Source organism: Dickeya undicola (assembly GCF_000784735.1).
GTDB lineage: Bacteria > Pseudomonadota > Gammaproteobacteria > Enterobacterales > Enterobacteriaceae > Dickeya > Dickeya undicola.
The window spans coordinates 1-57008 of sequence record NZ_JSYG01000022.1; the positions used below are offsets into that span (position 1 = coordinate 1).

At 54.9% G+C, this 57008-nt stretch carries 54 protein-coding genes, 7 tRNA genes and 2 other RNA genes (1 of these 63 running past the window's edge); 28 read left to right on the forward strand and 35 right to left on the reverse strand.

Annotated elements, in window-relative coordinates:
- The first annotated feature begins 259 nt into the window (after window positions 1-259).
- On the forward strand, window positions 260-1051 hold the full coding sequence (locus tag OB87_RS11050) for an endonuclease/exonuclease/phosphatase family protein (protein WP_072025461.1): 792 nt from the start codon (window positions 260-262) through the stop codon (window positions 1049-1051).
- Between the two features lie 56 nt (window positions 1052-1107).
- Here OB87_RS11050 and mltD read toward each other — a convergent pair whose 3' ends face one another.
- The gene (gene mltD / locus OB87_RS11055) at window positions 1108-2508 is read right to left on the reverse strand and encodes a murein transglycosylase D (protein ID WP_033569502.1); all 1401 of its coding nucleotides are present in this window, start codon (window positions 2506-2508) and stop codon (window positions 1108-1110) included.
- A 70-nt stretch (window positions 2509-2578) separates the two neighbouring features.
- On the reverse strand, window positions 2579-3334 hold the full coding sequence (gene gloB / locus OB87_RS11060) for a hydroxyacylglutathione hydrolase (protein WP_033569503.1): 756 nt from the start codon (window positions 3332-3334) through the stop codon (window positions 2579-2581).
- Window positions 3335-3380: 46 nt separating this feature from the next.
- Between gloB and OB87_RS11065 the strand changes: the two genes are divergently transcribed.
- On the forward strand, window positions 3381-4103 hold the full coding sequence (locus tag OB87_RS11065; protein ID WP_033569504.1) for a class I SAM-dependent methyltransferase: 723 nt from the start codon (window positions 3381-3383) through the stop codon (window positions 4101-4103).
- 32 nt (window positions 4104-4135) lie between these two features.
- On the opposite strand, the gene rnhA is transcribed toward OB87_RS11065, so the two are convergent.
- Entirely contained in the window at window positions 4136-4702 is a 567-nt protein-coding gene (gene rnhA / locus OB87_RS11070; protein ID WP_161783615.1) for a ribonuclease HI, read from the reverse strand.
- Between rnhA and dnaQ the strand changes: the two genes are divergently transcribed.
- Complete coding sequence (gene dnaQ, locus OB87_RS11075; protein WP_033569506.1) at window positions 4656-5390, forward strand: DNA polymerase III subunit epsilon; 735 nt, start codon at window positions 4656-4658, stop codon at window positions 5388-5390. The genes rnhA and dnaQ overlap by 47 nt on opposite strands.
- 130 nt (window positions 5391-5520) lie before the next feature.
- Window positions 5521-5597 (forward strand) — tRNA-Asp (locus OB87_RS11080).
- A gap of 52 nt (window positions 5598-5649) precedes the next feature.
- On the opposite strand, the gene nrdF is transcribed toward OB87_RS11080, so the two are convergent.
- From nrdF to OB87_RS11115, 7 genes are all read right to left on the reverse strand, one after another.
- A complete protein-coding gene (gene nrdF, locus OB87_RS11085) occupies window positions 5650-6612 on the reverse strand; it encodes a class 1b ribonucleoside-diphosphate reductase subunit beta (protein ID WP_033569507.1) in 963 nt (320 codons plus the stop codon).
- Between the two features lie 39 nt (window positions 6613-6651).
- A complete protein-coding gene (nrdE, locus tag OB87_RS11090) occupies window positions 6652-8799 on the reverse strand; it encodes a class 1b ribonucleoside-diphosphate reductase subunit alpha (protein WP_033569508.1) in 2148 nt (715 codons plus the stop codon).
- Window positions 8778-9185 carry a class Ib ribonucleoside-diphosphate reductase assembly flavoprotein NrdI gene (gene nrdI / locus OB87_RS11095; RefSeq protein WP_033569658.1) on the reverse strand — a complete coding sequence of 136 codons (408 nt, stop codon included), beginning with the start codon at window positions 9183-9185 and terminating at the stop codon, window positions 8778-8780. Before nrdI ends, nrdE begins: the two co-directional genes overlap by 22 nt.
- 10 nt (window positions 9186-9195) lie before the next feature.
- Entirely contained in the window at window positions 9196-9429 is a 234-nt protein-coding gene (nrdH, locus tag OB87_RS11100) for a glutaredoxin-like protein NrdH (RefSeq protein WP_033569659.1), read from the reverse strand.
- Window positions 9430-9679: 250 nt separating this feature from the next.
- Window positions 9680-10474 (reverse strand): adenosylmethionine decarboxylase, encoded by a 795-nt coding sequence (speD, locus tag OB87_RS11105; protein WP_033569509.1) that lies wholly within the window; start codon window positions 10472-10474, stop codon window positions 9680-9682.
- 29 nt (window positions 10475-10503) lie between these two features.
- Complete coding sequence (gene speE / locus OB87_RS11110; RefSeq protein ID WP_033569510.1) at window positions 10504-11367, reverse strand: polyamine aminopropyltransferase; 864 nt, start codon at window positions 11365-11367, stop codon at window positions 10504-10506.
- Window positions 11368-11475: 108 nt separating this feature from the next.
- Window positions 11476-11823: a YacC family pilotin-like protein gene (locus OB87_RS11115; RefSeq protein ID WP_033569511.1), complete on the reverse strand. Its 348-nt coding sequence runs from the start codon at window positions 11821-11823 to the stop codon at window positions 11476-11478.
- 237 nt (window positions 11824-12060) lie between these two features.
- Here OB87_RS11115 and OB87_RS11120 point away from each other — a divergent pair, with 237 nt between their 5' ends.
- Window positions 12061-13668, forward strand: a complete 1608-nt coding sequence (locus OB87_RS11120; protein ID WP_033569512.1) for an ABC transporter permease — start codon at window positions 12061-12063, stop codon at window positions 13666-13668.
- 7 nt (window positions 13669-13675) lie between these two features.
- Window positions 13676-14740 carry an ABC transporter ATP-binding protein gene (locus OB87_RS11125; RefSeq protein WP_033569513.1) on the forward strand — a complete coding sequence of 355 codons (1065 nt, stop codon included), beginning with the start codon at window positions 13676-13678 and terminating at the stop codon, window positions 14738-14740.
- 130 nt (window positions 14741-14870) lie between these two features.
- On the opposite strand, the gene OB87_RS11130 is transcribed toward OB87_RS11125, so the two are convergent.
- Together OB87_RS11130 and OB87_RS11135 are read right to left on the reverse strand one after the other, a co-directional pair.
- Window positions 14871-15203 (reverse strand): hypothetical protein, encoded by a 333-nt coding sequence (locus tag OB87_RS11130; protein WP_033569514.1) that lies wholly within the window; start codon window positions 15201-15203, stop codon window positions 14871-14873.
- Between the two features lie 156 nt (window positions 15204-15359).
- Window positions 15360-15812, reverse strand: coding sequence for a GNAT family N-acetyltransferase (locus tag OB87_RS11135; RefSeq protein ID WP_033569515.1), 453 nt, complete (start codon window positions 15810-15812; stop codon window positions 15360-15362).
- 146 nt (window positions 15813-15958) lie between these two features.
- Between OB87_RS11135 and hpt the strand changes: the two genes are divergently transcribed.
- The gene (gene hpt, locus OB87_RS11140; RefSeq protein ID WP_200884286.1) at window positions 15959-16492 is read left to right on the forward strand and encodes a hypoxanthine phosphoribosyltransferase; all 534 of its coding nucleotides are present in this window, start codon (window positions 15959-15961) and stop codon (window positions 16490-16492) included.
- A 43-nt stretch (window positions 16493-16535) separates the two neighbouring features.
- On the opposite strand, the gene can is transcribed toward hpt, so the two are convergent.
- On the reverse strand, window positions 16536-17177 hold the full coding sequence (gene can, locus OB87_RS11145; protein ID WP_033569516.1) for a carbonate dehydratase: 642 nt from the start codon (window positions 17175-17177) through the stop codon (window positions 16536-16538).
- A 127-nt stretch (window positions 17178-17304) separates the two neighbouring features.
- Between can and OB87_RS11150 the strand changes: the two genes are divergently transcribed.
- Both OB87_RS11150 and OB87_RS11155 read left to right on the forward strand, forming a co-directional pair.
- Entirely contained in the window at window positions 17305-18228 is a 924-nt protein-coding gene (locus OB87_RS11150; protein ID WP_033569517.1) for an ABC transporter ATP-binding protein, read from the forward strand.
- A complete protein-coding gene (locus tag OB87_RS11155; RefSeq protein ID WP_033569518.1) occupies window positions 18225-18995 on the forward strand; it encodes an ABC transporter permease in 771 nt (256 codons plus the stop codon). The genes OB87_RS11150 and OB87_RS11155 overlap by 4 nt, the downstream gene beginning before the upstream one ends.
- A 68-nt stretch (window positions 18996-19063) precedes the next feature.
- On the opposite strand, the gene panD is transcribed toward OB87_RS11155, so the two are convergent.
- The 9 genes from panD to thpR form a co-directional block, all read right to left on the reverse strand.
- Window positions 19064-19444 (reverse strand): aspartate 1-decarboxylase, encoded by a 381-nt coding sequence (gene panD, locus OB87_RS11160; RefSeq protein ID WP_033569519.1) that lies wholly within the window; start codon window positions 19442-19444, stop codon window positions 19064-19066.
- A 25-nt stretch (window positions 19445-19469) separates the two neighbouring features.
- Window positions 19470-20324, reverse strand: coding sequence for a pantoate--beta-alanine ligase (gene panC, locus OB87_RS11165; protein ID WP_033569520.1), 855 nt, complete (start codon window positions 20322-20324; stop codon window positions 19470-19472).
- 15 nt (window positions 20325-20339) lie between these two features.
- Window positions 20340-21134, reverse strand: coding sequence for a 3-methyl-2-oxobutanoate hydroxymethyltransferase (panB, locus tag OB87_RS11170; RefSeq protein ID WP_033569521.1), 795 nt, complete (start codon window positions 21132-21134; stop codon window positions 20340-20342).
- Between the two features lie 159 nt (window positions 21135-21293).
- Window positions 21294-21782: a 2-amino-4-hydroxy-6-hydroxymethyldihydropteridine diphosphokinase gene (folK, locus tag OB87_RS11175; protein WP_033569522.1), complete on the reverse strand. Its 489-nt coding sequence runs from the start codon at window positions 21780-21782 to the stop codon at window positions 21294-21296.
- Window positions 21779-23182, reverse strand: coding sequence for a polynucleotide adenylyltransferase PcnB (pcnB, locus tag OB87_RS11180; RefSeq protein WP_072025462.1), 1404 nt, complete (start codon window positions 23180-23182; stop codon window positions 21779-21781). Before pcnB ends, folK begins: the two co-directional genes overlap by 4 nt.
- 68 nt (window positions 23183-23250) lie before the next feature.
- The gene (gluQRS, locus tag OB87_RS11185; RefSeq protein WP_033569524.1) at window positions 23251-24159 is read right to left on the reverse strand and encodes a tRNA glutamyl-Q(34) synthetase GluQRS; all 909 of its coding nucleotides are present in this window, start codon (window positions 24157-24159) and stop codon (window positions 23251-23253) included.
- 92 nt (window positions 24160-24251) lie between these two features.
- Window positions 24252-24707: an RNA polymerase-binding protein DksA gene (dksA, locus tag OB87_RS11190; RefSeq protein ID WP_012768782.1), complete on the reverse strand. Its 456-nt coding sequence runs from the start codon at window positions 24705-24707 to the stop codon at window positions 24252-24254.
- 189 nt (window positions 24708-24896) lie between these two features.
- Entirely contained in the window at window positions 24897-25598 is a 702-nt protein-coding gene (gene sfsA / locus OB87_RS11195; RefSeq protein ID WP_033569525.1) for a DNA/RNA nuclease SfsA, read from the reverse strand.
- A gap of 12 nt (window positions 25599-25610) precedes the next feature.
- Window positions 25611-26144 (reverse strand): RNA 2',3'-cyclic phosphodiesterase, encoded by a 534-nt coding sequence (gene thpR, locus OB87_RS11200; RefSeq protein ID WP_033569526.1) that lies wholly within the window; start codon window positions 26142-26144, stop codon window positions 25611-25613.
- A gap of 200 nt (window positions 26145-26344) precedes the next feature.
- Here thpR and hrpB point away from each other — a divergent pair, with 200 nt between their 5' ends.
- The 5 genes from hrpB (at window position 26345) to fhuB (ending at window position 35351) form a co-directional block, all read left to right on the forward strand.
- Window positions 26345-28786, forward strand: coding sequence for an ATP-dependent helicase HrpB (gene hrpB, locus OB87_RS11205; protein WP_033569527.1), 2442 nt, complete (start codon window positions 26345-26347; stop codon window positions 28784-28786).
- A 103-nt stretch (window positions 28787-28889) separates the two neighbouring features.
- Window positions 28890-31391 (forward strand): bifunctional glycosyl transferase/transpeptidase, encoded by a 2502-nt coding sequence (gene mrcB, locus OB87_RS11210; protein ID WP_033569528.1) that lies wholly within the window; start codon window positions 28890-28892, stop codon window positions 31389-31391.
- A 227-nt stretch (window positions 31392-31618) separates the two neighbouring features.
- Window positions 31619-32416: a Fe3+-hydroxamate ABC transporter ATP-binding protein FhuC gene (gene fhuC, locus OB87_RS11215; RefSeq protein WP_033569661.1), complete on the forward strand. Its 798-nt coding sequence runs from the start codon at window positions 31619-31621 to the stop codon at window positions 32414-32416.
- Between the two features lie 11 nt (window positions 32417-32427).
- Window positions 32428-33339: a Fe(3+)-hydroxamate ABC transporter substrate-binding protein FhuD gene (gene fhuD / locus OB87_RS11220; protein WP_033569529.1), complete on the forward strand. Its 912-nt coding sequence runs from the start codon at window positions 32428-32430 to the stop codon at window positions 33337-33339.
- Window positions 33340-33359: 20 nt separating this feature from the next.
- The gene (fhuB, locus tag OB87_RS11225) at window positions 33360-35351 is read left to right on the forward strand and encodes a Fe(3+)-hydroxamate ABC transporter permease FhuB (RefSeq protein WP_050515703.1); all 1992 of its coding nucleotides are present in this window, start codon (window positions 33360-33362) and stop codon (window positions 35349-35351) included.
- 69 nt (window positions 35352-35420) lie between these two features.
- On the opposite strand, the gene hemL is transcribed toward fhuB, so the two are convergent.
- Window positions 35421-36701 carry a glutamate-1-semialdehyde 2,1-aminomutase gene (gene hemL / locus OB87_RS11230; RefSeq protein WP_033569530.1) on the reverse strand — a complete coding sequence of 427 codons (1281 nt, stop codon included), beginning with the start codon at window positions 36699-36701 and terminating at the stop codon, window positions 35421-35423.
- 179 nt (window positions 36702-36880) lie between these two features.
- Here hemL and clcA point away from each other — a divergent pair, with 179 nt between their 5' ends.
- Window positions 36881-38278 (forward strand): H(+)/Cl(-) exchange transporter ClcA, encoded by a 1398-nt coding sequence (gene clcA, locus OB87_RS11235; RefSeq protein WP_033569531.1) that lies wholly within the window; start codon window positions 36881-36883, stop codon window positions 38276-38278.
- A gap of 80 nt (window positions 38279-38358) precedes the next feature.
- Window positions 38359-38703 (forward strand): iron-sulfur cluster insertion protein ErpA, encoded by a 345-nt coding sequence (gene erpA, locus OB87_RS11240; RefSeq protein WP_033569532.1) that lies wholly within the window; start codon window positions 38359-38361, stop codon window positions 38701-38703.
- Between the two features lie 90 nt (window positions 38704-38793).
- Here erpA and btuF read toward each other — a convergent pair whose 3' ends face one another.
- A complete protein-coding gene (btuF, locus tag OB87_RS11245; RefSeq protein ID WP_395856784.1) occupies window positions 38794-39612 on the reverse strand; it encodes a vitamin B12 ABC transporter substrate-binding protein BtuF in 819 nt (272 codons plus the stop codon).
- A 50-nt stretch (window positions 39613-39662) separates the two neighbouring features.
- Window positions 39663-40364 (reverse strand): 5'-methylthioadenosine/S-adenosylhomocysteine nucleosidase, encoded by a 702-nt coding sequence (mtnN, locus tag OB87_RS11250; RefSeq protein WP_033569533.1) that lies wholly within the window; start codon window positions 40362-40364, stop codon window positions 39663-39665.
- Window positions 40365-40552: 188 nt separating this feature from the next.
- On the opposite strand from mtnN, the gene dgt reads away from it, so the two are divergent.
- The 7 genes from dgt (at window position 40553) to OB87_RS11285 (ending at window position 49094) form a co-directional block, all read left to right on the forward strand.
- On the forward strand, window positions 40553-42070 hold the full coding sequence (gene dgt / locus OB87_RS11255; RefSeq protein ID WP_033569534.1) for a dGTPase: 1518 nt from the start codon (window positions 40553-40555) through the stop codon (window positions 42068-42070).
- A gap of 158 nt (window positions 42071-42228) precedes the next feature.
- Window positions 42229-43680: a serine endoprotease DegP gene (degP, locus tag OB87_RS11260; RefSeq protein ID WP_033569535.1), complete on the forward strand. Its 1452-nt coding sequence runs from the start codon at window positions 42229-42231 to the stop codon at window positions 43678-43680.
- 173 nt (window positions 43681-43853) lie between these two features.
- The gene (locus tag OB87_RS11265; RefSeq protein WP_033569664.1) at window positions 43854-45011 is read left to right on the forward strand and encodes a CdaR family transcriptional regulator; all 1158 of its coding nucleotides are present in this window, start codon (window positions 43854-43856) and stop codon (window positions 45009-45011) included.
- 286 nt (window positions 45012-45297) lie between these two features.
- Window positions 45298-46308: a sulfate ABC transporter substrate-binding protein gene (locus tag OB87_RS11270; RefSeq protein WP_033569536.1), complete on the forward strand. Its 1011-nt coding sequence runs from the start codon at window positions 45298-45300 to the stop codon at window positions 46306-46308.
- A 97-nt stretch (window positions 46309-46405) separates the two neighbouring features.
- Window positions 46406-47218: a sulfate ABC transporter permease subunit CysT gene (cysT, locus tag OB87_RS11275; RefSeq protein WP_033569537.1), complete on the forward strand. Its 813-nt coding sequence runs from the start codon at window positions 46406-46408 to the stop codon at window positions 47216-47218.
- Between the two features lie 9 nt (window positions 47219-47227).
- A complete protein-coding gene (cysW, locus tag OB87_RS11280) occupies window positions 47228-48112 on the forward strand; it encodes a sulfate ABC transporter permease subunit CysW (protein WP_081977385.1) in 885 nt (294 codons plus the stop codon).
- The gene (locus OB87_RS11285; protein ID WP_033569539.1) at window positions 48102-49094 is read left to right on the forward strand and encodes a sulfate/molybdate ABC transporter ATP-binding protein; all 993 of its coding nucleotides are present in this window, start codon (window positions 48102-48104) and stop codon (window positions 49092-49094) included. Before cysW ends, OB87_RS11285 begins: the two co-directional genes overlap by 11 nt.
- 48 nt (window positions 49095-49142) lie before the next feature.
- Here OB87_RS11285 and OB87_RS11290 read toward each other — a convergent pair whose 3' ends face one another.
- The 7 genes from OB87_RS11290 to OB87_RS11310 all read right to left on the reverse strand — a co-directional run bounded on the left by OB87_RS11290 (window position 49143) and on the right by OB87_RS11310 (window position 50643).
- A complete protein-coding gene (locus tag OB87_RS11290) occupies window positions 49143-49577 on the reverse strand; it encodes a DoxX family protein (protein WP_033569540.1) in 435 nt (144 codons plus the stop codon).
- Between the two features lie 326 nt (window positions 49578-49903).
- A non-coding RNA gene (locus tag OB87_RS19860) (RtT sRNA) lies at window positions 49904-50028 on the reverse strand.
- A 46-nt stretch (window positions 50029-50074) separates the two neighbouring features.
- Window positions 50075-50199: non-coding RNA, RtT sRNA (locus OB87_RS19470), on the reverse strand.
- Between the two features lie 46 nt (window positions 50200-50245).
- Window positions 50246-50321: transfer RNA gene (locus OB87_RS11295), tRNA-Lys, on the reverse strand.
- Window positions 50322-50328: 7 nt separating this feature from the next.
- Window positions 50329-50404: transfer RNA gene (locus OB87_RS11300), tRNA-Val, on the reverse strand.
- Window positions 50405-50447: 43 nt separating this feature from the next.
- Window positions 50448-50523, reverse strand: a tRNA-Val gene (locus tag OB87_RS11305).
- Between the two features lie 44 nt (window positions 50524-50567).
- A tRNA-Val gene (locus OB87_RS11310) sits at window positions 50568-50643 on the reverse strand.
- A 318-nt stretch (window positions 50644-50961) separates the two neighbouring features.
- On the opposite strand from OB87_RS11310, the gene gltX reads away from it, so the two are divergent.
- From gltX to OB87_RS11325, 3 genes are all read left to right on the forward strand, one after another.
- Window positions 50962-52377 carry a glutamate--tRNA ligase gene (gene gltX, locus OB87_RS11315; RefSeq protein ID WP_033569541.1) on the forward strand — a complete coding sequence of 472 codons (1416 nt, stop codon included), beginning with the start codon at window positions 50962-50964 and terminating at the stop codon, window positions 52375-52377.
- Window positions 52378-52604: 227 nt separating this feature from the next.
- A tRNA-Ala gene (locus OB87_RS11320) sits at window positions 52605-52680 on the forward strand.
- Window positions 52681-52726: 46 nt separating this feature from the next.
- Window positions 52727-52802, forward strand: a tRNA-Ala gene (locus OB87_RS11325).
- Between the two features lie 137 nt (window positions 52803-52939).
- On the opposite strand, the gene ung is transcribed toward OB87_RS11325, so the two are convergent.
- Complete coding sequence (gene ung, locus OB87_RS11330) at window positions 52940-53626, reverse strand: uracil-DNA glycosylase (protein WP_033569542.1); 687 nt, start codon at window positions 53624-53626, stop codon at window positions 52940-52942.
- Window positions 53627-54054: 428 nt separating this feature from the next.
- On the opposite strand from ung, the gene grcA reads away from it, so the two are divergent.
- Complete coding sequence (grcA, locus tag OB87_RS11335; RefSeq protein WP_033569543.1) at window positions 54055-54438, forward strand: autonomous glycyl radical cofactor GrcA; 384 nt, start codon at window positions 54055-54057, stop codon at window positions 54436-54438.
- 234 nt (window positions 54439-54672) lie between these two features.
- Here the strand turns inward: grcA and srmB are convergent, their stop codons facing one another.
- The gene (gene srmB, locus OB87_RS11340; RefSeq protein WP_033569544.1) at window positions 54673-56025 is read right to left on the reverse strand and encodes an ATP-dependent RNA helicase SrmB; all 1353 of its coding nucleotides are present in this window, start codon (window positions 56023-56025) and stop codon (window positions 54673-54675) included.
- A gap of 134 nt (window positions 56026-56159) precedes the next feature.
- On the opposite strand from srmB, the gene trmN reads away from it, so the two are divergent.
- Window positions 56160-56903, forward strand: a complete 744-nt coding sequence (gene trmN / locus OB87_RS11345) for a tRNA(1)(Val) (adenine(37)-N(6))-methyltransferase TrmN (RefSeq protein WP_033569545.1) — start codon at window positions 56160-56162, stop codon at window positions 56901-56903.
- 53 nt (window positions 56904-56956) lie between these two features.
- On the opposite strand, the gene nadB is transcribed toward trmN, so the two are convergent.
- Window positions 56957-57008, reverse strand: partial view of an L-aspartate oxidase gene (gene nadB, locus OB87_RS11350; RefSeq protein ID WP_123250179.1) — the 3' end only. The gene runs 1553 nt beyond the window's last position; the window shows 52 of its 1605 coding nt (coding positions 1554-1605); its start codon lies off the right edge, out of view — the gene reads right to left on this strand; it ends in the stop codon at window positions 56957-56959.

Genomic DNA, 57008 nt, shown 5'->3' on the forward strand with positions numbered 1-57008 from the left:
AGTCCCGTCCGCACCGCCAACATATAAAAGCCCTGAGCATAAGCTCGGGGCTTTTTGCTATTATCTCCGAATATCATCCCTGGTTGGGTCAGGCGATCATTTGTGCCATGTAATCGATTTTTTTAAAGTCATCATCTGCCTCATTACATGCTATTCCACCCTGATAGCGAAATTTTCATCTGACGAGTTATAGCCATTGAAACTCGAAGATAAAAATCCTATAACAACTAACAGTTCATTAGTGATAAGCAGGAGCAATGTGCGTAAGAAAACCTATGCCATGAGGTACGTTGCCGGACAGCCTGTTGAACGTATCTTTCCGCCTGCAACCATGCATTATTTAAAACAGCAGCCGGTATCTTCGGGCCCTCTAGTGCCGACGGAGGATCGCTTGCGGGTGATGGTGTGGAATATTTTCAAACAGCAGCGTACAAATTGGCTCTCGGTTTTGAAAGGTTTTAGCGATAATACCCAATTGATGCTGTTGCAGGAGGCACAATCAAGTCCTGAACTGATTCGTTTTGCTACTACGCACTATCTTTCTGCCGAACAAGTACCCGCTTTCGTTCTTCCCTCCCATCCTTCTGGGGTGATGACACTATCCTCCGCACAGCCTATGTATTGTTTTCCGTTGCGAGAAAGAGAGCCGTTGATTCGGCTGGCTAAATCAGCATTGATCACTGTGTATTCGCTGAGCGATGCACGTTTATTGATGGTGGTGAATATTCATGCTGTCAATTTCAGTCTTGGGGTCGAGGCTTATACAAAGCAACTGGAAACTATTGGTGAACAGTTGATGCGCCATAAAGGACCTGTAGTAATGGCGGGTGATTTTAATGCCTGGAGCCAGCCCAGAGTGAGTGCGCTTTATCGGTTTGCCCATCGAATGGGGCTTGGCGAGGTGAGTTTTTCTGACGATCAACGGCGTCGTGCATTTGGTCGTCCGTTGGATTTCGTCTTTTATCGCGAACTGGGAGTGGCAAATTCGTCGGTGTTGGTGACCGATGCATCCGACCATAACCCCTTACTGGTAGAATTCGATGTTTCCTGAATCCTGCGGCTTCAATAAAAAAACCGCCATAAATGGCGGTTTTTTACTTAGCGGTATCAGGAGTCTGGTGATTGCTTGTCAGTGACATAAAGTGTCAACCTATCGCCTGGCTGGAGGTTGGCATCTTTGATGACCGTATTCCAGCGCATGACATCAGCAATGTTAACGCCATGGCGTTTGGCAATGCTTGCCAGCGAATCCCCTTTACGAACCTGATAAACAATCGAGTTCGACTTATTGTTGCTTGCTACGACACCGGCCGTCACTGGCACCGTTGCTTTGGCAACCTGCAATGTCTGGCCCACCTTCAGAGTGCTGCCCTTGAGGCGATTCCAGTTTTGCAGATCCTGTGTACGGACATTCATTCGCTTGGCGATGCTTGATAATGTATCACCAGCGCGAACTTTGTACCCTACAGAGCGAGTCGTGACTGCCGGTTGAGCGGTTTTAGCCGGTTGGATAGCGGCAATGTCACCGTCTGCTAGCGAGTCTTTCAATTGTCCCACATGAGACTTGGGCACCATAATGTAATGCGGCCCGTTTGGCGCAGTGACATCACGTGTGTAACCCGAGTTGTAGCTCTTCAGCTTGGTGACAGATAATCCCGCCAGTTCAGCTGCTTGCGTCAACTCCATCTGCTGACCCAAATCTACTCGCGCCAACGCACGATTTTCATTGGGTTTGGGCAGTTCAACTCCATATTTTTTGCTGTGCTTGAGAATATCGCTCAGCGCCAACATCTTGGGCACATAGGTTGACGTTTCATACGGCAACGCCAGCGCCCAGTAATTAGTTGGACGGCCTTTCGCTTTATTCGCTTTCACCGCTTGCATGATTCGCCCTTCACCTGCGTTGTAAGCAGCTACGGTTAGTAACCAATCGCCGTCAAACATGCGGTTCAGGCGCTGCATCATATCCAATGCAGCGGTCGTGGATGCGACAACATCACGACGCCCATCATACCATTGAGTATGTTTCAACCCATAATTACGCCCGGTGCCAGGAACGATCTGCCAAAGCCCTACGGCGTTGGATGATGATTTGGCATTTGGGTTAAAAGCGCTCTCCACTATGGGTAGCAGTACCAGTTCCATCGGCATCTTACGTTCTTTAATCTGCCCGACTATCCAGTACATGTACGGCTCTGCCCGTAATGTTACATCGTGGAGATAGCTCTTATTTTTTAAGTAACGCTGTTTTTGCTCGCGGATCCGGGTATTTTCCGGAACCTCCATCTTCAGCTCGTCGCCAATGAAGTTCCACAGATCTTGTTGCGCGATGCTGTCATCATCTAGCCACCGCGCACCGGTCTCTCGACCATCTGTGTACTTTCCTGCTTCACTTTGACCTGCCGAAGACAGACTCTGTGCATGCTGTCTGGGTTGGGAGGTGTCATTAGGTGGCACCTGGCAACCGGTTAGCACGACTGAGGCGATAAAGATCGCTTTAGTCTTCATATCTGTGTCAATAGTTGCTTAAAAGACAAACAATGATACTTTGATTGGCAATTCAGTACAACAAAAACCGTCAGAATCGGTCTTTCATGGCGCGTAAGTGCGCAAAAATCTGCCAATCACCCTTGTGGTCCGTATTAATGGACAATTTTCTTTGCAAATCAATGTCATGGTAACGTAAAAAAATATTTATTCTTCGTTCCAGCCCCAATAAAGAAGGGATGGATGATTCTCCTTTTTCACGTAATCGCCTGATTTTAAGTAGATAATCATGGATATCTGCATCTTCTGGCCAAACGTGGTGTGCAAACTCCAGATTGGATAATGTGTACTCGTGTGCACAACATACTTGGGTTTCATCGGGTAAATCAGCCAACTTGATCAACGATTCGAACATTTGTTGTGCTGTACCTTCGAAAATGCGACCGCACCCAGCAGAAAATAATGTATCGCCACAGAATAGATATGGATGGCTATGATACGCGATATGCCCTGCAGTGTGCCCAGGCACGAAAAAAATAGAAAATTCCGAGCCAGCCACAGTAATGACATCGCCTTCCTGTACTGTATGTGTCACACCATGCTGTTTGGTTTCCTGCGGGCCGTAAATTTGTATCCCAGGGTAGTGTTCCATCAGTTGTCGAACGCCGCCAGTGTGATCATTGTGGTGATGGGTCAACAGAATGGCGGCTGGGAAGAGTTGGTGATTATCCAACGTCTGTAACACAGGGGCGGCTTCGCCCGGGTCCACAATCACGCATTGTTTTTCATCGTTGGCCAGTAGCCAGATGTAGTTGTCTTTGAAGGCCGGTACACTGATAAGATTCATGCTGCATCCTCATTTTTTGCGATTAGCCTGCGGAAGATACTAAAACATGAAGCCAGCACAAACATCCCAGAAGATCGTAGCGCCTGAAAGTTGGGAGGCGATTCCCTGGGGAGAGTACTATCTTCATACACTCAATACGGCGCTAGCCCCCTGGTGGAGTCGAATATTTGGATTTCATCTGCTGAAAATCGGGCGGTTGAGTACGGCGATTGACAGCCAAACGTGTACGATTCCACATCAGGTCAACGTCAGTCGGGAACCGCAGACGGCACATGTTATGGCTGATCCTTATCAGCTTCCGTTTGTCGAGAAATCGGTAGATGCCTGCCTGCTGACCCACGTTCTGGCTTATTCCGCTGATCCTCATCGGGTTGTACGTGAGGTGGACCGAATCTTGATTAATGATGGCTGGGTCATCATCAGTGGGTTCAATCCGGTGAGCCTGATTGGGCTGGGGCGTTTGGTGCCTGGTATGCGTCGACGCCAGCCGTATTGCAGCCGGATGTTTAGCCAGATGCGAGTAATGGATTGGCTGAGCTTGCTGAATTACGAGATTGTGCATCATAACAGTTTGCAGGTGCTTCCCTGGCGCCAACCAGGCCAGGGCAAGTGGAACAATACGCTGCCGCTGCTGGGATGTCTGAACCTGATTATCGCGCGCAAACGCACGATTCCGCTGACGATGACGCCGTCCAAGACCCTGCTGAGGAAATCACCGTTGAATCGCCCGGTAGGGGCGACGAAAAGCTATCGTTATCGGCCCGATTGATCACCCGCAGGGGCGGGGTAGTTACGGTGGGGCTACTCCGGCTGATAGCCTGTGTCATCCAGGGTGGGGGCGCTGGCAGCCTGACGGGCCAGTTCATCACAGCGTTCGTTTTCCGGGTGACCAGCATGGCCTTTCACCCATTGCCAGTGCAAGGTATGGCGCTGAATAGCCTGATCCAGCCGTTGCCATAGGTCGACGTTTTTCACCGGTTTTTTCTCCGCAGTTTTCCAGCCACGCTTTTTCCAGTTATGGATCCAACTGGTAATGCCCTGGCGGACGTACTGGCTGTCGGTGGTGATGGTCACCTCACAGGGTGTGGTCAGGGTTTCCAGCGCAGCGATTGCTGCCATCAATTCCATCCGGTTATTGGTGGTGAGCCGGTAGCCTGCGCTGAGGGGTTTTTCGTGTTGCTTGTAACGCAGCAGCGCCCCGTACCCGCCAGGGCCGGGATTGCCGAGACAGGATCCGTCGGTGAAAATCTCTACCTGTTTTAGCATCTCTGGTAGACTCTTATTCATGGTCAAAAGTATAAGTCTGACATAAACGAAACTGATGAGCACTGTAATTACACGACAAATCGTTCTTGATACTGAAACCACCGGTATGAATAAACTGGGGGTTCACTATGAAGGGCACAAGATTATTGAGATCGGTGCGGTCGAGGTGGTGAACCGTCGTTTGACCGGACGTCACTTCCATGTCTACCTCAAACCGGACCGGCTGGTGGACCCGGAAGCCTATAACGTTCATGGCATCAGTGATGAATTTCTGGCGGATAAGCCGACTTATGGCGATGTCGTTGATGATTTTCTCGATTTCATCCGCGGCGCTGAACTGGTGATCCATAACGCGACGTTCGATATCGGCTTTATGGACTATGAATTTCGCTTACTGAAGCGCGATATCCCGAAAACCGAGACGTTCTGCACCATCACTGACAGCCTGCTGATGGCGCGCCGGTTATTTCCCGGCAAGCGCAATAACCTGGATGCGTTGTGCGATCGTTACCAGATAGATAACAGCAAGCGTACGCTGCACGGCGCGTTACTCGATGCTGAAATTCTGGCCGAAGTTTATCTGGCGATGACTGGCGGTCAAACGTCGTTGGCTTTTTCGATGGAGGGTGATACCCAGCAGCAGGCGGCGCAAGCGGAAACCATCCAGCGGATTTCTCGCCCCGCGTCGGCTCTGGCGGTCTTGTATGCCAGTGACGAAGAGCTGGTGGCACATGAGCAACGTCTGGATTTGATTATGAAAAAAGGCGGCAGTTGCCTGTGGCGTAACTGAGTTTATGGCTGTTGATCATAAAGGCGATGCTGCGCTGAAAATGTAAGCAAACAGAAGCAGTTAGTGATAAAAAGCATTGACGCAACCGATGGCTCCCCGTAGTATTCACCTCGCTCACTGAGCACAGCGCGGTGCGGTAGTTCAGTCGGTTAGAATACCGGCCTGTCACGCCGGGGGTCGCGGGTTCGAGTCCCGTCCGCACCGCCAATCATTCTGAAGCCCTGAATCATTTGATTCAGGGCTTCTTCGTTTCTGTGCCTTAGAATGCCCAGTCTTCGTCTTCGGTTTCCACCGCTTTACCGATCACATAAGATGAGCCTGCCCCGGAGAAGAAATCATGATTTTCCTCCGCACCCGGCGACAGGGCGGCCAGAATAGCCGGATTGACGTCGGTCATGCTGGCGGGAAATAGCGCTTCATAGCCCAGGTTCATCAGCGCTTTGTTGGCGTTATAGTGCAGAAACTTCACGACATCATCGCTCCAGCCGACGCCGTCATACAGTTCGTGGGTGTAATCCACTTCATTGTCGTACAAGTCTTGCAGCAAGTCGTAGGCGAAGGCCTGCAAATCACGTTGTTGCTGCGTACCCACACGTTTTAGCCCCTGCTGGTATTTGTAGCCGATGTAATACCCGTGCACGGCTTCGTCGCGGATGATGAGGCGAATCAGGTCGGCGGTATTGGTCAGTCGGCCGCGGCTGGCCCAGTACATCGGCAGATAAAAGCCGGAGTAAAACAGGAATGACTCCAGAAAGACGCTGGCGATTTTCTTTTTCAGCGGGTCGTCATGCTTATAATGCGAGAGAATCAGCGTCGCCTTGTTTTGCAACGGCTGGTTGCGTTCGCTCCAGCTATAGGCGTCGTCCACTTCACTGGTCAGGCACAGGGTGGAAAAGATCGCGCTGTAAGAGCGGGCGTGGACCGCTTCCATAAACCCGATGTTGGAGAGCACGGCCTCCTCATGCGGCGTTAGCGCATCGGCCATCAGTGCTGGTGCGCCTTGGGTATTCTGCAATGTATCCAGCAGCGTCAGGCCGGTAAACACGCGCAGCGTGAGTTGACGTTCGATGTCGTTCAATTGCGCCCAGGACGGCATATCGTTGGATAGCGCGATTTTCTCTGGAAGCCAGAAATTGGTGGTTAGCCGGTTCCAGACTTCCAGGTCCTTGTCATCCTGCGGGCGATTCCAGTTAATGGCCTTCAGGGGCGAAAGCGGATTCATGCAGTTATCTCCGTTGTTCATGTGGTGCAGCAGCGTGTATTAGAGCGAGCAGGACACACAGCCCTGAATCTCGGTGCCTTCCAGCGCTTTTTGGCGTACGCGAATGTAGTACAGGGTCTTGATGCCTTTTTTCCAGGCGTAGATCTGCGCTTTGTTAATATCGCGAGTCGTTGCGGTATCGGGGAAAAATAGCGTCAGCGACAGCCCCTGATCGACGTGTCGGGTTGCCACAGCATAGGTGTCGATGATTTTCTCAGGGCCGATTTCATAGGCATCCTGATAAAAGTGCTGGTTGTCGTTAGTCATGTACGGTGCCGGGTAGTAGACCCGTCCCAGCTTGCCTTCCTTACGGATTTCGATGCGTGACACAATCGGGTGGATGCTTGCCGTGGCGTGATTGATATAGGAAATCGAGCCGGTAGGTGGCACCGCCTGTAGATTTTGATTGTAGAGCCCGTGGCGCATTATCTGTGCTTTCAGCGCCAGCCAGTCTTCCCGTGAGGGAAGTGTAATTCCGGCGCAAGCGAACAGGTCACGCACACGTGTCGTGGCCGGTTGCCACTCCTGCGACAGATAGCGATCAAAATACGCGCCGCTGGCGTACTGTGAATCGGCGAAACCAGTGAAGGTTTGGTTATGCTCTTGTGCCAGCAGGCTGGAGGAGCGCAAGGCGTGATACGTCACGGCATAAAAATAGATGTTGGTAAAATCCAGCGCTTCTTCAGAACCGTAAAATAGCCCTTCACGTGCCAGATAGCCGTGCAGGTTCATCTGCCCCAGCCCGATAGCGTGAGACTCAGTATTGCCGTTAGCGATCGACGGCACCGCGCCGATATGGCTCATGTTGGACACGGCTGTCAGCGCCCGTACCGCCATTTCCACTGAATGGGCCAGGTTGCCACCATCCATCACCCGCGCAATATTGAGCGACCCGAGATTACAGGAAATGTCCTTCCCGACCTGTCGATAATTCAAATCTTCCTGATACTCGCTGGCGCGGCTGACTTGTAGAATCTCCGAACATAGGTTGCTCATGGTGATGCGCCCGGCCACCGGGTTGTGGCGGTTCACGGTATCTTCGAACATCAGGTAGGGATAGCCGGATTCAAACTGGATCTCGGCCAGCGTTTGAAAGAGCTGCCGGGCGTTGATGGTCCACTTACGAATCCCTGGATGGCTGACCAGTTCGTCGTACTTTTCGCTGACGCTGATTTCCGACAGCGGCATGTCATACACCCGCTCAACGTCATAAGGTGAGAACAGGTGCATGTCCTGGTTAGCGCGGGCCAGTTGCAAGGTAATATCCGGAATAACCACCCCCAGCGACAGGGTTTTGATGCGAATCTTTTCGTCGGCGTTCTCCCGGCGAGTATCAAGAAAACGCAGGATATCCGGATGATGGGCGTGCAGATAAACCGCGCCGGCACCTTGCCGGGCACCGAGCTGATTGGCGTAGGAAAAGGCGTCCTCCAGCATTTTCATGATGGGGATGATGCCGGATGATTGGTTTTCGATGCGCTTTATCGGCGCGCCGGTTTCACGGATGTTAGTCAGCATAAAGGCTACACCGCCGCCGCGTTTGGAGAGTTGTAACGCGGAATTGACCGCCCGGCCGATGGACTCCATGTTGTCTTCAATACGCAGCAGAAAGCAGGACACCAGCTCGCCGCGCTGCTGTTTGCCGCCATTGAGGAAGGTCGGCGTAGCAGGCTGGAAACGACCACTCATCATTTCATCCAGCAGGTGTTGCGCCAGTTGGGCGTCGCCCTGCGCCAACGTCAGCGCGACCATGCAGACCCGATCGTCATAGTTTTCCAGATACTGGCTACCGTCGAAGGTCTTCAGCGCATAGCTGGTGTAAAACTTGAAGGCACCCAGGAAGCTTTGGAACTGGTGTTGATGTTCGGCCGCGCGCTGGAACAGGGTAGCGATAAAATCAGGCTGGTAGCGCGTCAACACCTGGGGTTCGTAATACCCTTCCTGTTGCAACCAGCGCAGTTTCTCTTCCAGAGATGGGAAGCGGCGGGTGCATGGCAGTACGTGATCGCGAAAATAGGCCTGAATCGCCTGCTGATCCTGTTCAAACTGAATGCAGCCATCGGCGTCATAGAGGTTCAGCATGGCGTTGAGCGCATGGTAATCCAGCTGGCTGGAGGGCGCTTCGGTCAGGAATTCTGTTGTAGCCAAAATTGAGTCACTCCTCTGCGTACGTTGTCTACATCTTCCAGGGTGCCAGACAGCTCAAAGCGGTACAGGCAAGGAACCTGACATTTGGTCGCAATAATGTCACCGGCGATAGCGTAGGCGCTGCCAAAGTTACGGTTCCCGGCGGCGATGACGCCGCGCAGTAAGGCACGGCGTGATGATTGATTTAGAAAGTGGATGACCTGGCGGGGCACGGCGCCTTGTGTACTGCCGCCGCCGTAGCTGGGCACCACCAGAATGTAGGGGCTGGCGATATCCGGCATTGGCGCATCGGCCAACAGTGGTATTCGGATGGTCGGCAACCCCAGACGGCAGACGAATCGATGCGTGTTTTCCGACTGGCTGGAGAAATAGATGATCGGATTCATCATCGTTGTCTCAGGCGGTGACGGCGCGCAACGAGCGGAGTTTATCGGGGCGGAAACCACACCAGTGTACTTCGTCGGTTTCCACCACTGGCACCTGACGGTAGCCGAGCGCCAGTACATGTTCCCGCGCTTGCTCATCGCTGGAGATATCGATCTTGCGATAGGTCACGCCATAGTTATCCAGCGTGCGGCAGGTGGCGTCGCATTGGGGGCAGTCTGTCTTGCTATAAACACTAATAATCATGATTCGCATTTGCCTTTATGGTCAAAAATGAGAGATCCTGAGCGCTCTTTGGGGGAGCCAGTTTTCACTGCATAGTTCAATCCATGGAGCAATGGATACGGGTGAGCGGTGCTCCCTGTGCTGCAATGAATACTAGATATTGTGTTTTGAAATATCAACCACACAATATATGGATGTTTGGGCGAATTAAACCGAGGGAAGGAATCGAACAGCGGAGGAAACCTGAGGGCGAGCACCCTCAGGTGAATGGTCAAACGGTCGCGATGTTTCTGCCGTAATAGATTTCCTGCATCTCGCGATACAGTAAATCGGTAATACGTTTGCGCTCTTCCAGACTCAGTTCTTGCGGACTGACGTTAAACAGGTAGTGCTTCAGGTCGAAATCCTTCAGCAGCATTTTGGTGTGAAAAATGTTTTCCTGGTAAACGTTTACGTCCATCAGGTGATAGAGCGATTTCATGTCGTCGGACATGAAGTTTTGAATCGAATTGATTTTGTGGTCGATAAAATGCTTAACACCGTTGATATCGCGGGTAAAACCGCGCACACGGTAATCTATGGTCACAATGTCCGATTCCAGCTGATGAATCAGATAGTTGAGTGCTTTGAGCGGTGAAATAACACCACAGGTAGACACTTCGATGTCAGCCCGGAAAGTGCACAAGCCGCCACCAGGGTGGCTTTCTGGATAGGTGTGCACGCAGATATGGCTTTTGTCGAGATGCGCAACAACGGAGTTCGGCAGCGGGCCAGGATGTTCGGAGGTATCCACGTCGCGTGGGTCCATCGGTTCCTCGCTGACCAGAATGGTGACGCTGGCACCCTGCGGTTCATAATCCTGACGGGCAATATTTAAAATATTCGCGCCAATGATGGAACAGGTTTCACTCAGGATTTCTGTCAGACGGTTCGCATTGTACTGCTCATCAATGTACGCGATATAGCCATCGCGGTCGGCAGGCGTTTTGGCGTAACAGATATCGTAGATACAAAAACTCAGGCTCTTGGTCAGATTGTTAAAGCCATGTAGTTTCAGCTTTTGCAATTTAATTCACCCCCTTATGGATGCCGTGGTCAGCGAGCGGCTGACAGGGCATTCAGTAAATATTGCGGCAGGGCAAAACTGCCGGTATGAATGGCCGGATTGTAATAACGGCATTCGATTCCTGCGGCGTCGAACCGCTGCTGCAGGTGATTTTGTTCGATAGCACGTAATGCCGGGTTATTGCTGGCCCAGGCAAAGGTCATGATTCCGCCGTAGTAAGTTGGAATGGCGGTCTGATAAAAACTGACGTCGCTGAAATAGCGGCTGAGTTTCTGATGGCTGTTGACCGCTTCATCCTGCTGCAGGAAGCAGACCCCGTTCTGCGCTACAAAGATCCCCCCGTCGTTCAGGCAACGTGCGCATCCCTGATAAAAATCCGAGGTAAACAGACTTTCACCGGGGCCAATAGGATCGGTGCAGTCGGAAATGATGATATCGAATTTTTCCTGACAGACATTGACGAAGTTAACGCCATCATCAATCACCAGACGAAAGCGCGGGTCATCGTAAGCGCCAGCACTATGGTTGGGCAGATACTGACGGCAGAACGCCACTACACCAGCATCGATTTCCACCATGGTGATCTGTTCCAGATTACGGTGGCGACAGACTTCGCGCAGCATACCGCCGTCACCGCCGCCGATAATCAGCACGCGTTTTGCGTTACCGTGGGCTAACAGCGGAACGTGGGTCATCATTTCGTGGTAGATGAACTCGTCACGTTCGGTGGTTTGCACTACGCCATCCAACGCCATAACCCGGCCCAGCGCAGCGTTTTCGAAGATGATCAGATCCTGATGGTCGGTTTTTTCATGATAGAGCACTTGGTCTATTGAAAAATACTGACCAAAATTGGCATGTAGGGTTTCATGCCAAGTTTCTTTCCGGGACATGTTAGGGCTTCCTCCGCGATAACAGCCATGAAAATTGGCGCGCTATGATAGCTAACTCTCATGGTGCTTGCACGGTCAAATTTCATGCAATGCGGAGGATTTTACGCTTTACTGGGTATTGGCGAGTAAACTGAGCGAATTTCGTGCCAGATTCTGACATTTCTTCGGGGTAGGGATAGCGATGCCGCTCAGGTCACGATAACTGGCTTCGCCAAGGGCGATCATATCAAACTGGTTGTAGTTGCTTAAATCCCAGCGATTTTGCTGGGCAAAGACCACCAGCGCCCGGCGGATTTGCTCGTTGGGAAGATCTTTGTAACCACAGTTGTTTTTCAGATAAACAAAAATGGCGGTCAGATCGGCGAGGTCTTCAGCCTCGAAATCATTTAGTGCCTTACTGGCGGAGGAGAAGCCCAATAGCGAGAGCAGGAGCAGCACCAGCGCAGAATGTTTCATAATTCAACCTGTTTCATCTTTCATCAGCTGACGTTATCACAGTTACCGGTCCGGATTTCAAGTTTTATTAAGATCAGCGTGATATCGGTAATTCGTGGTGATCGGCATCGGGCCAGGCAAACAGGGGGGAGATATTCAATGGGGCAATTACCTGCTATTTATCAGCTATTGATACCATGACGTCAGCGTCTGGCTTTGATATTAATAGTGCAGTTTAACTTTATCTCACGATTTCTCATGACTTCAGGTATCTGGCGCATCAGTAGTCTGCTGTTGGCAGGAATACTTCTATTCCCGCTGGTGACCATGGTTGGGATGGCGTTGTCGGCTCCCGGCGATACGGTGTCGGCGTTATGGCGTGCTCTGCCCGTTTATGGAACGAACTCGCTGATGTTGGTGGCGGGCTGTGTACTGTTTAGCCTGCTGTTTGCGTTGCCGCTGGCCTGGCTGATGTCGCGCTACCGTTTCACCGGCCAGGTGTGGCTGCATCGGGCGTTGTTGTTGCCGCTGGCGATGCCCGGCTACCTGCTGGCGGCGGTCTATGGTGATGCGTTGGGGTACGAAGGGCCGGTTAAGCAAACACTCTATGCGCTGTCATTTGATACGGACATTGTGCCCCAGACATTCTGGCAACAGGTGTTGATGGTCGCGTGCGCCAGCTTGTGCCTGGCGTTGGTGCTGTTCCCGTATGTTTATCTGCTGGTTCGAACGGCGTTGATGTCGCAACCGGTTGGTCTGCAACAGGCCGCCCGGTTGATGGACCAGACCCGTGCTCAGGTGTTCTGGCGTGTGGTGTTTCCTATGGCTCGCCCGGCGGTCGCGCTGGGTATGGTGCTGATGGCATCGGAAGCGCTTGGCGATTATGGTATTTCCGCTTACTTCTCTGTGCAGACGATTACCACGGCGGGCCTGGACCTGTGGCGCGACAAGGCGCAGCACGGTGCGGCCGCATTATTGATGTCATTACTGCTGCCGCTGGTGTTCCTGATATGGTTTCAGGCGCGTCGCAGCCGCGCCCGTCAGTTACGCTACCAGAAAAGCAGTGGGGAGAGCCGAAACAGTTTACCGGTGCTGCGTGGGTGGCCGCGTTTTCTGACGCTGCTGTTTGGCAGTGCGCTAGTCGTGATTGCATTTGTGGTGCCGGTTGGCCGATTGGTGGGGTGGGCGATAGTGTCTGAAGCGCCGATCTGGAGCTTGCCGTTTCTACTGGCGTTTACCAGTAGTTTTATGGCGGCCTCTTGCGCCATGTTGCTGGTTATTGGACTGGCGGTTGTGTGCACGTTTGATTTCCGAGCCATCGGCAATCCGGCTTACCGCAACCCGTTGCGCTGGCTGAATATCAACCGTCTGTTACCTTCGACAGCATTGGGAATGGGCTTGCTGGTGCCGTTCATGGGGCTGGATGCCTGGCGTGCTACGGCTAGCGGCATAGTGGATGACCCCTGGGCAGGCTCGGTATTGGTGCTGATTCTGGCTTACTGTATGCGTTTTAGCGGTCTGCTGATTGATCGGTTGCAAATCCGTATGTCCCGCTTGTCGGGGTCTATGACGCATGTCAGCCAGTCGCTTGGCTATACGCCCGCGCTGCAAGTGCTGTGGGTCTATCTGCCCCAGTTGCGTCACTGCATTATTATTGGTGTATTGCTGGTGTTTACCGAAAGCCTGCGTGAGCTGAATGCATCGCTGCTGTTGCAGCCGTTTGAAGTCGAAACCATGGCGACGTATGTGTTCCGCTTTATGATGGATGAACGGCTGGCGCTGGTAGCGACCCCCGCGCTGATGCTGGTGGGTGTGGGGATGATCCCTCTGTTTGGGATAACCCGATTGATGAGAATGGAAGGATAGGTACGTTATGGCAACCCCGGAGATACTAACGATAGCCTCGCTTAGTTGCCGCTATCCGCAACTTTCCGTGCTGGAAAATGTGAGTTTTTCGGTGCATGAAGGCGAAATGGTGTGCCTGCTTGGGGCCAGCGGTGATGGTAAAACCACATTGCTGAAATCGATAGCGGGTCTGCTGCCGCAGGAGCAAGGCAAAATCGTCATCGCGGGTCAGAAGGCGGCCTCTTCGGTGCAGGGCGCGGAGCCATTGCCACGTGTGGTGGGGATGGTGTTTCAGGATGATGTGTTATTTCCCCATTTGACCGTTATGGAGAATATCACCTTCGGGTTGCGCGGCAGGTCGTCGGAAGAGATCAGCACTCTGGCGATGGATGCCGTCGGCGTAATGCAACTGGAAACCTTTACCCGGTGTTATCCTCACGAACTGTCCCGAGAGCAGAATCAGCGGGCGGCGCTGGCTCGTGCGCTGGCGTGTCAGCCTAAGCTGTTGCTGCTGGATGAGCCTTTCTCCTCTGTTGACAGCCAAATCCGCTATCGTTTAATCAGCGAGCTGCGCCAGATTCTGCGGCAGCGACAGATCGCTACACTGTTTGCGACCTCCGATCGGGAGGACGCTTTCGCTTTCGCCGATCATCTGATCCTGATCCATGATGGTGGCATTGTGCAGCAGGGTTTTTCCGCCGATCTTTATTACCGACCCGCCAACCGTTACGTGGCAAGTTTTATGGGTAACACTAACTATTTGCCGGTGAAGATCAGTGGTGATCGTCAATGGCAGAGTTTTCTCGGCGAGCATCAGGCGACGAGAGCGCTGAAACTGCCGCATGGCGCACATTATGACTGGCTGGTTCGTCCGCAGGAGATTGCGCTGGCGCTGGATGAAGAAGGCTCCGGCGTAATCGAAGATCGGTTGTTTATGGGAACCAGCAATTTCTACCGCGTCCGGGTTAATGAGCTGGAACTTCAGGTGCAAAGTGGCAACTGGTTTGAGACGGGGCAGCCGGTCCGGCTCAGTATTCGTACCGATCAACCGGTCCTGTTTCCGCCTGAAACGGCGATTGGTTCGCAGGAGTAGCGGGCGTCAGGCCCGCCTCGTCCATTGAGTGCCTGCTAACAACCTTGTTCAACACAGGCGCTCACCGTTTTGCTTCTTTCTCCGGGCGACCGATACGGTTATCAATGTTTCGGTGCCGTCACATGCGAGGCTATTTGGTTGCATTCGGCGCATGTGGTTCAGGCTGAGGCATGGGGGGGATTTCCCGCACGCTGATACTTACTTCATAGGTTTTACCGTTGCCTTGCGGTACATTGGCGACCAGCTTGTTGACGGCTTGTACTGGGTCGCTTGCCTGCAACGACGCCTGGTAGAGCGCAGGCATCGGTGGTGGGAATCCAGGCGGTGGTGGAAATGCGCCCGGTTTGCCGAATGTCGGCGGTTCAACGCCTTCCGGATGCGCGGAGGCCACGGATACGGCGGAGATCAGGGAAATACCGGCGATGAGCGCCGCGGTACGACAAATTTTCGATAGTGATGTCATGGTACACCTCTCCATAGGTTGGTCATGACATATGAAAAACCTTGTACTGAGGCTGCGCAATGCGTTTTACCCTCTTTTATCCGCCGATAACGAAATCCTGACTCTCTTGCGAATACGTTGATATTTTCACCACACTCGGCAAACCTGATACCGGCTTCAGCATGTCAGTGCGAGAAAATCGCCTGCCAGAATGTGCCAGGCACTGGGGTGTGCCTCAAAACCGATTTTGGGGTAATAATCCACGGCCTGAGGCGCGGCAATCAAGATCAGGCGACAGTGTGGTTTGAGCTGCTGCGCGGTATGCGCAATAAGCTGACGACCGATACCGCCATGTTGACATGCTTCATCCACCGCCAGGTCGGACAGGTAACAGCAAAAGTGGTAATCCGTCACGCTGCGCGCTACACCGACCAGTTCATCGCCGCGCCATGCCGTCACCAGCAGGTCTGTCTCGGTTAGCATACCTGCAAGGGTATCCCGTTGATCCAACGGTCGTCTCGGACCCAGTGAGGTTCGGTTAAGCAGGTGGATAAACTGATCGACATTGATGGGGTCATTCACTTTATAGGTGATGGTGCTGTCAGCCATTGAAGACGATAAGGATGTCATGCTCTCTCCGCTATGGGGTGGGTGAAACCAGGCTTTCTGTTATACTGCGCGCCGTGATGAAGTGCGGCACAGCCTGGTGGTGTGCCTGCATCGGAGTATGGCCTCTGTGGCCGATACTGGATACCTTTTTTCTGTGAGTTGTCAGTATGATGAAACATACGGTGGATGTCATGATCTCCGAGCAGGAGGTCAAGGCTCGGGTGGCCGAACTCGGACGCCAAATCAGCGAGCATTATCGCAACAGTAGCAGCGACATGGTGCTGGTGGGGTTGCTGCGCGGTTCCTTTGTGTTTATGGCCGATCTGTGCCGCGCCATTGACCATTCCCACGAGGTGGATTTTATGACTGCCTCCAGTTACGGCGGCGGTATGAACTCATCCCGTGACGTGAAGATTCTGAAGGATCTGGACGAAGATATCCGTGGTAAAGACGTGCTGATTGTCGAAGATATCATCGACTCCGGTAATACCCTGAGCAAAGTGAGAGAGATTTTGCAATTGCGCGAGCCGAAGTCGCTGGCTATTTGCACTCTGCTGGATAAACCGTCACGTCGTGAAGTGCAGGTGCCGGTAGAATGGGTTGGTTTTTCCATCCCTGACGAGTTTGTGGTGGGATATGGTATCGATTATGCCCAGCACTATCGTCATCTGCCGTTTATCGGCAAGGTCATTCCGCAATAAAGCATGACATTGCGCCCATGTTGGCATGGGCGCAATGAAAAGGTTACAGCAGCGACGAAACCGCCCGGCGGTAACGCTGCTCCAGCGTCTCACGGCTGGTGGCGGTGACTTCCAGGTCACGCAGACGACCATCCTGAATCCCGTAGACCCAACCATGAATTGTCACTTTTTGGCCGCGTTTCCAGGCGGACTGCATGATGGTAGAGTGACCCAGGTTGTACACCTGTTCCACTACGTTGATTTCACACAGTTTGTTAAACCGCTGTTCGGGTGGCAATTCTCCCAGCAATGAGCTGTGCTTATACCACAGGTCACGGATGTGGAGCAGCCAGTTGTTGATCAACCCTAGTTCCGGGTTTTCGACCGCAGCCTGTACACCACCGCAGCCATAGTGGCCGCAAATGATGATGTGCTCCACTTCCAGAACTTCAACAGCGTACTGCACTACGGACAGGCAGTTAAGATCGGTATGGATAACCAGGTTAGCCACGTTGCGGTGAACAAACAGTTCGCCCGGTTCGAGGCTGGTCAGGCTTTCTGCGGGAACCCGGCTATCAGAACAACCAATCCACAGAAAGCGGGGGCGCTGAGCTAATGCCAGCCGTTCAAAATAATCGGGGTCTTCTTTCACTATCGTTTCAGACCACAGCTGGTTATTGGCGATCAGCGTTTCTATCGTTTTCATGAAAGTAAATGACCTGTAACAACAAAAGGGCGGTGAGGGGTAATATAGAGCAATCACAGGGGTTTTGAAATCGAAAACTGGGTCCGACCAGGACTCGCTCAACTGATAATAAGGCACGCTTTCAGCTATGACATATGCACTGGAATTGATGAATGTGACCAAAACGTACCCTGGGGGCGTTCGCGCGTTGCGCGGTATCGACCTGCGCGTTGAAGCCGGGGATTTTTATGCTCTGCTGGGCCCTAATGGTGCGGGCAAGTCCACCACCATCGGCATCATCAGTTCGCTGGTCAACAAGACCGACGGCAGGATTCAGGTGTTCGGTTACGATCTGGACCGGGATATCGTGAACGCCAAGCGGCAACTGGGGTTGGTGCCGCAAGAGTTCAACTTCAATCCATTTGAAACCGTGATGCAAATTGTGGTCAATCAGGCCGGTTATTACGGCGTTCCCCGGCAGGAAGCGTTACGGCGTGCGGAAAAGTACCTCAACCAGCTCGACCTGTGGGGCAAGCGTAACGAGCGTGCCCGCATGTTATCGGGTGGGATGAAGCGCCGATTGATGATTGCACGGGCGTTGATGCATGAGCCTAAGCTGCTGATTCTTGATGAGCCGACCGCCGGGGTGGACATCGAATTGCGTCGCTCAATGTGGGGGTTCCTCAAAGAGCTTAACGGGCAGGGCACCACCATCATCCTGACGACCCATTATCTGGAAGAGGCGGAAATGCTGTGCCGCAATATCGGCATCATCCAGTCCGGGCAGTTGGTGGAAAACACCTCGATGAAGGCGTTGTTATCCAAGCTGCAATCGGAAACGTTCTTTTTCGACTTGGCGGCGAAGAGTGCGCTTCCCCGGTTGGAAGGTTATCAGCACCGGTTGGTGGATACCTCTACGCTGGAAGTGGACGTGAGACGTGAACAAGGGCTGAACGGTATTTTTAGCCAACTCAGCGCGCAAGGCATTCAGGTTCTCAGTATGCGCAACAAGGCCAACCGTCTGGAAGAACTGTTTGTCGCACTGCTCAATAACAACGGAGATAAAGCATGATGGGGTTATATTGGGTAGCGTTGCAGAGCATCTGGAGCAAAGAAATCAATCGCTTTGCCCGAATCTGGGTCCAGACGCTGGTGCCACCTGTGATTACCATGTCGCTGTATTTCATCATTTTCGGCAATCTGATCGGTACACGTATCGGTGAGATGAATGGCTTTAGTTACATGCAGTTCATCGTGCCAGGGTTGATCATGATGTCGGTGATTACCAACGCCTATGCCAACGTTGCATCGTCATTTTTCAGCGCTAAATTTCAACGCAATATCGAAGAGCTGCTGGTGGCACCGGTGCCGACGCACATCATCATTGCCGGTTATGTCGGTGGCGGTATGGCGCGCGGTATCTGTGTTGGTGTGCTGGTGACGATGGTGTCGCTGTTCTTTGTGCCGCTGCATGTTCATGCCTGGTGGATGGTGGTGGTGACGCTGTTGCTGACATCGATGCTGTTTTCGCTGGCGGGGCTTATCAACGCCGTATTCGCCAAAACTTTCGATGACATCAGCCTGATTCCGACCTTTGTGCTGACGCCGCTGACCTATCTGGGCGGTGTGTTCTACTCGCTGTCGTTGCTATCACCGTTCTGGCAGGCGGTGTCCAAACTGAACCCGGTCGTTTATATGATCAGCGGTTTCCGCTTTGGATTCCTGGGTATTCATGATGTGCCGTTGCTACTGACGCTGGCGGTGCTGCTGGCGTTCATCGTGGTGTTCTATGGGCTGAGCTGGTGGCTGATTGAGCGTGGGCGCGGTTTGCGTAGTTAGTCGGCTGGTTTTGTTGGCGGTGAAGCGGGATGGTGTATACCGTCCCGCTTTTTTATCGGCGTAATGACTCAGGCGATCTGCACCGGAATCGCCTTGGCGGTGCGCTGCAACGTATTGTTGTCGCCAAAATAGGCGACCTTCGGGCGGTGCTCGCGCGCCTGCTCATCCGGCATCTGCACATAGGAGCAGATAATCAGCTTGTCGCCGACGCAGGCGCAGCGTGCGGCCGCGCCGTTGACGGAAATAATGCGGGAGCCGCGTTCAGCCGCGATCGCATAGGTGGAAAAACGGTGGCCGTTGTCCACGTTATAGATGTCGATCGCTTCGTATTCAAGAATACCGGCGGCGTCCATAAAATCCTGATCGATGGCGCAGGACCCTTCATAATGTAAGTCAGCCTGGGTTACCTTCACCCGGTGCAGCTTACCTTGCAGCATGGTTCGAATCATCGGTCTGTCACTCTGGTTGGAAAAATCAGGTGGTCAAATCCACCTGTTGGTTATCAATCAGACGCGCTTTACCCAGCCAGGCCGCCATCAGCACCACCGCATGGGTACTTTCAATGGTCAGCGGCTGCAACGTTGCGGCGTCGCGAATAAATAGCTCGTCGGGTGTGAATCCGGCTTCGCGCAGCGCTTCTGATGCGTTGGCGAGCATATCATCAATTTGCCGGTCGCCGTTGGATAATTGCTCTACCACCTCGTTCATGATGCGACAGAGTTGTGGTGCCTGCTGACGCTCCTCGGCGGTGAGATAACCGTTGCGGGAACTGAGCGCCAGGCCGTCTTTGGCGCGCACGATAGGCACACCGACGACGCTGATGTCGTAGTCCATGTCGGCCACCATCTGACGGATCAGCGCCAGTTGCTGGTAATCTTTTTCGCCAAAGCAGGCGACATCCGGCTGTACCAGATTGAACAGCTTACTGACGACGGTGGAGACACCACGAAAATGCCCCGGACGGCTGGCACCTTCCAGCATCTGCGACAGCCCCGGTACTTCCACGAACGTCTGCTGTTGCAGGCCATTGGGGTAGAGGGTGTCGGGAGCGGGCGCGAACACCAGGTCAACGCCACGCCGCGTCAGCTTCTCGCAGTCTTCCTGCAAGGTGCGAGGGTAGCGGGCCAGATCGTCTGCCCGCTCAAACTGCAAGGGATTGACAAAAATACTGACCACCACGATATCAGCTCGGGCTCGGGCTTCATCCACCAGGGTCAGGTGGCCGTCATGCAGGTTGCCCATAGTCGGCACCAGTGCGATGCGTTTTCCTTCCTGACGCCAGCGGCGGAGTTCGCGGCGCAGCAGCACCGGCGTTTCAATAATCAACACACGTTTGCTCCTGTGTTAAACAAAACTGTATTTCTCGTCGGGAAAGGTTCCCTGTTCAACTTCCTGTACATACAGGCGAACGGCGGCGCGGATATCCGCCGCTTCCGCCATGAAGTTGCGGGCGAACTTCGGCGTATGACCGCCGGTCACACCCAGCGCGTCGTGCATCACCAGAATCTGGCCGTCGGTGACGTTACCGGCACCGATGCCGATAACCGGGATAGTGAGCGCTTCGGTCACGCGTTGCGCCAGCGATACCGGCACGCATTCCAGCACCAATAACTGAGCGCCTGCTTGCTCCAGCGCCAGCGCATCTTGCAGCAATTGGTTGGCGGCGGCTTCGTCACGCCCCTGGACTTTGTAGCCGCCAAAGATATTGACCGACTGTGGGGTCAACCCCAGGTGTCCACACACCGGGACGGCGCGTTCAGTCAGCATACGCACGGTAGGAACAAGCCAACTGCCGCCTTCTATCTTGACCATGTTCGCACCAGCGCGCATCAACGCTGCCGCTTGCTGGCAGGCTTGCTCCGGCGTGGCAGCGCCCATGAAAGGCAGGTCGGATAGCAGCAGGCAATGCGGTGCGCCGCGCCGCACACAGCGGGTGTGATAAACCATATCATCAATGGTAACAGGCAGGGTCGAGTCGTGGCCCTGCACGGGCATACCGAGAGAGTCCCCCACCAGCATTACACGAATACCCTGTTCATAGAACAACTGGGCGAAGCTGGCGTCGTAAGCGGTCAGTGTGGCGAACTTTCTTTGTTCTTGTTTCCACTGGCGCAGATGAGAAATCGTCGTCGCTTTCATGGCAACCTTCCTGAGTCAACTCAAGGGCAGTTCAAGGGTGAGTCATTCTAAAGGAAGGCAGGCATCAGGAACAGCAGTCTATTTCTATTTGTAAAACAAGAGATTGACACCCATTGGGTGCCAGCGGTGTGTTGCAGTCGGCAGGAAAAGGAGGAAGGGCTACTGTTCCTCCCACCGCGTCAGGCCGTTACGGGGCACCTGTTGTAACCGCGTCGTCAGCGCTTCGCCATCGGGAAACACCAGTTCTGGTGCCAGTTCAGCCAGTGGGTAGAGCATGAACTCACGGTTTTTCATGTCATAGTGCGGCACCGTGAGCCGTTCGGTATGCAGCGTCTGGGAGCCAAATAGCAGAATATCAAGATCGAGGGTACGCGGTCCCCAGCGGTGATCCTTACGTACTCGTCCTTGTTCTTGTTCAATACGCTGGGTATGGTCCAGCAGCGCTTCCGGTAGCAACGTGGTCTGTAACTCAGCAACCGCATTGAGATAATCCGGTTGATCCTGTGGGCCGAGCGGGCGGCTGCGATAAAATGATGAACAGCGCACCAGCCGGGTGCGAGGAATGGCGTCCAACGCGGTTAGCGCCGCGCGCACCTGTTGCAATGGTTCGGACAGGTTGCTGCCCAGCGCCAGATAAACCTGAATCACCGAATGTTATCCCGACGGGCTGGACGCTTACGCGGGCGGCGTGAACGGCGATGCGGCGTTGGGCCGTCATCCAGTGTGTTCAACATCACCTGCTGGCGTGGCGGTGCAGCAACCTGAAACTCGCCCCACCACTGCGCCAGGCGTTGCAACTCCTGATGGTTTTCGATTTCGGCACGCAGGCAGAGCAGGTCATACGCGGCGCGGAATTTCGGGTGTTCCATCAGCTTGAAGGCGCGTTTGCCCTGACGACGCGACAGGCGCAACTGTAGCTGCCAGATATCGCGGACAAGCGAGGTAATGCGTTTAGGGATCGCCAGCGAGCGGCACTGTTCATCCAGTACATCGTTCATGGCTAAGGCAAACGCCTCGAAGTAGGCCAGCCCGCTTTCCTGCGTCAGTTTTTGGGCGTGCTCGACCAGCGGATACCACAGCATGGCGGAGAACAGGAAGGCTGGGTTGACGCGCATGTCGTTCTGGAGGCGTTGATCGGTGTTTTTCAGCACCTGCACGATCATCCGCTCCATCGTACTCTCGCCGTTAGCCGTGAAATAACGGCTGATCAGCGGGAACAGCGGCTGAAACAGTTGGTATTCGCACAGTAACTGATAGGTCGGATAGCCGTGGCCTGCCTGCAACAGTTTCAGCGATTCTTCGAACAAGCGTGCCGGAGGGATGTCGTGCAGCAGCGAGGCCAGGCGGGGAATCGGCTCGGCGGTTTCCGGGCTGATGCGCATACTGAGCTTGGCGGCGAATCGTACCGCACGCAGCATACGTACCGGGTCTTCACGGTAGCGGGTTTCCGGTTCGCCAATCAGGCGAATCAGCCCCTGACGCAGGTCGTTCAGGCCGTTGGTGTAGTCACGAACGGTGAAGTCGGCGATGCTGTAATAAAGGCTGTTGATGGAGAAGTCGCGTCGTTGCGCGTCTTCTTCGATGGTGCCGAAAATGTTGTCACGCAGCAGCATACCGTTATGGCCTTGCTGAGCGGCATTTTTCGTTTCCTGTTCCTGATGCTGTTCGTGGTGACCACGAAATGTCGCGACTTCAATGACTTCAGGACCGAACATCACATGCGCCAGACGGAAACGGCGGCCGACCAGCCGACAGTTACGGAACAATTTGCGTACCTGCTCCGGGGTGGCGTTGGTAGTGATATCGAAGTCTTTGGGTTTTTTGCCCAACAGCAGGTCGCGGACGCCGCCGCCTACCAGATAAGCCTCATAGCCCGCTTTGCTCAGGCGATACAGTACTTTCAGCGCATTCTCACTGATGTCGCTACGTGAAATGGCGTGCTGGTCACGGGGAACGACCGTCATCGCCTGCGGCGGATTGTCCGCCCTGGCGGGCTCATTCTCACGATTCAGTACCTTGCGGCAAAAATTAGCTACCCGGGTAAAGATAATACACCTCGATAATCATTGGAAAATTAACGGCACAACAAAAAATAGCGGCTAATCATAGCTCACCCTCAGCCCTTTGAGAATGCTGATGTTATTTCCGGCGATGTAAGCGCGGCTTCAACAGGGACTGTCGCCAGTGACCAGTGCGCGATGGCCCACGCGAGCAACGCCTCTCGGTCAAGGTCCCGCCAGTGTGTTGGTAATGGCTGGCGCAAAAAGGCCAACGCCTGTGCCAGCACAGCCTGAGGATCGCCATCCGGCAGCGCCGGAGCATGGTTCTGCTTGGAAAGCTTGTTGCCGTCATCATTGAGCGCCAGCGGCAGATGGACGTAGGCCGGAGCTGGATAATCCAACTGTTGATACAGTGATAACTGGCGCACCGTCGGTTCGATCAGATCCGCGCCGCGTACAATTTCGGTAACGCCCTGATCGTGATCGTCAACCACGACGGCCAGATTGTAGGCAAACAGCCCATCGCGGCGATGGATAATAAAGTCTTCTCGTGCCAGCATCGGGTCGGCATCAATCTGCCCGCGTAAGCGATCGTAAAAGCTGAGAACTGGTTGGTTCTGGCGCAGGCGCAACGCGGCCTGGTTCGGCGGCAGGCCGCGATCGCGGCAGTGGCCGTCATAGTGGCCGCCAATCTGCTGGATGCGTTGCCGGGTACAGGTACAGAAGTAGCATTTCCCCTGACGCTGCAGGTCAGCCAGCACGGCACGGTACAGATCGTGGCGGCGGGACTGGTACACCACGTCACCGTCCCAGAACAGGCCATACTGTTCCAACTGACGGAGAATGCGTGCGGCAGCACCGGGCACTTCGCGGGGGGGATCAATATCTTCAATACGAACCAGCCAACGCCCGCGGCAGGCTCGGGCCTGCAGGTAGCTGCCCAATGCGGCTATCAGGGAACCAAAGTGGAGGTCGCCAGACGGGGAGGGGGCAAAGCGCCCAACATAAGGGTGTGATTCAGACATACGGCGATATCATGCCGGTTGACGATAATGCGGATTGATCATAAGACGCGAAATCCCGGCGGTTGTGCGTGTGCTCTCCCGCCGGGCTGATATCATCCGGCCATCTGCTTTTCGCGGATTTCGGCCAGTGTTTTACAGTCAATGCACAGATCGGCAGTGGGGCGGGCTTCCAGACGACGGATACCGATTTCCACGCCACAGGACTCACAATAGCCAAAGTCCTCGTCTTCGATTTTCTGCAGTGTTTTGGCAATCTTCTTGATCAGCTTACGTTCGCGATCGCGGTTGCGCAGTTCAAGGCTGAATTCTTCTTCCTGTGCGGCACGGTCTACCGGGTCCGGGAAGTTAGCGGCTTCATCCTGCATGTGCGATACGGTTCGATCGACTTCGTCCCTGAGTTGATTGCGCCATGCTTCAAGAATACGCCTGAAATGAGCCAGCTGAGCGTCGTTCATGTATTCTTCGCCCGGCTTCTCCTGGTACGGCTCCACTCCGGCAATCGCGAGAATGCTCAGAGAGGATGTCTTACGGTTTTGCCCTTCTTGCATGTTGCTTCTCCTACATAAACACGACACGCAGTATCGACTCCCCCAGGGGGGAAAAACAGGCCGCTATAAATAACAGATGGACGTTAGGTTGGCAATGATTCCCGACACTGGCCTGACAAAGTGTGAGAACCGGCATAATCCCATCAGATAATACATAACGTGTGGCAGAATTAGCTCGCTGTCGTCACGTTATTGAAACGGTAATAATTGCCCCAGCGTCATGCCATCAGGCGTGATATGGGCACCGTAACACAGAATTTCAACCCCCTGCTGCCGGGATAGTTGTAATAATTCGGCGTAATGTCGGTCAATGTGTTGCGCTGGTGAAATCCGGTCGATACCGGAGTGCAGCGCGGCGAAACACAAAACAGCTCGACATCCCTGCGCCGCCATCTGTTGCAGTTCCCGCAGATGCTTTTGCCCTCTGAGCGTCACCGCATCGGGAAAGTAACCACATCCATGTTGCAATAATGTGACTGATTTGACTTCAATATAGCAGTCCGCCCGGTCCTCTGCCTGCAATAACACATCTATCCTGCTGTTTTCCGAACCATAGCGCACTTCAGCACGGATAGTGGTGTAACCTGTGAAATCGGCCAGTCGGCCTGCGTGCAACGCTTCAAGCACTAATTGATTGGCGCGCAAGGTGTTGACGCCAATCCAGTGTCCCTGCGTCGTTTGCGTCAGTTCCCAGGTGTGAGGGTATTTGCGTTTCGGGTTATCCGAGGTGGAATACCAGACGGTATCGCCTGGCGCACCACAGCCAGTCATCGCGCCGGTGTTAGGGCAGTGTAGCGTCAGGCTTTCTCCTGCGGGCGTCACCACATCCGCCAGAAATCGTTTGTAACGTTTGAGCAGCGTGGCGGGTTGCAGGCGTGGGGAAAATTGCATGAATGATGTCTCTCAGGAAGTCAGCAACGGCCAGTGGGCGAGGGTGCGATAGTGGGTTCGGCCCGCATCGGTGTGCGATTCGTACAGAAAAAACTGCTCGACCGGCACGGACCAACTGAATGTGGCGGGCGGCACCGGCATTGGGCGAGTGGCACCACGTAACAGCGTGATATGCGGATGAAACGGCTGAGGCGGTTGATAACAACCGTTACGCGCCGCCTGGGCACGCAGCATCTCTGCCAGTTGCAGTAATCCACGCGGTGCCTGACGACAACCGAGCCACACTACGCCAGGTCGGGGCCAGTGGCCGGCATCGTTCAGCGTAAGGGTAAACACCGGTTGGCGAATACGGCCAGCCAGCGTCTGCAAAACCTGCATTTTGGCGTCACTGACCTCACCGAGGAATGCCAGCGTCAGGTGCAGATTGGCCGCTGCCACCGGGCGACCCGCCTCGGGAGCGAATTGCGCGGCGCGCCAGTGTACGATCTGCTGGCCGATCGCCTCTGGCAACGACAGAGCAAAAAACAGGCGGCGGGTCGGGGTCATGGCAATCTCTCTGTTCTGTGGGGTTCCGATGCTACAATGCCCGCCGAATAAAGTTAAGGTTACGTTCCGCCATTCGCCGCGTTCAGGCAACCGGACGGTGCGCTGTTTTTCCTTTTATTAAGATATGTCTTTAGATAACGTCCGGCTATGAATTGTGCTGTATTGCTGTGCCGCCGGATTCAGTCATTACGGAGAGTTGTGTGAGTCTACCCCCCGTCAGCGCCGTACTGGATGACGTCATCCAGGCGTTGCATACCGCGCCGCAAGTGTTGCTACATGCCCCGACCGGTGCAGGCAAGTCCACCTGGTTGCCGTTGCAGCTATTGCAGCAGAGTGCGTTTCCCGGCCGCATTATTATGCTGGAACCGCGTCGGCTGGCGGCTAAAAGCGTGGCTTTCCGGCTGGCGGAGTGGTTGGGGGAAACACCGGGACAAACCGTCGGTTACCGTATGCGCTCGGAGAGTCGGGTGAGCAGCCAAACCCGGCTGGAAGTGGTGACAGAAGGCATTCTGACCCGGATGCTGCAACATGATCCGATGTTGGATGGCGTCTCTTTGGTCGTGCTGGATGAATTTCATGAGCGCAGTCTACAGGCCGATCTGGCGCTGGCGCTGTTGCTGGATGTCCAGCAGGGGCTGCGTGATGATCTGACGCTGTTGATCATGTCCGCTACGTTGGATAACTCCCGACTCTCTTCTTTATTACCGCAATCGATCAGCGTGTCGTCGCAAGGTCGTTCCTGGCCAGTGGAGCGGCATTACCAGCCGGTTGGCTCGCAAGAACGTCTGGAGGAGGCGACAGCCCGGTTGGTTTACCGTCTGTTGCAGGACGAAACCGGTTCGTTGCTGGTATTTTTGCCGGGCGTGGCAGAAATTAAACGGGTACAGACGCTACTGGAAAATACGGTGTTGGCGGAGGTGGATATCTGCCCGTTGTACGGTGCGCTGACGTTGGCGGAGCAACAAAGAGCGATCCTGCCGACGGCTGCCGGACGGCGCAAAATAGTACTGGCGACCAACATCGCCGAAACCAGCCTGACCATCGAAGGCATTCGGGTTGTGGTAGACAGTGGTCTGGAGCGGGTGGCGCTGTTTGATGTCAAAACCGGGTTGACTCGCCTGACGACGCAGCGCATCAGCCAGGCATCAATGGTGCAGCGCGCCGGACGTGCCGGGCGACTGGAGCCGGGCGTGTGCTGGCATCTGTTCGCCCGTGAGCAGGCTGAACGCGCCGCAGCACAAAGCGAGCCAGAAATGTTGCACAGTGATTTGTCCGGGTTGCGGCTGGATCTGTTGCAGTGGGGCTGCAACGACGCCGCGCAGCTCTGTTGGCTGGATACACCGCCTCAACCCGCATTACTGGCGGCAGACCGTTTGCTGGCGCAGTTGGGCATGTGCGATGCGCAACAACGGCTGACGGCGGATGGACGTAAGATGGCGGCACTGGGCAGTGATCCACGGCTGGCGGCAATGTTACATGCCGCCGGACAGGATTCGGATGCGCTGGCGACAGCGGCGTTGCTGGCGGCGATCATCGAAGAGCCGCCACGTACCGGGTCGCCAAATCTGGCTGATGCTCTGCATCGTCCCGCCAGTCACTGGCAGCGGCGGGCACAACAACTGGTGCGCCGTGTCGGCAAGACGTCAGGCAAGGTAAATGAAAGCCTGGCCGTCGCGTTGTTGTCGGCAGGCTTTGCAGATCGTATCGCCCGGCGGCGTGGTCAGGATGGGCGCTATCAACTGGCGAACGGGTCTGGAGCCAGTCTGCCGCCGGAAGACGCGTTGGTAGCATCGGAATGGCTGCTGGCTCCGGTTCTGATGCAGAGTCCGAACAGTGCCGACGCCCGTATTTTACTGGCGTTGTCGGTGGATATTGACCAACTGGTGCGCCAGCGGCCGGAACTGGTGACTGAACAGAATCTGATGCACTGGGATGAAGAAAAAGGTACTCTGCGCGCCAGCTTGCGAACGCAGGTAGGCCACCTGACGCTATCGTCCCGGCCATTAGCCAAGCCGTCGGACGAAGCGTTGCAGCAGGCGATGCTTAACTGGTTGCGTGAGCAGGGGCTGTCGGTGTTGAACTGGGACGAACCGGCGTTGCAACTGCGCCAGCGGTTATGGTGTGCCCGGCAGTGGTTACCCGAGGTGGACTGGCCTGCGGTGGATGACGCGGCCTTGCTGGCGTCGCTGGAACTATGGTTACTGCCGTCGCTGGCTGGTGTTCGGGATCGGCGCACGCTGAATCAGGTAAACCTGAGCGAAGCGCTGTGGCGTTTGCTCAACTGGTCGCAGCGCCAGCGGCTGGATAGCGCACTGCCCAGCCACTACACTGTGCCCGGCGGTAGTCGTTTGTCGATCCGTTATGATGCTGACCAACCGCCGGTGCTGGCAGTAAGACTACAAGAGATGTTCGGCGAACAGGCCAGCCCGTTGTTGGCTGAAGGTCGGGTGGCGCTGGTGCTGGAATTGTTGTCTCCGGCGATGCGGCCATTGCAGATCACTCGCGATCTGGCGGCCTTCTGGAAAGGTGCTTATCGGGAAGTGCAGAAAGAAATGAAAGGGCGCTATCCCAAGCATGTCTGGCCGGATGATCCGGCGAATACGGCACCGACCCGACGAACCAGAAAATACCAAAATACCTAATTTCAGATGTTTCCCCCTTCCTTGTGCAGCGTGGGAGACACAGAGTAGACGGCCATAACGGGTATCCGGCGGTCGTCAGTAACCTGATGGAGATGTCACTGTAATGTCTCGGGATGACCGCGAACCTATCGGGCGCAAACGTAGTGCGTCACGACAAACTCCCCCTCGCAGGCAAGCGACGCGCCGTCGCAGGGATGATGATTACGACGACGATTATGAAGACGAGTACGAAGAAGACTATGACGACGATGAGGATGACGAGGAAGAAGTCATGAGCAAACGGCCGCGTAAGAAGCGTCGCTGGCTGGGGCTGTTGATCCGGCTATTCCTGATTTTCGTGGTGGTAATGTCGATTTATGGCGTTTACCTCGACGGCGAAATTCGCAGTCGTATCGACGGCAAAGTATGGCAACTTCCGGCGGCGGTGTATGGACGCATGGTCAACCTTGAACCGGGCATGGCTTACAGCAAGAAAGAGATGGTCAATTTGCTGGAAGGTATGCAATACCGTGAGGTTAGCCGTATTACCCGACCAGGAGAATTCACGGTGCAGGCTAACAGCATCGAAATTCTACGCCGTCCTTTTGACTTCCCGGACGGCAAGGAAGGTCAAATTCACGCCAAAATGCTGTTCAGCAGTGACCGGTTGTCGCAGATCCAGAACATGGATAATCAGCGTAATTTCGGTTTCTTCCGGCTCGATCCGAAACTGATCACCATGCTGCAATCGCCGAATGGTGAGCAGCGACTGTTTGTGCAGCGTTCCGGTTTCCCTGACCTGCTGGTGCAAACACTGGTCGCCACCGAAGACCGCCATTTCTACGAGCATGATGGCATCAGTTTTTACTCCATCGGCCGTGCGTTGATCGCCAACCTGACAGCGGGCCGGGCGGTGCAGGGCGGCAGTACGCTAACCCAGCAGTTGGTGAAAAACCTGTTCCTGACCAACGAACGCTCGCTATGGCGTAAAGCCAACGAAGCCTACATGGCGTTGATCATGGATTACCGCTACAGCAAGGATCGTATCCTGGAGTTGTATCTGAACGAGGTGTACCTCGGTCAGAGTGGTAACGATCAGATCCGCGGTTTTCCGCTGGCTAGCCTTTATTATTTCGGGCGGCCAGTAGATGAATTGAGCCTTGACCAACAGGCGATGCTGGTGGGAATGGTAAAAGGGGCGTCGCTCTATAACCCGTGGCGCAATCCGCAGGTGACGCTGGAACGTCGTAACCTGGTGTTGAAGTTGCTGCAAAACCAGCAGGTTATCGACGAAGATCTTTACAACATGTTGAGCGCCCGCCCGTTGGGTGTTCAGCCGAAAGGCGGGGTGATCAGTCCGCAGCCCGCGTTCATGCAGATGGTGCGGCAGGAGTTACAACAGCGGCTGGGCGACAAGGCTAACGATCTGTCTGGGGTGAAAATCTTCACCACGCTGGATCCGGTGTCGCAGGATGCGGCGGAAAAAGCGGTGGAAGACGGTATTCCGGCATTACGCGCGGCGCGCGGGGTTAAAGATCTGGAATCGGCGATGGTGATTGTCGATCGCTTCAGCGGCGAGGTTCGGGCGATGGTCGGCGGTTCTGACACGCAGTTCGCTGGTTTCAACCGCGCCATGCAGGCACGCCGTTCGGTGGGGTCGCTGGCGAAACCGCCTACTTACCTGACGGCGCTCAGTATGCCGGATCGCTACCGACTTAACACCATTCTGGCGGATGAGCCGATTTCGCTCAAACAGTCGAACGGGACAACCTGGGAACCCAAAAACTACGATCGGGAATTCCGTGGTCGGGTGATGCTGGTGGATGCGCTGGCGAACTCGCTCAACGTGCCGACGGTTAACTTAGGCATGGCGGTCGGGCTGGATCAGATCAGCGATACATTGCAGAAGCTGGGGATCCCGCAGAACCAGATTCAGCCAGTACCGGCGATGTTACTGGGTGCCATCAGCCTGACACCGATGGAAGTGGCGCAGGAGTACCAGACTATCGCCAGTGGCGGTAGCCGTGCACCACTCTCGGCGCTGCGTTCGGTGATCGCCGAAGACGGTAAAGTACTGTATCAGAGCTTCCCGCAAGCCGAACGGGCTGTGCCTTCACAGGCCGCCTACCTTACGTTGTATGGTATGCAACAGGTGGTAGAGCGCGGCACCTCACGTTCGTTAATGGTGAAATTTGGTAACTACCATCTGGCGGGGAAAACCGGTACGACCAACGACCTGCGTGACAGCTGGTTTGCTGGCGTTGACGGTAAGGAAGTGGTGATCACCTGGGTGGGTCGCGACAATAATGGCCCGGCTAAGCTGACCGGTGCTAACGGCGCGCTGACTATTTATCGCCGCTATCTGGAAAACCAGACACCGTTGCCGCTGATGCTGACACCGCCGGAAGGCATTACCACCATGACGGTGGACAGTAACGGCAACTTTATCTGTAACGGTAGCGCTGGCCGGGCATTGCCGGTGTGGACGGATAACCCGCAGGCGTTGTGTCAGGCTAGCCAGCAAGCGGTGCAGCAACCGACCGGCTCATCAAACGGTCAGCCACAGCAAAATCAGCAGGAAGGCGGCAGCGTTCCTGATTGGATCAAGCAGATGTTTGGGCAGTAAGCGCCACATCCATACATACGCCCGGTTCGCCGGGCGTGTTTTTTGTCTTCTTTCCTCGTCTGTTCTTGTCCCGATACCTGTATTTCACCCGCCAGTATCTAAATCGGTTGCGGAGAGCCTTGGCTTACGCCTATGATTTAATGTTTACGATAATCATTATCGTTTTCATATTTGCCTAGCGTGATCACTGGCGGGCGAACCGAACACCTTCAACGCACGAACTCATGATGCAAAAAGCTATGATGCCGCCGGAGATGACCTTCCGGCTGAATGAGGTCAGCTTTTCCGTGGCCGATCGGGTATTGCTGCATCCGCTGACACTGACGTTTCCGGCGGGAAAAGTCTGCGGCTTGCTTGGTCATAACGGCTCAGGCAAATCTACCCTATTGAAAATGTTGGGACGCCATCAGGCACCTTCCAGTGGCTCTGCCTGGCTGGCGGAAAAACCACTGCCGGAGTGGCGTGGTAAGGCATTCGCCCGTCAGGTCGCTTATCTCCCGCAGCAATTGCCTGCCGCCGACGGCATGACGGTACGCGAACTGGTGGCGGTTGGCCGCTACCCGTGGCACGGTGCGCTGGGTCGTTTTGCACCGGCCGACCAGCAGAAAGTGGACGACGCCATTGAACTGGTGGGGCTGTCGCCTTTCGCCCACCGGCTGGTGGACAGCTTATCCGGTGGCGAGCGGCAACGCGCCTGGCTGGCGATGACCGTGGCGCAGGACAGCCGCTGCTTGTTGCTGGATGAACCGACATCGGCGTTGGACATTGCTCATCAGGTGGAGGTGCTGTCGCTGATACGACAAATGAGCCAGCAACGCGGCCTGACGGTGATTGCCGTATTGCACGACATTAACATGGCGGCGCGTTACTGCGACGAACTGGTGGCGCTGCGTCAGGGGCGGATAGTGGCGCAGGGAACGCCACAGGCACTGATGCAGGCGGAGGTGTTGCAGGCTATTTACGGCATCCCGATGGGGGTATTGCCCCATCCGGTTGAAGGGACGCCGGTCAGTTTTGTGTGTTGAATGAGTGTCGTATGCTGAACAAGATGATGGGTAGCCTGAACCAACCGGATGCGCTCCGGCGCCGTCTGCTGGCGGCGATGCTGGTTGCCCCGTGGTTTTCTCCTTTTGATACCCGTGCGGCTACGGTGGATAGCCAGCGCATCGTGGCGCTGGAATGGCTGCCGGTCGAATTATTGATGGCATTGGGCGTCATGCCGATGGGGGTGGCGGATATCCACAACTACCGCTTGTGGGTGCAAGCGCCGACATTGCCAGCAAGCGTAGTGGATGTCGGTTTGCGCACCGAACCTAACCTCGAACTGCTGGTACGGCTCAACCCTTCACTACTGCTTTATTCGACGGGGTATGGCCCGGCGGCGGAACAGCTTGAACGCATTGCGCCGTCACTGGGCTTCGCCTTTAGCGACGGCAATGGTAAGCCGTTGCAGGTCGCAAGACAGTCGCTGACGACGCTGGCGGAACGCCTGGCGATGAACGACGCCGCTGAACGCCATCTGACGGCGTTTGATCAGTTTATGGCACAAGCCCGCGTCAGATTGCAGCCCTATACCCGCCGTCCGCTGTTGCTGTTTTCGGTGCTGGATGAGCGCCATGTGTTGGTAGTGGGAAAACACAGCTTGTTTCAGGACGTGTTGGATCAGCTTGGCATTGAAAACGCCTGGCAGGGCAGCACCAATTTCTGGGGCAGTACGGTGATAGGTATCGAACAACTGGCGTCAATCGGTCATGCCAATGCCATTTGTTTCGAACATGGCAACGAGGCGGTGATGTCACGGGTCAGCATGAATCCCGTCTGGCGCGCATTGCCATTTGTTCGGGACCAGCGCTGGCAACGTACCGAGGCTGTCTGGCTGTATGGTGCCACTCTGTCGGCGATGCGTTTCTGCCGACTGTTGGACAACGCGATGGAGCGGCTGACATGAGCGTGGAGAATGCCGTGAATATGCCAACGCGCGCGTCGCAGTCCGGTTTGCTGACGAGGGTTGTGGCGGCGTTGTCGCTGCTGACTATCCTGATGGCGTTTTACAATCTGCATCAGCAGTTGCCGCTGGCATTATGGCGGCAGGGCGCGCTGTCACCCGATATCGCCGACCTGCGTCAGTTGCTGTTCCATTACAGCCTGTTGCCACGCCTGACGCTGGCATTGTTGATCGGTGCCGGGCTGGGGCTGGTGGGGGTGCTGTTTCAGCAGGTATTACGTAATCCGCTGGCCGAACCGTCAACGCTCGGGGTAGCAAGCGGTGCGCAGCTGGGGCTGACGGTGGCGACGCTGTGGGCGTGGCCCGGCGGTTGGTTGACGTCACAACTGGCGGCGATGGCAGGCGCGTTACTGGTGGGCGCGCTGGTGTTCGGCGTAGCCTGGGGCAAGCGCCTGTCGCCGGTCACGCTGATTCTGGCCGGGCTGGTGCTGAGTTTGTATTGCAGCGCGGTTACTCAACTGCTGGCGCTGTTTCACTACGAGCAATTGACCAACCTATTTCTGTGGAGCAGCGGTTCGCTCAATCAGCAAGACTGGCAGAACGTCATGCGAGTGCTGCCGGTGCTGGTGGTCGGTGTCGTGCTGGCGGTATTGCTGGCGCGCCCGCTGACGTTGCTGGGGCTGGATGACGGCGTGGCCCACAACCTGGGACTGAGCCTGTCAGTAGCGCGCGTCGGCACGTTGCTGCTGGCGATTTTCCTCAGCGCGCAGTGGGTCAACGCTGCCGGTATTATCGGGTTTATTGGCCTGTTTGCGCCGCTGATAGCAAAAATGCTGGGTGCCCGCCGATTGGGGCAACGCCTGTGGCTGTCGCCGTTATTAGGCGCGTTGTTGCTCACACTGACCGACCAAGTCTTACTATGGCTGGCGGGCGTCTGGCGTGAGGTGCCGACTGGTGCCGCCACTGCGCTGATGGGCGCACCATTATTACTATGGCTGTTGCCGCGGCTGCGCTCCACCGCACCGCCGATGTTGCAGGACGGGCAGAAAGCGCTGACCGAACGCGCTTTCTGGGGACGATGGTGGCTGGCTGGGCTGGCGTTGTTGCTGGTGGTGGTCACGGTGGCGCTGTCTTTGGGGCGGGAACCCGCCGGTTGGTACTGGGCCCGCGGTCAGGAATTATCGGCGCTGTTGCCCTGGCGCTGGCCGCGGGTGATGGCGGCGCTAACCGCTGGGGTGATGCTGGCGATGGCCGGGAGCCTGATTCAGCGTTTAACCGGTAACCCGATGGGCAGCCCGGAAGTGCTGGGGATTAGCGCCGGTTCGGCGTTTGGTGTGGTGGCATTGCTGTTTCTGGTGGCTGGCAACGTCACGAACTGGATGCTATCGGCTGGTACACTTGGGGCGGCGGTGACGCTGTTGCTGATCATGGCGGTAGCCGGGCGAGGTGGTTTTTCGACGCAACGCATGTTGCTGGTGGGAATTGCACTGGGCACGGCGTTTACCACGTTGATCAGCCTGTTACTGGCCAGCGGCGATCCCCGCAGTGGAAGCCTGCTGACCTGGTTGTCCGGTTCGACTTATCCGGTGACGGGGGGGCAGGCGATAACGTCTGTGGCGGTGATGCTGCTAGCGTTGCTGGTGGTGCCGCTGTGTCAGCGTTGGCTGCGGATGCTGCCGTTGGGCGTTACCACCACCCGGTCGCTGGGGGTGGCGGTGACACCGGTGCGCTTGTCGATATTATTACTGGCGGCAATATTGACCGCGGTAGCGACCATGACGGTAGGGCCAATGAGCTTTGTCGGGCTGATGGCACCGCACATGGCGCGTATGCTGGGGTTTAATCGTGTGATACCACAATTGGCTTGCTCGGCGCTGATTGGCGGTGGACTGATGGTGCTGGCTGACTGGTGTGGCCGGATGTTGTTGTTCCCGAATCAGATTCCAGCCGGTTTACTGGCGACCTTCATTGGTGCGCCTTATTTTATCTGGCTGCTGCGCCGTCAGGCGCGGTAAGGCGGGAAGAAATAGCCGGTGGGGGCAGCCCACCGGCACAGGGCGATAGCGTTTACAGGTAGATAACGCTTACAGTTTGGCGAAGCAGCGACGGGCGGCGTCAACGGTGTGCTCAATATCCTGCTGACTGTGCGCCAGCGACATGAAGCCCGCTTCGAACGCCGACGGTGCCAGATAAACGCCTTCTTCCAGCATCAGGTGGAAGAAACGTTTGAACCGCTCTACATCACACTTCACCACATCCTGATAGCAGGTCACCTGATCAGCATCGGTAAAGAAAATCCCGAACATCGCGCCGACATGGTTCACCACCAGCGGGATCTGCTGGCTTTTCGCCGCTGCCAGCAGGCCGTCTGCCAGTTGAGTGGTCAGTTCGGTCAGCGTCTGGTGGACGCCGGGTTTAGCGACTTCGTTCAGGCAGGCGAAACCGGCAGCCATCGCAATCGGGTTGCCGGACAGCGTACCCGCCTGATATACCGGGCCAGTCGGTGCCAATGCTTCCATGACGTCGCGGCGGCCGCCAAACGCGCCCACCGGCATCCCGCCGCCGATAATCTTGCCAAGACAGGTGAGGTCTGGACGCACACCGTAGTGTGCCTGTGCGCCGCCCAACGCCACACGAAAGCCGGTCATCACTTCATCGATGATCAACAGCGCGCCAAACTCATCGCACAGTGCTCGTAACCCCGGCAGAAAATCCGGCAACGGCGGAATGCAGTTCATGTTGCCTGCCACTGGTTCGACGATAATCGCAGCGATGTCCTGTGGGTACTGTTCGAACGCGGCGCGCACCGAGGCCAGATCGTTGTAAGTACAGGTCAGGGTATGGCGGGCGAAATCGGCCGGTACGCCGGGCGAATTGGGTTGCCCCAGCGTCAGCGCGCCGGAACCTGCTTTCACCAGCAGACAGTCGGCGTGGCCGTGATAGCAGCCTTCAAATTTGATGATTTTGTCGCGACCAGTGAAACCGCGTGCCAGACGGATGGCGCTCATGGTGGCTTCGGTGCCGGAATTAACCATCCGCACCATCTCCATGCCTGGCACCAGTGAGGTGACCAGTCGGGCCATATTGACTTCCATTTCTGTGGGGGCACCAAAGCTCAGGCCGCGCTCTGCGGCTTCGATCACCGCCTGACGAATGGCCGGATGGTTGTGGCCCAGAATCATCGGCCCCCAGGAACCAACATAATCGATATAGGATTTGCCGTCTGCGTCGTAGAGTCTGGCACCTTCCGCTCGTTCGATGAACAGCGGTACACCGCCTACGCCATTAAATGCACGCACCGGCGAGTTGACGCCTCCGGGGATCAGTTGACGGGCGGCGGCATACAGACTTTCAGATTTATTCATTACGGCTTCCTGATTGGATTTGCATAGCGAGTGGCGTCCATTCTAATGATCTGACCCACGTTATGAAATCGTCAGACACATTTTAGGCCGCAGTAGCTGGGATTCAGGCTGGGCAAGTCCGTGGGTATCAGACTAGAATAGTCGCCTTGTTTGCCATGCTAACCTTGATAATTGCTGTCATGCCTTCTTCCTTTTTTTTACCTGCTGCGGTTCGCAGTGCCGCTATTCGACAACTTGTTCGCCGCGATAAAACACCGGTGTATATCCTGATCATGGCTGCACTAACCGGCACGTTGGTTGGTTTGGTTGGCGTGGGATTCAACCAGGCGGTCAATGTGGTGCAACATTGGCGGCTGACGTCGCTGTCGTCCCTGTCTGATAGCGGCTGGGTATGGCCGCTGAGTATCCTGATATCTGCTTTGCTGGCGGCGATCGGCTACTGGTTGGTGCGGCGATTTGCGCCAGAAGCTGGCGGATCTGGCATTCCGGAAATCGAAGGTGCGCTGGAGGATTTGCGTCCGGTACGCTGGTGGCGGGTGTTACCGGTGAAATTCTTTGGTGGTATGGGAACGCTGGGCGCAGGCATGGTGTTGGGGCGGGAAGGGCCGACGGTGCAACTGGGCGGTAATATCGGCGGTATGGTGGCTGACCTATTCCCAGGGCGGAAAGCGGAAATGCGTCATTCGCTGCTGGCGACCGGCGCGGCAGCGGGATTGTCGGCTGCCTTTAATGCACCACTGGCTGGGATTCTGTTCATCATCGAGGAGATGCGCCCGCAGTTTCGTTACAGCCTGATTTCCATCAAAGCGGTGTTTATCGGCGTGATCATGGCCAGTGTGGTTTATCGCCTGCTGGAGGGCGATCAGGCGGTGATCGATGTCGGTCGGCTGCCATCTGCGCCAGTCGGTACGCTGTGGTTGTATTTGCTGCTGGGCATTTTATTTGGCGCGGTGGGTGTTCTGTTCAACGCGTTGGTGCTGGGGGCGCAGGCGCGTTTCCTGCGTTTCCACAGTCATTCAATGCCACGTTTCCTACTGGTTGGACTGGTCGCCGGTGGGGTATCCGGGCTGATGACACTGGCATTCAGCGATGTGACCGGCGGCGGTTTTGCGCTGATCCCGATTGCGGCGGCGGAACATTATGGTGTGGGGATGTTGCTGACGATTTTTCTGGCGCGGGTAGGGATGACGTTGCTCTGCTTCTGCTCCGGTGCGCCGGGCGGCATTTTTGCGCCGATGCTGTCGCTGGGCACGTTGCTGGGCGCGGCGTTCGGCATGGTGTGTGCGCATGTGTTTCCGGCCTGGGAACTGGGAGCCGGTACGTTTGCCGTCGCGGGCATGGGGGCGCTGTTCGCCGCGTCGGTCCGCGCGCCGTTGACCGGTATCGTACTGGTGCTGGAGATGACCGATAACTACCAACTGATTTTGCCCATGATCATCACCTGCCTCGGCGCTACGCTGGTGGCGCAGTTTCTCGGCGGTAAGCCGCTCTATTCCTGTATTCTGGCGCGCACGCTGGCACGTCAGGCGCAACAGGAAGCCTCCGTTGTTACGTCGAACGTCGGTATCAAATCTTGAACGTTGTCGGGGGCTGTTGGATAATAAAACCATAACGAGGGCTGTTGAATACCGCCCGGTACTGGATTGGGAGTAAAAATATGAGCGATGATGTAGCACTGCCCCTGCAGTTTACGGATGCGGCAGCTAACAAGGTGAAACTCCTGATTGCCGATGAAGAGAATCCGGAATTGAAACTTCGGGTTTACATCACTGGCGGTGGTTGCAGCGGCTTCCAGTATGGTTTCACCTTTGACGATAAAGTTAACGACGGTGATATGACCATTGAGAAACAGGGGGTATCCCTGGTGGTTGATCCGATGAGCCTGCAATATCTTATCGGCGGCTCGGTGGATTACACCGAAGGGCTGGAAGGTTCCCGCTTTGTGGTGAGCAACCCGAACGCCAAAACCACCTGCGGTTGTGGATCCTCTTTCAGCATCTGACGGCACGTTGTATTAAGAACGCGTAGTGTATTAAGAAAAACCCGTGGCCTGATCGGCGCACGGGTTTTTTTATGTCTGGCTAACAGTTCATCAGCGTCGCCACGCGGCGAATTGTCGGCACAATTGTTCTGCGGCGAGCATCAGCCGCGGGCCGGTACGACTGAACCAATCCTCGTTGACTGCGATCACCTCAGGGTTCAGTTGTGGTCGCCAGAATGCCGTGACTTGCTCCGCCGCGCCGGGCGGCCCGCTGATGACAATGACCTGCGGTTGCCGCCGGATAACTTGCTCACGGCTTACCTGCGGCCAGGGTACGGTGCTGTCAGCAAAGACGTTGCTGCCGCCGCACAGGCTGATCACCTGGCTTTGCAGCGTCGCACCCGATGAGGTAAATAGCGGCTGACTACCGAATTGCAGGAACACCCGCACCGGCGTGCGATGCCCGTACTGCTGCGCCAGCGTCTGTTGCTGCTGGCGGAATCGCTGCGCCGCTTCCCGCGCCTGTTCTGGATGTGGGCTGTACTGCGCCAGCATCTCCAACTGGCGCGGAATGTCGTCGAGCGTGGCTGGGTCGAGGTACAGGATGCGGATGCCGAATGACGCCAGTTGATCCAGCGGCCGCTGAGCGTTACCCTCTCGCCAGGCCAGCACCAGATCCGGTTTCAGCGCCAGAATGCGTTCCAGATTGATGCCCTGCCAGTTGGCAACCTGCTCGATGCGCCCGGCTTCGGGCGGATAGTTGGACCAGGCGCTGACACCCACCAGCCGCTCACCCATCCCGGCGGCAAATGCCATTTCGGTAGCATGAGGGGCCAGGCTGACGACGCGCTGTGCCACTGGCTCCGCCCGACAAGGAGCGAGCCACAGCAGCGCCAGGCAGCACAAAGCGTGAAAATACCAGGGCTTCAAAAAGCGTCTCTCGTTAAGCTACCGGGGCCGTGACCCCGGCTGGGGATGGATTAGCGCTGTTGCGCCAGTGACAGCAGCATGGTTTCCACCATGCGGGTGGATTGTTTGGCGGCTGTTACCAGGAATTCGTCAAAGCTGAGGTGCGATTCCTGATCCGCTACGTCGGAAATGGCACGCACAACCACAAAGGGGACGCCAAACTGATGGCAGACGTGGCCGATAGCGGTGGCTTCCATTTCCACTGCGATTGCCTGCGGGAAGGTCTGACGGATACGCTCCAGCGGTGCTTTACCGTTGATAAAGGCATCGCCACTGACTACCAGCCCGCGAACGGCGTTCAACTGCAACTGGCTGATAGCGTTCTGCGCCAGCGTGATCAGTTTTTCATCGGCGGTAAACGCGGCCGGGCAACCCGCCATCTGGCCGGATTCGTAACCAAATGCGGTCACATCGGCGTCGTGGTAGCGCACTTCGTCGGACACCACGATATCGCCCACCTTAAGTGAAGACGCCAGACCGCCGGCGGAACCGGTATTGATCACCACGTCCGGCTGGCAGTGTTCCAGCAGCAGCGTGGTGCCCAGCGCGGCCGATACTTTACCGATGCCGGATTTTAGCAGCGCTACCTCCACGCCGTGCAACTGGCCGCTGTAGATCTCGCAGCCCGCGCGCTGGATGGTCTGGCGGTTCTGGATCTGTTCTCTCAACAGCGTCACTTCTTGTTCCATTGCGCCAATAATGCCAACTTTCATAGGGTTCCCCACCGATTTGTCAAAAGTCACAAAAGTTTAGTCTATCACGGCTTAGGCCGTGCAGCGATTGTGCCCCCGCCGGGGACGTGCTATGACTGAGTTGGTGCCCCGCCTGTTGGCATCAACGCCCGCGGTACAACGTTCAGGCGCGGGGCATCGCCTAATCAGGGCATTACATGGAGAGCAGTATGTCTGATATCGATTTTTCGAAGAAAATCAGTTTTCAGCGTCCTTTTAGTAAACCGAAAGAAAAAAAGGATGCTTACGCTATCGAAAGGGAGTTTGAAAGCGACCGCGGGCGTATCATCAACTCTGCCGCCATCCGCCGGTTACAGCAAAAAACCCAGGTTTTCCCGCTGGAGCGCAACGCCGCGGTGCGGTCCCGTCTGACGCATTCAATGGAGGTACAGCAGGTCGGGCGCTATATCGCCAGGGAAATCCTCGGGCAACTGCGCAAAAGTGGTCAATTGGGTGAGCTGGGGCTGGCAACGCTGGAGACGCCGTTTGAAAGTCTGATCGAAATGGCCTGCCTGATGCATGACATCGGCAATCCGCCGTTCGGGCATTTCGGCGAAGCGGCGATCAACAACTGGTTCAGTCAGCGGTTGGCACCGGAAGGTAAGCCATCGGGTGCCAGTGAGGATCCCTGTCTGGTCGCCTGTCTGCGGCTGGATGACAAGGACGACGTGGAACTGAATGCGCTGCGTAGCCGTATCCGCCATGATCTGAGCAATTTCGAAGGCAATGCTCAAGCAATCCGCCTGGTACATTCGCTGCTCAAACTGAATCTGACCTATGGCCAGGTCGGCTGTATTTTGAAATACACCAAACCCGCCTATTGGGCGCAGCCCATCCCGAACGATTACAACTACCTGATGAAGAAAGCCGGGTTTTACCTGTCGGAAGAAGCGTTTGTCCGGCAACTGCGCCGCGAGCTGGGAATGGGGGAATTTCACCGGCACCCGCTGACCTACATCATGGAGGCGGCGGATGACATCTCCTATTGCATCGCCGATCTGGAAGATGCGGTAGAGAAGAAGATCGTGACGTACCAGCAATTGTACGAGCGGTTGGGAGATGCCTGGGGTGAGCGGGCGGAGAAAGACGTTTTCAGCCGTACCATTGAACGGGCGTATATCGAGCGCCAGCACATGCAAGGGCGCAGCGAGAGCGACCAATTTTTCATGAAGCTGCGTGTGAATACGGTCAACATCATGGTGGGATATGTGACGCGACGTTTTATCGAGCATTTGCCAACGATCTATGACGGCAGCTTCAACCACTCATTGCTGGAAGAAGACAAGGACGACTACGGGCGGTTATTAAAGATCTTTAAAGAAGTCGCCAGAAAGTTCGTGTTTAATCACCATGAAGTTGAACAACTGGAGTTGCAGGGCGATCGCATCATCAGCGGTTTGCTGGAGATCTACAGTCCACTGTTGAATATGCCGTACCGCGATTTTTGCCAGTTGGTGGATAACGATACCCACAAGCGCTATCCGATCGAAACCCGGTTGTACCACAAGCTTTCCAGTAAGCATTGCCATGCCTACCGCGAGGCGACTAGCGCCCTGACGGCATTAGCCGACGCTGAACAGGAGGTGTGGGAGTATTACTACCGCGCCCGATTGATTCTCGATTACATCAGCGGGATGACCGACCTGTACGCTTACGATGAATATCGGCGGTTGATGGCGGTGGACTGATTCGAAGGGAGAGGAGTTTTGTAAATACGGACAATATTTCCTTACTCTTCAAAATCTTGCACAGAACGTACGCTGTTGCGCATAGTGATTTCATACCGTCTGACCGCTGAATGTAGCCGTCAGCGTTTGCACGTTAACTGAATGTGAGACATATCGCTATGAAAAGAAAATCATTGATGCTGAGCGCGCTGGCATTGAGTCTGGCGATGGCTGTGGGAACGCTGCCAGCAACGGCTACCGCTGCTGAGTCGGTGTCGTCATCCGGAGCTCAATTGCCCAGTCTGGCACCGATGCTGGAAAAGGTGATGCCGTCGGTGGTCAATATTTCCGTTGAAGGGCACACTGCCGCCACGCGCGGCGCGGCACAGCAGCAATTACCCCCTTTCTTCGGTGAAAACTCACCCTTCTGTCAGGAAGGGTCGCCGTTCCAGTCTTCGCCGATGTGTCAGGGGGAAGGCGATGATGACGAAGGCGATGGTGACGGCGGCAGCGCGCCGCAGCAGGCATTCCAGGCGCTGGGTGCCGGGGTTATCATCAATGCCGCTAAAGGGTATGTGGTAACGAATAACCATGTGGTGGAAAACGCCGACAAGATTCAGGTTCGCCTCAGCGACGGTCGCAAGTATGACGCCAAGGTCATCGGGAAAGACCCACGCTCGGACGTCGCGCTGATCCAATTGAAGGATTTCCGCAACCTGACGGAGATTAAGATGGCGGACTCCGATCAACTGCGCGTAGGGGATTACGCGGTGGCGATCGGTAATCCTTATGGGCTGGGAGAAACCGCAACCTCCGGGATTATCTCTGCGTTGGGTCGTAGCGGCCTGAATATTGAAAATTACGAAGACTTTATCCAGACCGATGCCGCTATCAACCGCGGCAACTCCGGTGGTGCCTTGGTTAATCTCAATGGTGAACTGATCGGCCTGAATACCGCGATCCTCGCACCGGGTGGTGGCAATATCGGTATCGGTTTTGCTATTCCCAGCAATATCGTGAAGAACCTGGTCAGCCAGATCGTCGAATACGGTGAAGTGAAGCGTGGTGAATTGGGTATTTTGGGTACAGAACTGAATTCCGATATCGCCAAGGCCATGAAAGTGGATGCTCAGCGTGGGGCCTTCGTCAGTCAGGTTCAGCCTAACTCCGCCGCCGCCAAAGCGGGCATCAAGGCTGGGGATGTCGTCGTATCGATGAACGGTAAAGCTATCAGTAGCTTCTCCGCATTACGCGCTCAGATTGGTTCATTACCCGTGGGCAGTAAGCTGACACTGGGGCTGATTCGTGAAGGGAAACCGGTAACGGTAGAGGTGACCCTGCAACAAAGTACACAATCGCAGGTGGCGTCCGGCAACCTGAATTCTGCGATCGAAGGGGCTGAGTTGAGCAATACCCAGGTCAACGGTCAGAAAGGCGTGAAGGTTGAGAAGGTGAAACCGAATTCTGCCGCAGCGAAGATAGGCCTGAAACCTGATGATGTGATCCTTGGTGTGAACCAACAACCGGTAGAAAATATCGGTGAGCTGCGCAAGATTATCGACAGCAAGCCACCTGTGCTGGCGCTGAACATTCGACGTGGCAACAGCGATCTCTACCTGTTAATTCAATAACCTGACCATGGGCATGACCGGACGCGTCGACATCCGGTCATGCTATTTCCCGCCTGTTTTGTGAGTTCTTCCACAGATTCTGTGTGATCCCCCGGTTTTTGTTCATTTGCACAATGTATGACGCGATACCTGACGCTATGCTGGTGCGGTTGTCTCTATCCATCGAGGTTGATATGGCGTCATACCACCTGAATAACAAGCTGGCACAGGAAATTGTCGCACGCACCATGAAAATTATTGATAGTAATATCAATGTAATGGATGCGCGCGGGCGGATTGTCGGCAGTGGCGATCGGGAGCGTATTGGGGAATTGCATGAAGGTGCATTACTGGTACTGTCGCAAGGACGGGTGGTGGATATTGATGACGCGGTAGCGCGGCATTTACACGGTGTCCGGCCTGGCATCAACTTGCCGCTGAAAATCGACGGTGAAATCGTCGGCGTGATTGGCCTGACTGGCAATCCCGGTCAGTTGCGCCAGTACGGTGAGCTGGTATGCATGACGGCTGAGATGATGCTGGAGCAGGCGCGATTGCTGCACATGCTGGCGCAGGACAGCCGTTTGCGGGAAGAATTGGTGCTGAATCTGATCCGTACTGATGATCTATCACCGGCGCTGATGGAATGGGCGCAGCGCCTCGGCATTGACCTCAATCAGCCGCGAGTAGCGGCGGTGGTGGAAGTGGATAGCGGGCAGCTAGGCGTGGACAGCGCGATGGCCGAATTACAGCAATTGCAGACGTTGCTGACCACACCGGAGCGCAACAATCTGATTGCGATTGTTTCGCTGACGGAGATGGTGGTGCTGAAACCGGCGCTGAATAACCACGGCCGTTGGGATGCGGAAGAGCATCGCCGCCGCGTCGACACGCTGTTGTCGCGTATGGAGGAGAGCAGCCGGTTACGGGTACGGGTGGCGCTGGGCAACTATTTCACCGGTCCCGGCAGTATCGCGCGTTCCTATCGTACTGCCCGAACCACCATGAGTGTCGGTAAGCAGCGAATGCCAGCGCAGCGCAGTTACTTCTATCAGGACCTGATGCTGCCGGTGCTGCTTGATAGCCTGCGTGGCGGCTGGCAGGCCAACGAACTGGTGCGCCCGCTGGCCAGATTGAAGGCGATGGACAGCAATGGTTTGCTGCGTCGTACCCTCAACGCCTGGTTTCGTAACAACGTGCAGCCGGGAGCGACCGCTAAAGCGCTGTTTGTCCATCGTAATACGTTGGAGTACCGGTTAAACCGCATATCCGAATTGACCGGGCTTGATTTGGGCAACTTTGACGACAGGCTGCTACTGTATGTTGCACTGCAACTGGATGAAGAGCAGTAATTCACCTCTCTGAGGGCGTGCTAAGCAGTAGGTTGTAAGCCTGCTGCTTACCTTAGATTCAAATACGCTGTTAAGCCGTGAATAATATAACCCGAGAGCATAAATTATCTCGAAACAGTATTTTTTCCCTCCTTCCTTATCCACTATTGTCCCTTCCATAGATAAAACCAGATACAGTTATATCGTTTAGCCGCTGTTCTGGTTGTCTGATGATAGTCCACCGGATTCTGGGGCTATTTTGATCGTTAGCGCAGGCAACGGACAGACTTTGAGGGGAGTAATAATAATGTCAATGCGTCGTTTGGGATGGTCGCTGGCTACTGCCGCGTTGTTATTTTCGGGTATGGCTTCGGCTGCCACGGAGTTGCTGAATGTCTCTTATGACCCAACCCGCGAATTTTATCAGCAATATAACGCGGCGTTTATCAAACACTGGAAAGAGACTACCGGCGAAACGATTTCGGTTAAAAACTCCCACGGTGGCTCAGGTAAGCAAGCGCGTTCTGTGATCGACGGGCTGCAGGCGGATGTTGTGACACTGGCGCTGGCGGGGGATATCGATGCACTTAATCTCAATCAACCGCTGATTGACCCTAAATGGCAGGCGCGCCTGCCGGATAACAGTACGCCTTATACCTCCACCATTGTGTTTCTGGTGCGAAAAGGTAACCCGAAACATATCAAAGACTGGGATGACCTGATTAAACCTGACGTACAGGTCATCACGCCGAACCCGAAAACGTCCGGTGGTGCTCGTTGGAACTTCCTGGCGGCCTGGGCTTATGCCAAGCATCTGCCGGGCGGAACGGATGAAAGCGCGCAGAAATTCGTCACCGAACTCTACAAACATGCACCTGTGCTGGATACTGGCGCGCGTGGTGCAACCATCAGTTTTGTTCAGCGCCAACTGGGTGATGTGTTGATTGCCTGGGAAAATGAGGCGTATCTGTCGCTGAAAGAGCAGGGTGGCGACCAGTTGGAAATTGTCACACCATCTCTGTCCATTCTGGCGGAACCGCCGGTAGCGGTGGTTGATAAAGTGGTGGATCGCAAGGGAACACGTAAACAAGCGGAAGCCTATTTGAACTACCTTTATAGCGATGAAGGGCAGCGTATCATCGCGCAAAACTTCTATCGTCCGCGCAACGCCAAAATCGCTGAAGAATTTAAATCTCAGTTTGCACCGGTAAAACTGGTGACGATCGATGAAGAGTTTGGTGGTTGGAAAAATGTACAGCCTAAATTCTTTGATGATGGCGGAGTGTTCGACGCTATTTTCAAGCAGATTAATAAATAAGTTATTTGTTGAGCGTGAAAACCGCCTCCATCAGGGCGGTTTTGCCACGTGGGTTGTCTGAGTCGGTAATTCGTGTTTCATCATTGAAAGGCTTGTTATGTCGCGACGTATTTCACCGGTAATGCCCGGTTTTGGCCTGACTTTGGGCTTTAGCCTTACTTATCTGGGGCTGCTTGTCCTGATTCCGCTGGCAACCCTATTTTTGTACGCCAGTCAGCTGACGTTGACCCAATTCTGGGAATTGATCACCAGTCGTCAGGTATTGTTTTCCTTACGGTTATCCTTTGGTTCAGCACTGACGGCGGCATTCGTCAACGGTATTCTGGGGACATTGCTGGCCTGGGTGCTGGTGCGCTACACCTTTCCCGGCCGGAAGATTATCGATGCGATGATCGATATGCCATTTGCCTTGCCTACCGCCGTCGCGGGGATTGCGCTCACATCGCTGTATGCGCCGAATGGGCTGATTGGTTCACTTTTTCCTTTCCGCATCGCCTACACGGGGATAGGTATCACGCTGGCGCTGATTTTTGTCACGCTCCCCTTTGTGGTGCGCACGCTACAGCCGGTGTTGGCGGATATTCCCAAAGAGGTGGAAGAGGCTTCCGCCTGTCTGGGGGCCAGCCCGTGGCAGACCTTCCTCCATGTTCTGCTGCCCGCTATTTTACCTGCCTGGCTTACCGGTTTTGCGTTGGCGTTCGCTCGCGGCGTGGGGGAATATGGCTCGGTAGTATTTATTGCCGGTAACATCCCGTTCAAGACGGAAATCCTGCCGCTGCTGATTGTTTCCAAACTGGACCAGTACGATTACAAGGGGGCAACCGGTATCGGTGCGTTTATGCTGGTTGTCTCTTTCATCATGCTGTTGCTGATTAATTTGCTGCAACGGCGCATTCAACCGAAGTTATAAAGGATGAGCATGGATCACAGTATTTCTGCGCCTGTGACGGTGCGCCCGTCCTGCGTCACTCGTCCCGTCGCTTTTTATGTGCTGACTACGCTGGCGTGGGTGGTGTTTTTATTGATTCTGGTATTGCCGCTGATCATGGTGGTGACCCAGGGATTGCATAACGGTATCGGCGCGTTCTGGAATGCGATCACCGAACCGGATGCGGTGTCTGCGCTCAAGCTGACGCTGCTGGCGACAGTCATTTCAGTGCCGTTGAATATGGTGTTCGGGCTGACGATTGCCTGGTGCGTGACCAAGTTCGAATTCCGCGGCAAATCGCTACTACTGGCACTGCTGGACTTGCCGTTTTCAGTGTCGCCGGTGGTAACTGGCCTGATGTATGTGCTGTTATTTGGTGCCCAGAGCAAGCTGTATCCGTTCCTGACCGAGCATAATTTGCAAATCGTCTATGCCGTGCCCGGCATCGTGCTGGCGACCATGTTTGTCACTTTGCCTTATGTGGCGCGTGAGCTGATTCCGCTGATGGAGCAACAAGGCAGTCAGGAAGAAGAGGCCGCCAGACTGCTGGGTGCGAACGGCTGGCAGATGTTCTGGCACATCACATTGCCGAATGTGAAATGGGCACTGATTTACGGTGTGGTGCTGTGTACCGCCCGCGCGATGGGCGAGTTTGGTGCTGTGTCGGTGGTGTCTGGTCATATTCGCGGCTTGACCAATACCTTGCCGCTGCATATCGAGATTCTTTATAACGAATACAACATTGTTGCTGCGTTCAGTGTGGCCATTCTGCTGCTGGTGATGTCACTGGTAGTACTGTTGCTGCGCCAGTGGAGCGAAACGCATTTGTCGACACAACAAGAGAAACAACAGGAGCTGACCGGAAATGAGCATTGAGGTTCACAACGTTAACAAACAGTTTGGTCAGTTCCGGGCTCTCCATCAGATCAATTTATCGATCCAGAGTGGTGAACTGGTGGCGCTGTTGGGGCCGTCCGGTTGTGGCAAAACCACGCTGTTGCGCATTATTGCTGGCCTGGAAACACCGGATAGCGGCAGTATTGTGTTCCACGGTGAGGATGTGTCGGGGCACGATGTGCGCGATCGTCATGTCGGCTTTGTTTTCCAGCACTATGCGCTGTTCCGGCATATGACGGTGTTCGATAACGTGGCATTTGGGCTGCGTATGAAACCGAAAGCGATACGGCCGTCAAAGCGGGATATCGAAAGCAAGGTGCGCGAGCTGTTAAATATGGTGCAACTGGAATGGCTGGCGGATCGTTACCCGGAACAGTTATCCGGCGGTCAGCGCCAGCGTATCGCTCTGGCGCGAGCGTTGATTGTTGAGCCGCGTATCTTGTTGCTGGACGAGCCATTTGGCGCGTTGGATGCCAAAGTGCGTAAAGAGCTGCGCCGTTGGCTGTCACGTCTGCATGAAGAAATTAACCTGACATCGGTGTTTGTCACCCATGATCAGGAGGAAGCGATGGAAGTGGCAGACCGCATCGTGTTGATGAACAAAGGCGTTATTGAGCAGATTGGCACGCCTGATGAGGTGTATAACCGCCCGGCGACCGAATTTGTCTATAACTTCCTGGGTGACAGCAACCGATTGAAACTGGCTGGCAATGATCAGACGATTCAGTTCCGTCCGCATGAGGTGGCATTGTCGAAACAGACGCAGGCCGACTTTCAGCCAGTGGAGGTCAAGGACATCCGTCCGCTGGGCGCACTGACGCGGTTGGTGCTGAAGGTTGACGGCAACAATGAATTGATCGAAGCAGAAGTCGCGCATGATGACGAGGTGCTGGCTGGGTTGCACCGCGGTGATGTCGTGCAGTTCAAACCGAAGCGTTATAACCACGACTGGGAAATCTGACCATAAAAAAACGCCCGCAAGGGCGTTTTTTCCAAGAGCATCTGGAGATTAACGGTAGTCTTCATTAGAGACTACGGAGTAGCGGCCGCTACCCATCAGCATAATCACCAGACTGCACAGGAAATAGAATGCTTCGCCTTCCAGCCCCCATGCGCCCACATTGGTGATGGTGAATAATTTGCCCATGGTGACCAGCAATGTTGCGACCAGCAGGTTAAACGCTACCACAGCCGCAGAAATACGGGTCAACACGCCCAAAACAATCAGGACTGGGGCGATAACTTCGCCAATGTAGGCACCGTAGGCGATAAAGCCAGGCAGGCCGTGTTGCGCCAGCATACCGGCGATCCAACCCACGCCGTTTTCGATTTTGGCGACGCCATGAAACAACAGCAGAATACCGACGGTCAAACGCAGCAACAGTTTGCCGCCGTCCGGATGGTTGGTTAAACCGGTAAAGAGTTTATTGGCTTTAGCTATCATCGTCTTACCCTTATAAGAATGCGTTTTATTACGATGCTAGTGTCGTCTTTTGGCCTTGGAATAAAAAACCAATACATTTGACGTTCCTTATCAAAAATTTTGCGTGATGTAGGCGGTTTTTTTAACGTTGGCAAAAGCGGACGTGAACTGGTGGATATTTGAATGCAGGGAGCGCTAAAGCGTGCTATTCGTAGCGAGAGGACAATCTGAAGGCGATTGGAACAGAAATTAAAAGAAAAACAACGCGAGAACCAGGAGTTACCTTGTGCGGTAGCATACACGGTTTTCATGATTCTTGAGGATATGACCAAACTAGGCGAGGTAATTGGTGGGTCGTGCAGGATGACTCGGCCTGTGGCCTCGCCCTTCGGGCCAGCGCGATGCGCTGTTGTCTCGCTCCGATCGACTCGAACCTGAATGCAGGTTCTCACCTGCACAACATCGTGCACGTGTGAGGCATTAGCGTGAACAAGTGGGGAAGGTAATACATTTAGCGGTGGTGGGTCGTGCAGGATGACTCGGCCTGTGGCCTCGCCCTTCGGGCCAGCGCGATGCGCTGTTGTCTCGCTCCGCTCGACTCGAACCTGAATGCAGGTTCTCACCTGCACAACATCGTGTGCGTGTGAGGCATTAGCGTGAACAAGTGGAGAAGGTGATACATTTAGCGGTGGTGGGTCGTGCAGGATTCGAACCTGCGACCAATTGATTAAAAGTCAACTGCTCTACCGACTGAGCTAACGACCCGCAGAAGTGGTGGGTGATGACGGGATCGAACCGCCGACCCCCTCCTTGTAAGGGAGGTGCTCTCCCAGCTGAGCTAATCACCCACTTCTGTACTTCATTACAGTAAGAAGACAGCTGGTATGAGATTGGTGGGTGATGACGGGATCGAACCGCCGACCCCCTCCTTGTAAGGGAGGTGCTCTCCCAGCTGAGCTAATCACCCAATCTCAATTCTTCTTACTTTACACAGCGCGGCACTCTAAAGAGTGGTGGGTGATGACGGGATCGAACCGCCGACCCCCTCCTTGTAAGGGAGGTGCTCTCCCAGCTGAGCTAATCACCCCCGCTGTGTGGAGTCGCATTATAGGGATACTTGAATATGAGTCAACGCTTTTTAAAACGAAAATAGTCGTTCGTTGTAAAATTAGTCGATATGCCGTATTTATGGGCGTTATCGTTGAATCCTTGCGCATTTTACCTGTGTTAGGCCTGGAGCGATGCGGTTATAGCGTTGAGGAATCGGGGGGGAGTGATAGAATATTGCCCACTTTAAGCAGGCTGTGCCGCGCGCTGATGGCGCTCACCCTTGATGGCGGGGCACAGTCCGGAATCCTGGTTGGTGTTGACCGACCGTTGCTGTCTAATGAAGGCCGTAATCCCAATGAAAATCAAAACCCGCTTTGCGCCCAGCCCGACTGGTTATCTTCACGTTGGCGGTGCCCGTACCGCGCTGTATTCCTGGTTGTTTGCTCGTCATCATGGTGGCGAGTTTGTTCTGCGTATTGAAGATACCGATCTGGAGCGTTCGACCAAAGAGGCGATTGACGCCATTATGGACGGCATGAACTGGTTGAATCTGGAGTGGGATGAAGGCCCGTACTATCAGACCAAACGTTTTGACCGCTATAACGCGGTTATCGACCAGATGTTGGAAAATGGCACGGCGTATAAGTGCTATTGTTCCAAAGAGCGTCTGGAAACCCTGCGTGAGCAGCAGATGGCTAATGGTGATAAACCGCGTTATGACGGTTGCTGCCGCGATTCTCACCAACATCACGCAGATGATGAACCGCATGTGGTGCGTTTCCGTAACCCGCAAGACGGTTCTGTTGTTTTTGATGATCGCATTCGTGGTCCTATCGAATTCAGTAACCTTGAGCTGGATGACCTGATCATCCGTCGTACAGACGGTTCACCGACCTATAACTTCTGTGTAGTGATCGATGACTGGGATATGGGCATTACCCACGTTATCCGCGGTGAAGACCATATCAACAATACGCCACGGCAGATCAATATTCTTAAAGCGCTGGGCGCGCCGGTGCCGGAATACGCGCACGTCTCCATGATTCTGGGGGATGACGGCAAGAAACTGTCTAAACGTCACGGCGCGGTGGGTGTGATGCAGTATCGTGATGATGGCTACCTGCCGGAAGCGCTGCTCAACTATCTGGTGCGTTTGGGTTGGGCTCACGGCGATCAGGAAATCTTCTCTATTGATGAGATGAAACAGCTGTTCTCGCTGGATGCTGTCAGTAAATCCGCCAGTGCGTTCAATACCGAGAAGCTGCAGTGGCTGAACCACCACTATATTAACCACCTGCCGCCGGAATATGTGGCGACCCACTTGTCCTGGCATATCGAACAGGCAGGTATCGACACCCGTACCGGCCCGCAATTGAGCGAGCTGGTGACGTTACTGGGTGAACGTTGCAAGACGTTGAAGGAAATCGCCGAGTCCTGCCGCTACTTCTATGAAGAGTTTGCCGAATTTGACGCTGATGCAGCGAAGAAACACCTGCGCCCGGTAGCGCGTCAGCCGCTGGAGCTGGTACGCAGCAAGCTGGCGGCCATCATCGACTGGACGCCGGAAAACATCCACCATGCCATTCAGGGCACCGCTGATGAATTGCAACAAGGGATGGGCAAAGTCGGGATGCCATTGCGTGTGGCGGTAACCGGTGCAGGCCAGTCTCCGGGCGTTGATGTGACGGTACATACCATTGGTCAGTCGCGTACGCTAACGCGCATCGATCGAGCGCTGGCGTTTATCAGTGAACGCGAAGCACAACAGTAATCGCTAACCTTGCCTATCGTTAACCCAGACCTCGGCACGCCGGGGTCTGGGTGGTTGATCTACGGCGGCTTTTACGCCTGAATGCCCGCCGCTTTTTCCGTATGTTGCCATTCTCGCTGTACTTTGACGGCTTTTTCAGCGGTTGATCGGATAAATGGATTTTGGCGTTGACAGGGTTAGGGGCGTTGCATATCATGCGACCCGTTCACACGATACAGTGTCGATACGGGGCTATAGCTCAGCTGGGAGAGCGCTTGCATGGCATGCAAGAGGTCAGCGGTTCGATCCCGCTTAGCTCCACCAAACCTTCACCCCATAAAGGTTCGGTTTTGACAGTATCATCTCGTGTGGGGCTATAGCTCAGCTGGGAGAGCGCTTGCATGGCATGCAAGAGGTCAGCGGTTCGATCCCGCTTAGCTCCACCAAATTCCTTTCGTAGTATTCTCCTTATTTTCTTTAACGCATACACCTGACCTTCGTTTCCCGATTTCGCGCTAAACTTATGGTCATTGTCTCCGACAAGCCAAAAGCCTCTGGCCAGCCAAGACAATGACGCGGCGTATTATGAATTTTCCGGCAAGCGGGGTGTCCAGTTGATCGGCATATCGCCCTGTTGCTCCAGCAACTGATTGGTTCTGGAGAAATGATGGCACCCTAAAAAACCACGATGAGCCGATAAGGGCGAAGGATGCGGGGCCTTCAGCACATGATGCCGCTGCGTATCAATAATGCTGCCTTTTTTTTGCGCGTGCGCACCCCACAGCAGGAATACAATGCCTTCCCGGTGCGAGTTTAGTTTTTCGATCACTTTGTCGGTAAAGGTTTCCCAGCCCAGATTGGCGTGTGAATGCGCTTTGCCCGCTTCCACCGTCAACACGGTATTGAGCAACATCACGCCTTGCTGCGCCCAGCTCTGCAAAAAGCCGTGAGACGGAATTTCAAACCCAGGAATATCGTTAGCAAGCTCTTTGTAGATATTAACCAGTGATGGCGGTGCGGGTACGCCTGGGCGAACCGAAAACGACAACCCATGCGCCTGATTCGGGCCGTGATACGGGTCCTGCCCCAGGATCACCACTTTGACATCGTGGAATTCAGTAAAACGAAAGGCGTTGAAGACGTCTTTCTGCGGCGGGTAGATCACTTTGCCAGCTGTACGTTCCTGGTGAATGAACGACAACGTATTGACGAAATAGGGTAGTTCTTTCTCTTGGGCCAGCACGTCGTGCCAGGTCAGGGAAGTGGTCATGGGAGGCTCTTTGTTCAATACGGTAATGAGTTCAATGCGCTAGTGACTGTCGCCTGAATATCATTTGGCTAAAGTGCAGCCTGATTAGTCAGTCCTGATGGGTAAGCTTACCGTCAAAGCTGAACAGGGAAAACCATTAACCACCTCTGTCGGGTGATGAATCGTTATTTGCTGATTTTTTTTAAAATTTACAAAAATAATTGCATCCGTGTTTTTGGTGTAAATTGATATAAAACAAGTGATTATGGTTTTTACGCCAAATGGCACCCGGCATAAATTGACTTATATCAAAGAGTGGCCGAGGAAGGACTGGTATACAGGTAACCAGATTCGGTTGGTTTTGCGCTGGCGTTAATGTCGTTGGCGATTTGTTACCGGCCGTGGATTTTGTATTCGGTTCAATAAGACGCCGCTTAACGGAGGCAATAATGGTTACAGGTATTCAAATCACCAAAGCAAATAACAATGCCCTGGTTAACTCTTTCTGGCTGCTGGACGAAGAGAAATCGCAGGCGCGTTGTGTGTGTGCCAAATCCGATTTCAACGAAGATCAGATCGTTGCTGTCAGCGATCTGGGTCAGTTCGAATATCGTGAAGTGCCGCTGGAAATCAAACCGGAAGTCCGTGTTGAAGGTGGTCAGCATCTGAACGTGAACGTGCTGCGCCGTGAAACGCTGGAAGATGCGGTTAAACATCCGGAAAAATACCCGCAGCTGACCATTCGTGTGTCCGGTTATGCTGTGCGTTTTAACTCGCTGACGCCGGAACAGCAGCGCGACGTGATCACCCGTACATTTACCGAAAGCCTGTAAGCGCCCGTCGGTAAAACAGACCTCTACCTGGTTAATGCCGGTCACCTAAGGTGTCCGGCATTGTTTTTTCTGGAGAGGCAGTGCGACTACTGTGGTTGATAGTGCGAGCGGATGGGTGTTGAAGACGATAGCGTGCTGTGACATTAAGGGCGCACGTTCTTCTTACCGGTAACAAGAAAGGAGCCGTCTGGCTCCTTTCTTGGCATTAGCCGATCAGAATATCGACCGGTTGGTTCAGCTGTTATCCGCTGGTTTTTCTTTTTGTGGATCGACTGGCGCTTTGGCACTGGGCTGTCGGCGTTTACCGACATTTTTACTGTCGCGATGACGCACTTTGACCTTCGCCTTCTGTTTTTCTTTCTCTTTTTGCTTCAGCTCTTTACGCTTGGCCAACACTTTCTTAGACGGCTTGCCGGTGGTTTTGGGGCTCGGAGCCCGTGTTGTTGGACGTAGTTCATCGACCACACGTGCTTTTAGCGGCTCATTCAGATAACGGCCGATTTTCTCCAGCAGCAGGTAGTCATGCGCTTCCACCAGCGAGACGGCGCAACCTTTACGACCAGCGCGGCCGGTACGGCCGATGCGGTGCAGGTAAACGTCTGAGGTGCGCGGCAAATCAAAGTTGAACACGTGGCTGACGTCTTGAATATCCAGACCACGGGCAGCGACATCAGTGGCAACCAATACTTTTACCCGGCCTTCGCTCAACCGTTTGATGGCTTCGTTGCGCTTGGCCTGCACCATTTCCCCTTCCAGATAGCAGGACTCAATGCCTGCCGCACGCAGCCAGTCTACCAGTTCATGTACGCGCTCGCGCTTACGCACGAACACAATCGAACGGGTTACGTCTGGCTGCTTGAGCAGGTGGCTCAACAGGGCGGTTTTGTGCTGAACATCGTCGGCGCGGTAGTACCATTGCAGGATTTTCTTGCGCTCACGTCGTGACGGTTCGGCTTCTACTTCGATGGGGTCGTTTAGCAGACGCTCGGCGAAATCCTGAATGGCGTCGCCTTCCAGCGTGGCGGAGAACAGCATGGTCTGCTTGCGCCAGCGGGTTTCCCCGGCGATATGCTCGATATCCTGGGCGAAACCCATGTCCAGCATACGGTCGGCTTCATCCAGAATCAGTGTTTCCACTGCGCGGCAGTCAAAATTCTCTTCTTTGATGTATTGCAACAGGCGACCGGTGGTAGCGACCACGACATCCTGATTCTCGCTGAACACTTCGGCGTGATTCATGTAAGCCACGCCGCCAGTGATGGTGGCAATGTCCAGATGCGTGTGAGCGGCCAACGTCCGAGCCTGATCCGCCACTTGCATAGCCAATTCACGGGTTGGGGTCAGAATCAGGATACGCGGTGGGCCGGATTTTTTACGTGGAAAATCTAACAGATGCTGCAATACCGGCAGCAGATAGGCTGCGGTTTTACCGGTTCCAGTCGGCGCAGAGCCTAGTACATCCCGTCCTTCCATCGCCGGGGGAATCGCCTCAGCCTGAATGGCGGTCGGGCGGCTGAAGCCCATGTCGCGCAGGGCGTCAAGCAGGCTGTCGTCAAGATCAAACTCGGAAAAATTGGTCGCAGTCATGGTCTACCTCTGTTCGGGGCGCTGATTATAGACGCATTGGCGGGGTTGTTCATCTGTTTAAGCGGCCTCGACCACTTTTCCTGGGCTGGCGTTTCTCCTATGCTAACCCCGGTTTAGCAATAAATGGCACAACAATGACGTCTTTGCAGCATACACCAGCGTTACGCGCGGGGGGTTTTACCTTCAAACAATTTTTCGTGGCGCACGACCGCTGTGCGATGAAAGTCGGCACCGATGGTGTGCTGCTGGGGGCGTGGGCACCGTTGCGGCAGGCGTCGCGAATACTGGATATCGGCTGCGGTTCCGGTCTGATTGCTCTGATGCTGGCGCAGCGCTGCGGTGGCCGAGTGTCGGTTGATGGGGTCGAGCTGGATGCTGCTGCCAGCGAGCAGGCGGCAGACAATGCAGCGGCGTCGCCCTGGGCCGAGAGTATACGGATTCATCAGGCCGATATTCTTGCGTATGCCCGTACTGCCGAATTTCGCTATTCACTGATTGTCAGTAATCCGCCTTATTTTTCCCCCGGTGTTGACTGCGCTTCAGCCCAGCGTGCGCAGGCGCGTTATACCACCACGTTGACGCACGAAACGTTATTGGATTGCGTCAGCCGGTTACTGACGACAGACGGGCGATTTTGCGTGGTGTTGCCGGTACAAGCGGCGGATAACTTTCTGAAACTGGCGCAGCAACTGGCGTGGCATGTCGATGCCAGGGTTGATGTCGCGGATAATGCATCCCGGCCGGTAAACCGGGTGCTGCTGTCGTTAGGACGACAGCCCATGCCAGTGGAGCGGACATCATTAATCATTCGTGACGATAATCGTCAGTATTCAGCGTCGTTTCAGGCGCTGACACGGGATTTTTATTTATCGATGTAAACGCGTTTATGGGATTTTTAGCCGGTGGCCGGGCGTAGGCCCGGCATTCAGCATCAGGGATGTAGGATGGTGGGATGTGCTTTTTCTTCCCGTTGTGGATAATCA

Excerpts from the sequence above, each read along its gene's own strand:
- mltD (WP_033569502.1), bottom strand. The coding sequence starts at position 2,508 with ATGAAGACTAAAGCGATCTTTATCGCCTCAGTCGTGCTAACCGGTTGC.
- gloB (WP_033569503.1), bottom strand. The coding sequence starts at position 3,334 with ATGAATCTTATCAGTGTACCGGCCTTCAAAGACAACTACATCTGGCTA.
- OB87_RS11065 (WP_033569504.1), top strand. The coding sequence starts at position 3,381 with ATGAAGCCAGCACAAACATCCCAGAAGATCGTAGCGCCTGAAAGTTGG.
- dnaQ (WP_033569506.1), top strand. The coding sequence starts at position 4,656 with ATGAGCACTGTAATTACACGACAAATCGTTCTTGATACTGAAACCACC.
- nrdF (WP_033569507.1), bottom strand. The coding sequence starts at position 6,612 with ATGAATCCGCTTTCGCCCCTGAAGGCCATTAACTGGAATCGCCCGCAG.
- nrdI (WP_033569658.1), bottom strand. The coding sequence starts at position 9,185 with ATGAATCCGATCATCTATTTCTCCAGCCAGTCGGAAAACACGCATCGA.
- nrdH (WP_033569659.1), bottom strand. The coding sequence starts at position 9,429 with ATGATTATTAGTGTTTATAGCAAGACAGACTGCCCCCAATGCGACGCC.
- speE (WP_033569510.1), bottom strand. The coding sequence starts at position 11,367 with ATGTCCCGGAAAGAAACTTGGCATGAAACCCTACATGCCAATTTTGGT.
- OB87_RS11115 (WP_033569511.1), bottom strand. The coding sequence starts at position 11,823 with ATGAAACATTCTGCGCTGGTGCTGCTCCTGCTCTCGCTATTGGGCTTC.
- OB87_RS11120 (WP_033569512.1), top strand. The coding sequence starts at position 12,061 with ATGACTTCAGGTATCTGGCGCATCAGTAGTCTGCTGTTGGCAGGAATA.
- OB87_RS11125 (WP_033569513.1), top strand. The coding sequence starts at position 13,676 with ATGGCAACCCCGGAGATACTAACGATAGCCTCGCTTAGTTGCCGCTAT.
- OB87_RS11130 (WP_033569514.1), bottom strand. The coding sequence starts at position 15,203 with ATGACATCACTATCGAAAATTTGTCGTACCGCGGCGCTCATCGCCGGT.
- OB87_RS11135 (WP_033569515.1), bottom strand. The coding sequence starts at position 15,812 with ATGACATCCTTATCGTCTTCAATGGCTGACAGCACCATCACCTATAAA.
- hpt (WP_200884286.1), top strand. The coding sequence starts at position 15,959 with ATGATGAAACATACGGTGGATGTCATGATCTCCGAGCAGGAGGTCAAG.
- can (WP_033569516.1), bottom strand. The coding sequence starts at position 17,177 with ATGAAAACGATAGAAACGCTGATCGCCAATAACCAGCTGTGGTCTGAA.
- OB87_RS11150 (WP_033569517.1), top strand. The coding sequence starts at position 17,305 with ATGACATATGCACTGGAATTGATGAATGTGACCAAAACGTACCCTGGG.
- OB87_RS11155 (WP_033569518.1), top strand. The coding sequence starts at position 18,225 with ATGATGGGGTTATATTGGGTAGCGTTGCAGAGCATCTGGAGCAAAGAA.
- panD (WP_033569519.1), bottom strand. The coding sequence starts at position 19,444 with ATGATTCGAACCATGCTGCAAGGTAAGCTGCACCGGGTGAAGGTAACC.
- panB (WP_033569521.1), bottom strand. The coding sequence starts at position 21,134 with ATGAAAGCGACGACGATTTCTCATCTGCGCCAGTGGAAACAAGAACAA.
- gluQRS (WP_033569524.1), bottom strand. The coding sequence starts at position 24,159 with ATGTCTGAATCACACCCTTATGTTGGGCGCTTTGCCCCCTCCCCGTCT.
- dksA (WP_012768782.1), bottom strand. The coding sequence starts at position 24,707 with ATGCAAGAAGGGCAAAACCGTAAGACATCCTCTCTGAGCATTCTCGCG.
- sfsA (WP_033569525.1), bottom strand. The coding sequence starts at position 25,598 with ATGCAATTTTCCCCACGCCTGCAACCCGCCACGCTGCTCAAACGTTAC.
- thpR (WP_033569526.1), bottom strand. The coding sequence starts at position 26,144 with ATGACCCCGACCCGCCGCCTGTTTTTTGCTCTGTCGTTGCCAGAGGCG.
- mrcB (WP_033569528.1), top strand. The coding sequence starts at position 28,890 with ATGTCTCGGGATGACCGCGAACCTATCGGGCGCAAACGTAGTGCGTCA.
- fhuC (WP_033569661.1), top strand. The coding sequence starts at position 31,619 with ATGCAAAAAGCTATGATGCCGCCGGAGATGACCTTCCGGCTGAATGAG.
- fhuD (WP_033569529.1), top strand. The coding sequence starts at position 32,428 with ATGCTGAACAAGATGATGGGTAGCCTGAACCAACCGGATGCGCTCCGG.
- fhuB (WP_050515703.1), top strand. The coding sequence starts at position 33,360 with ATGCCAACGCGCGCGTCGCAGTCCGGTTTGCTGACGAGGGTTGTGGCG.
- hemL (WP_033569530.1), bottom strand. The coding sequence starts at position 36,701 with ATGAATAAATCTGAAAGTCTGTATGCCGCCGCCCGTCAACTGATCCCC.
- clcA (WP_033569531.1), top strand. The coding sequence starts at position 36,881 with ATGCCTTCTTCCTTTTTTTTACCTGCTGCGGTTCGCAGTGCCGCTATT.
- erpA (WP_033569532.1), top strand. The coding sequence starts at position 38,359 with ATGAGCGATGATGTAGCACTGCCCCTGCAGTTTACGGATGCGGCAGCT.
- mtnN (WP_033569533.1), bottom strand. The coding sequence starts at position 40,364 with ATGAAAGTTGGCATTATTGGCGCAATGGAACAAGAAGTGACGCTGTTG.
- dgt (WP_033569534.1), top strand. The coding sequence starts at position 40,553 with ATGTCTGATATCGATTTTTCGAAGAAAATCAGTTTTCAGCGTCCTTTT.
- degP (WP_033569535.1), top strand. The coding sequence starts at position 42,229 with ATGAAAAGAAAATCATTGATGCTGAGCGCGCTGGCATTGAGTCTGGCG.
- OB87_RS11265 (WP_033569664.1), top strand. The coding sequence starts at position 43,854 with ATGGCGTCATACCACCTGAATAACAAGCTGGCACAGGAAATTGTCGCA.
- OB87_RS11270 (WP_033569536.1), top strand. The coding sequence starts at position 45,298 with ATGTCAATGCGTCGTTTGGGATGGTCGCTGGCTACTGCCGCGTTGTTA.
- cysT (WP_033569537.1), top strand. The coding sequence starts at position 46,406 with ATGTCGCGACGTATTTCACCGGTAATGCCCGGTTTTGGCCTGACTTTG.
- cysW (WP_081977385.1), top strand. The coding sequence starts at position 47,228 with ATGGATCACAGTATTTCTGCGCCTGTGACGGTGCGCCCGTCCTGCGTC.
- OB87_RS11285 (WP_033569539.1), top strand. The coding sequence starts at position 48,102 with ATGAGCATTGAGGTTCACAACGTTAACAAACAGTTTGGTCAGTTCCGG.
- OB87_RS11290 (WP_033569540.1), bottom strand. The coding sequence starts at position 49,577 with ATGATAGCTAAAGCCAATAAACTCTTTACCGGTTTAACCAACCATCCG.
- gltX (WP_033569541.1), top strand. The coding sequence starts at position 50,962 with ATGAAAATCAAAACCCGCTTTGCGCCCAGCCCGACTGGTTATCTTCAC.
- ung (WP_033569542.1), bottom strand. The coding sequence starts at position 53,626 with ATGACCACTTCCCTGACCTGGCACGACGTGCTGGCCCAAGAGAAAGAA.
- grcA (WP_033569543.1), top strand. The coding sequence starts at position 54,055 with ATGGTTACAGGTATTCAAATCACCAAAGCAAATAACAATGCCCTGGTT.
- srmB (WP_033569544.1), bottom strand. The coding sequence starts at position 56,025 with ATGACTGCGACCAATTTTTCCGAGTTTGATCTTGACGACAGCCTGCTT.
- trmN (WP_033569545.1), top strand. The coding sequence starts at position 56,160 with ATGACGTCTTTGCAGCATACACCAGCGTTACGCGCGGGGGGTTTTACC.